This is a genomic window from Paenibacillus residui, from assembly GCF_042677205.1.
In the GTDB taxonomy this organism is placed as follows: Bacteria; Bacillota; Bacilli; order Paenibacillales; family NBRC-103111; genus Paenibacillus_L; species Paenibacillus_L residui.
On sequence record NZ_JBHTIU010000081.1, the window covers coordinates 1 to 57671 of the forward strand.

48 protein-coding genes are annotated in these 57671 nt (G+C 52.7%); 34 read left to right on the forward strand and 14 right to left on the reverse strand.

From position 1 onward, the window contains the following. Positions 1-111 precede the first annotated feature (111 nt). Both ACFQ03_RS19745 and ACFQ03_RS19750 read left to right on the forward strand, forming a co-directional pair. Positions 112-1866 carry a glycoside hydrolase family 35 protein gene (locus ACFQ03_RS19745; protein WP_379290380.1) on the forward strand — a complete coding sequence of 585 codons (1755 nt, stop codon included), beginning with the start codon at positions 112-114 and terminating at the stop codon, positions 1864-1866. Positions 1867-2219: 353 nt separating this feature from the next. Continuing rightward, positions 2220-2990 (forward strand): alpha/beta hydrolase, encoded by a 771-nt coding sequence (locus tag ACFQ03_RS19750; RefSeq protein ID WP_379290382.1) that lies wholly within the window; start codon positions 2220-2222, stop codon positions 2988-2990. 145 nt (positions 2991-3135) lie between these two features. Here the strand turns inward: ACFQ03_RS19750 and ACFQ03_RS19755 are convergent, their stop codons facing one another. Then, on the reverse strand, positions 3136-3966 hold the full coding sequence (locus ACFQ03_RS19755) for a helix-turn-helix domain-containing protein (protein WP_379290384.1): 831 nt from the start codon (positions 3964-3966) through the stop codon (positions 3136-3138). A gap of 236 nt (positions 3967-4202) precedes the next feature. On the opposite strand from ACFQ03_RS19755, the gene ACFQ03_RS19760 reads away from it, so the two are divergent. Next, positions 4203-5027, forward strand: a complete 825-nt coding sequence (locus ACFQ03_RS19760; protein ID WP_379290386.1) for a phytanoyl-CoA dioxygenase family protein — start codon at positions 4203-4205, stop codon at positions 5025-5027. 440 nt (positions 5028-5467) lie between these two features. Continuing rightward, complete coding sequence (locus ACFQ03_RS19765) at positions 5468-6328, forward strand: DUF421 domain-containing protein (protein ID WP_150959191.1); 861 nt, start codon at positions 5468-5470, stop codon at positions 6326-6328. Here the strand turns inward: ACFQ03_RS19765 and ACFQ03_RS19770 are convergent. Genes ACFQ03_RS19770 through ACFQ03_RS19780 form a run of 3 tightly spaced genes read right to left on the reverse strand, consistent with a single transcriptional unit; the run spans position 6325 to position 8917 of the window. Further along, a complete protein-coding gene (locus ACFQ03_RS19770) occupies positions 6325-7317 on the reverse strand; it encodes a metal ABC transporter substrate-binding protein (RefSeq protein ID WP_379290389.1) in 993 nt (330 codons plus the stop codon). The genes ACFQ03_RS19765 and ACFQ03_RS19770 overlap by 4 nt on opposite strands. Next, positions 7314-8174 carry a metal ABC transporter permease gene (locus tag ACFQ03_RS19775; protein WP_379290563.1) on the reverse strand — a complete coding sequence of 287 codons (861 nt, stop codon included), beginning with the start codon at positions 8172-8174 and terminating at the stop codon, positions 7314-7316. Before ACFQ03_RS19775 ends, ACFQ03_RS19770 begins: the two co-directional genes overlap by 4 nt. Next, on the reverse strand, positions 8174-8917 hold the full coding sequence (locus ACFQ03_RS19780; RefSeq protein WP_144933970.1) for a metal ABC transporter ATP-binding protein: 744 nt from the start codon (positions 8915-8917) through the stop codon (positions 8174-8176). Before ACFQ03_RS19780 ends, ACFQ03_RS19775 begins: the two co-directional genes overlap by 1 nt. A 324-nt stretch (positions 8918-9241) precedes the next feature. Between ACFQ03_RS19780 and resA the strand changes: the two genes are divergently transcribed. Then, on the forward strand, positions 9242-9772 hold the full coding sequence (gene resA, locus ACFQ03_RS19785) for a thiol-disulfide oxidoreductase ResA (protein WP_144933972.1): 531 nt from the start codon (positions 9242-9244) through the stop codon (positions 9770-9772). Positions 9773-9829: 57 nt separating this feature from the next. Continuing rightward, on the forward strand, positions 9830-10342 hold the full coding sequence (locus ACFQ03_RS19790) for a hypothetical protein (protein WP_144933974.1): 513 nt from the start codon (positions 9830-9832) through the stop codon (positions 10340-10342). A 140-nt stretch (positions 10343-10482) separates the two neighbouring features. Here ACFQ03_RS19790 and ACFQ03_RS19795 read toward each other — a convergent pair whose 3' ends face one another. After that, positions 10483-11052 (reverse strand): hypothetical protein, encoded by a 570-nt coding sequence (locus ACFQ03_RS19795; RefSeq protein WP_144933976.1) that lies wholly within the window; start codon positions 11050-11052, stop codon positions 10483-10485. A 130-nt stretch (positions 11053-11182) separates the two neighbouring features. Between ACFQ03_RS19795 and ACFQ03_RS19800 the strand changes: the two genes are divergently transcribed. From ACFQ03_RS19800 to ACFQ03_RS19855, 12 genes are all read left to right on the forward strand, one after another. Next, entirely contained in the window at positions 11183-13420 is a 2238-nt protein-coding gene (locus ACFQ03_RS19800) for a heavy metal translocating P-type ATPase (RefSeq protein WP_379290392.1), read from the forward strand. A gap of 345 nt (positions 13421-13765) precedes the next feature. Continuing rightward, positions 13766-14635 (forward strand): VOC family protein, encoded by an 870-nt coding sequence (locus ACFQ03_RS19805; protein ID WP_379290394.1) that lies wholly within the window; start codon positions 13766-13768, stop codon positions 14633-14635. Positions 14636-14924: 289 nt separating this feature from the next. After that, entirely contained in the window at positions 14925-16010 is a 1086-nt protein-coding gene (locus ACFQ03_RS19810) for a FecCD family ABC transporter permease (RefSeq protein ID WP_379290396.1), read from the forward strand. After that, entirely contained in the window at positions 16007-16795 is a 789-nt protein-coding gene (locus ACFQ03_RS19815) for a heme ABC transporter ATP-binding protein (RefSeq protein ID WP_144933985.1), read from the forward strand. The genes ACFQ03_RS19810 and ACFQ03_RS19815 overlap by 4 nt, the downstream gene beginning before the upstream one ends. Before the next feature lie 394 nt (positions 16796-17189). Further along, entirely contained in the window at positions 17190-18521 is a 1332-nt protein-coding gene (locus tag ACFQ03_RS19820) for an ABC transporter substrate-binding protein (protein ID WP_379290398.1), read from the forward strand. Continuing rightward, a complete protein-coding gene (gene hemH / locus ACFQ03_RS19825; protein WP_379290400.1) occupies positions 18518-19444 on the forward strand; it encodes a ferrochelatase in 927 nt (308 codons plus the stop codon). The genes ACFQ03_RS19820 and hemH overlap by 4 nt, the downstream gene beginning before the upstream one ends. A 410-nt stretch (positions 19445-19854) precedes the next feature. Beyond that, positions 19855-20526 carry a chromate transporter gene (locus ACFQ03_RS19830; protein ID WP_150959199.1) on the forward strand — a complete coding sequence of 224 codons (672 nt, stop codon included), beginning with the start codon at positions 19855-19857 and terminating at the stop codon, positions 20524-20526. Positions 20527-20671: 145 nt separating this feature from the next. Then, positions 20672-21211, forward strand: a complete 540-nt coding sequence (locus ACFQ03_RS19835; RefSeq protein WP_191964285.1) for a chromate transporter — start codon at positions 20672-20674, stop codon at positions 21209-21211. A gap of 155 nt (positions 21212-21366) precedes the next feature. Further along, positions 21367-22572, forward strand: coding sequence for an ROK family protein (locus ACFQ03_RS19840; RefSeq protein WP_379290402.1), 1206 nt, complete (start codon positions 21367-21369; stop codon positions 22570-22572). A 52-nt stretch (positions 22573-22624) separates the two neighbouring features. After that, complete coding sequence (locus ACFQ03_RS19845; protein WP_449290187.1) at positions 22625-23635, forward strand: formylglycine-generating enzyme family protein; 1011 nt, start codon at positions 22625-22627, stop codon at positions 23633-23635. A gap of 176 nt (positions 23636-23811) precedes the next feature. Then, positions 23812-24675 (forward strand): sugar phosphate isomerase/epimerase family protein, encoded by an 864-nt coding sequence (locus ACFQ03_RS19850; RefSeq protein ID WP_379290406.1) that lies wholly within the window; start codon positions 23812-23814, stop codon positions 24673-24675. Positions 24676-24859: 184 nt separating this feature from the next. After that, positions 24860-25963, forward strand: a complete 1104-nt coding sequence (locus ACFQ03_RS19855) for a hypothetical protein (RefSeq protein ID WP_379290408.1) — start codon at positions 24860-24862, stop codon at positions 25961-25963. Positions 25964-26077: 114 nt separating this feature from the next. On the opposite strand, the gene ACFQ03_RS19860 is transcribed toward ACFQ03_RS19855, so the two are convergent. The 3 genes from ACFQ03_RS19860 to ACFQ03_RS19870 all read right to left on the reverse strand — a co-directional run bounded on the left by ACFQ03_RS19860 (position 26078) and on the right by ACFQ03_RS19870 (position 27646). Further along, on the reverse strand, positions 26078-26941 hold the full coding sequence (locus ACFQ03_RS19860; RefSeq protein ID WP_144933998.1) for an amidohydrolase family protein: 864 nt from the start codon (positions 26939-26941) through the stop codon (positions 26078-26080). A gap of 86 nt (positions 26942-27027) precedes the next feature. Then, entirely contained in the window at positions 27028-27258 is a 231-nt protein-coding gene (locus ACFQ03_RS19865; RefSeq protein ID WP_144934000.1) for a hypothetical protein, read from the reverse strand. Positions 27259-27376: 118 nt separating this feature from the next. Beyond that, positions 27377-27646 (reverse strand): 50S ribosomal protein L33, encoded by a 270-nt coding sequence (locus tag ACFQ03_RS19870; protein WP_144934002.1) that lies wholly within the window; start codon positions 27644-27646, stop codon positions 27377-27379. Positions 27647-28007: 361 nt separating this feature from the next. On the opposite strand from ACFQ03_RS19870, the gene ACFQ03_RS19875 reads away from it, so the two are divergent. The 4 genes from ACFQ03_RS19875 (at position 28008) to ACFQ03_RS19890 (ending at position 35285) form a co-directional block, all read left to right on the forward strand. Then, on the forward strand, positions 28008-28976 hold the full coding sequence (locus tag ACFQ03_RS19875) for a YpdA family putative bacillithiol disulfide reductase (protein WP_379290411.1): 969 nt from the start codon (positions 28008-28010) through the stop codon (positions 28974-28976). Positions 28977-29199: 223 nt separating this feature from the next. Continuing rightward, on the forward strand, positions 29200-29574 hold the full coding sequence (locus ACFQ03_RS19880) for a phosphotransferase family protein (protein ID WP_144934006.1): 375 nt from the start codon (positions 29200-29202) through the stop codon (positions 29572-29574). A 189-nt stretch (positions 29575-29763) separates the two neighbouring features. Continuing rightward, positions 29764-32865, forward strand: a complete 3102-nt coding sequence (locus tag ACFQ03_RS19885; protein ID WP_150959204.1) for an Ig-like domain-containing protein — start codon at positions 29764-29766, stop codon at positions 32863-32865. An 818-nt stretch (positions 32866-33683) separates the two neighbouring features. After that, positions 33684-35285 (forward strand): response regulator, encoded by a 1602-nt coding sequence (locus ACFQ03_RS19890; protein WP_379290414.1) that lies wholly within the window; start codon positions 33684-33686, stop codon positions 35283-35285. Between the two features lie 203 nt (positions 35286-35488). Here the strand turns inward: ACFQ03_RS19890 and ACFQ03_RS19895 are convergent, their stop codons facing one another. The 3 genes from ACFQ03_RS19895 to ACFQ03_RS19905 all read right to left on the reverse strand — a co-directional run bounded on the left by ACFQ03_RS19895 (position 35489) and on the right by ACFQ03_RS19905 (position 39582). After that, positions 35489-36478: a lipoate--protein ligase gene (locus tag ACFQ03_RS19895; RefSeq protein WP_150959206.1), complete on the reverse strand. Its 990-nt coding sequence runs from the start codon at positions 36476-36478 to the stop codon at positions 35489-35491. A gap of 269 nt (positions 36479-36747) precedes the next feature. Beyond that, positions 36748-37884: a GNAT family N-acetyltransferase gene (locus tag ACFQ03_RS19900; RefSeq protein WP_379290416.1), complete on the reverse strand. Its 1137-nt coding sequence runs from the start codon at positions 37882-37884 to the stop codon at positions 36748-36750. Positions 37885-38010: 126 nt separating this feature from the next. Beyond that, positions 38011-39582 carry an FAD-dependent oxidoreductase gene (locus ACFQ03_RS19905; protein WP_379290418.1) on the reverse strand — a complete coding sequence of 524 codons (1572 nt, stop codon included), beginning with the start codon at positions 39580-39582 and terminating at the stop codon, positions 38011-38013. 360 nt (positions 39583-39942) lie between these two features. Here ACFQ03_RS19905 and ACFQ03_RS19910 point away from each other — a divergent pair, with 360 nt between their 5' ends. The 12 genes from ACFQ03_RS19910 (at position 39943) to ACFQ03_RS19965 (ending at position 54184) form a co-directional block, all read left to right on the forward strand. Continuing rightward, positions 39943-41958 (forward strand): alpha-glucosidase, encoded by a 2016-nt coding sequence (locus tag ACFQ03_RS19910; protein WP_379290420.1) that lies wholly within the window; start codon positions 39943-39945, stop codon positions 41956-41958. A gap of 55 nt (positions 41959-42013) precedes the next feature. Next, positions 42014-43117 carry a M24 family metallopeptidase gene (locus ACFQ03_RS19915; RefSeq protein WP_379290422.1) on the forward strand — a complete coding sequence of 368 codons (1104 nt, stop codon included), beginning with the start codon at positions 42014-42016 and terminating at the stop codon, positions 43115-43117. Then, positions 43114-44100, forward strand: coding sequence for a bile acid:sodium symporter family protein (locus ACFQ03_RS19920; protein WP_379290424.1), 987 nt, complete (start codon positions 43114-43116; stop codon positions 44098-44100). The genes ACFQ03_RS19915 and ACFQ03_RS19920 overlap by 4 nt, the downstream gene beginning before the upstream one ends. Before the next feature lie 452 nt (positions 44101-44552). After that, positions 44553-45842 carry an ABC transporter substrate-binding protein gene (locus tag ACFQ03_RS19925; RefSeq protein ID WP_379290426.1) on the forward strand — a complete coding sequence of 430 codons (1290 nt, stop codon included), beginning with the start codon at positions 44553-44555 and terminating at the stop codon, positions 45840-45842. Positions 45843-45986: 144 nt separating this feature from the next. After that, entirely contained in the window at positions 45987-46862 is an 876-nt protein-coding gene (locus ACFQ03_RS19930) for a carbohydrate ABC transporter permease (RefSeq protein ID WP_379290428.1), read from the forward strand. Between the two features lie 12 nt (positions 46863-46874). Beyond that, the gene (locus ACFQ03_RS19935) at positions 46875-47690 is read left to right on the forward strand and encodes a carbohydrate ABC transporter permease (RefSeq protein WP_379290430.1); all 816 of its coding nucleotides are present in this window, start codon (positions 46875-46877) and stop codon (positions 47688-47690) included. Between the two features lie 45 nt (positions 47691-47735). Continuing rightward, positions 47736-49100, forward strand: coding sequence for an L-fucose/L-arabinose isomerase family protein (locus tag ACFQ03_RS19940; RefSeq protein WP_379290432.1), 1365 nt, complete (start codon positions 47736-47738; stop codon positions 49098-49100). Continuing rightward, positions 49101-50336 carry a diphosphate--fructose-6-phosphate 1-phosphotransferase gene (locus tag ACFQ03_RS19945; protein ID WP_379290433.1) on the forward strand — a complete coding sequence of 412 codons (1236 nt, stop codon included), beginning with the start codon at positions 49101-49103 and terminating at the stop codon, positions 50334-50336. A gap of 32 nt (positions 50337-50368) precedes the next feature. Then, a complete protein-coding gene (locus tag ACFQ03_RS19950) occupies positions 50369-51103 on the forward strand; it encodes a GntR family transcriptional regulator (RefSeq protein ID WP_379290435.1) in 735 nt (244 codons plus the stop codon). A gap of 61 nt (positions 51104-51164) precedes the next feature. Further along, positions 51165-52019: a class II fructose-bisphosphate aldolase gene (locus ACFQ03_RS19955; RefSeq protein ID WP_150959215.1), complete on the forward strand. Its 855-nt coding sequence runs from the start codon at positions 51165-51167 to the stop codon at positions 52017-52019. A 76-nt stretch (positions 52020-52095) separates the two neighbouring features. Continuing rightward, a complete protein-coding gene (locus ACFQ03_RS19960) occupies positions 52096-53517 on the forward strand; it encodes an aldehyde dehydrogenase family protein (protein ID WP_379290437.1) in 1422 nt (473 codons plus the stop codon). Positions 53518-53617: 100 nt separating this feature from the next. Beyond that, positions 53618-54184, forward strand: coding sequence for a YkoP family protein (locus ACFQ03_RS19965; RefSeq protein WP_379290439.1), 567 nt, complete (start codon positions 53618-53620; stop codon positions 54182-54184). Between the two features lie 111 nt (positions 54185-54295). Here the strand turns inward: ACFQ03_RS19965 and ACFQ03_RS19970 are convergent, their stop codons facing one another. From ACFQ03_RS19970 to ACFQ03_RS19980, 3 genes are all read right to left on the reverse strand, one after another. After that, the gene (locus tag ACFQ03_RS19970) at positions 54296-55171 is read right to left on the reverse strand and encodes a metallophosphoesterase (protein WP_379290441.1); all 876 of its coding nucleotides are present in this window, start codon (positions 55169-55171) and stop codon (positions 54296-54298) included. A 62-nt stretch (positions 55172-55233) separates the two neighbouring features. Then, positions 55234-56700 (reverse strand): alkaline phosphatase family protein, encoded by a 1467-nt coding sequence (locus tag ACFQ03_RS19975; RefSeq protein WP_225312506.1) that lies wholly within the window; start codon positions 56698-56700, stop codon positions 55234-55236. 106 nt (positions 56701-56806) lie between these two features. Beyond that, positions 56807-57601, reverse strand: a complete 795-nt coding sequence (locus ACFQ03_RS19980; protein WP_144938450.1) for an endonuclease/exonuclease/phosphatase family protein — start codon at positions 57599-57601, stop codon at positions 56807-56809. Between the last annotated feature and the right edge of the window lie 70 nt (positions 57602-57671).

The window sequence follows — 57671 nt, forward strand, 5'->3', positions numbered from 1 at the left end:
AAACGACTGATATTGACGCCGATTCGCTCGCTTCTTAATGCTGTAGAACTTTTGACTGTCCAGTATTATAAAAGTATGGATATTATGACTATTTGATAACGGAGGGTTCCTATGGGACAGTTTGCGGTTAGCGGTAAGCAATTTACGTATGACGGAAAGCCGGTTCAGCTTATATCGGGAGCGATTCATTATTTCCGGATCGTCCCGGAATATTGGAGAGACCGGCTGCTGAAGCTGAAGGCCTGCGGCTTGAACACCGTTGAAACGTATGTGGCTTGGAACGTTCATGAGCCGAATGAAGGGCAATTCAACTTCTCCGGCCAGGTCGACCTAGTTCGGTTTATTGAGATCGCGGGCGAGCTGGGCCTGTACGTGATTGTGCGTCCAAGTCCTTATATTTGTGCGGAGTGGGAATTCGGCGGATTGCCGGCCTGGCTGTTGAGCGAGCCGGATATGAAGCTTCGCTGCTACCATAAGCCTTTCCTCGATAAAGTGGATGCGTACTATGATGTGCTGCTGCCGATACTCAAGCCGCTGCTGTGTACGAACGGCGGACCTATTATCGCCATGCAAATCGAGAACGAATACGGCAGCTACGGCAACGATAAGCGGTATTTGGAATATCTTAAAGACGGCATGATTCGTCGCGGAGTGGATGTATTGTTGTTTACATCGGACGGACCTACCGACGTTATGCTGCAGGGCGGTATGGTTGACGGGGTGCTGGCAACGGTCAACTTCGGCTCCCGGACCGAAGAATCTTTCTCCAAGCTGCTGGAATACCAGCCGGACAAGCCGCTCATGTGCATGGAGTATTGGAATGGGTGGTTCGATCATTGGGGGGAAGAGCATCATACGAGAGATGCGAAGGATGCCGCCGCCGTTTTGGACGATATGCTGAAGATCGGTGCATCGGTCAATTTCTATATGTTCCATGGCGGAACGAACTTCGGTTTCTATAGCGGGGCTAATTATGGTGGTTTTTATGAACCGACAGTGACCAGCTACGATTATGATTCGGCTCTGAGCGAGAATGGGGAACTGACGGAGAAATATTATGCCTTCCGGGAGGTTATCGGCAAGTACGCTGAAGTGGATGAGTCGATTCTGCCGGAACCGATCCGCAAGAAAGCTTATGGCCGGATACCGTTAACCGCGAGAGCAGAGTTATTCGACAGCCTGTCCCTGCTTTCCCGTCCGGTGGAAAGAACCTGTCCGGAGCCGATGGAGAAGCTGGGGCAGAATTACGGATTCATTCTGTACACGACCCGGGTGTCGGGACCGAGAGAGAAGGCGAGCCTCATCCTGCAGGAGGTTCACGACCGGGCGCTCGTTTTCCTGGACGGCGAGTATAAAGGAGTTCTGGAGAGATGGGATAAGGAATCCAAGGTCGAACTGGAAATCCCTAAGGAAGGGGCCGAGCTGAGCATTCTCGTTGAAAATATGGGAAGGGTCAACTACGGACCGAAGTTAAAAGACTACAAAGGAATTACGGAGGCGGTCCGGTTGGGCTATCAGGCTCTGTATCACTGGACGATTCATACGCTTCCGTTGGATGATCTCTCTCCGCTGAAGTTTCAGGAGAGCGGTCCCGTTTCAGAGAAGCCGGTGTTCAACCGGGGAACCTTCCAGGTGGAGAAGGCGGCGGACACCTTCCTCGATATGTCCGGCTGGACTAAAGGGGTAGCCTATATTAACGGATTTAACCTTGGGCGGTACTGGAAGCGCGGTCCGCAGCAAACGCTGTACATCCCGGGTCCGTTGCTAAAAGAAGGCGAGAATGAAATAGTCATCTTCGAGCTGCATGGAACCGATGAAGCGGCCGTTACGCTGACAGACCGGCCTAACCTGGGGCAAAAAGCTTGACGCTATACCTCCTCACCTTTTGCGGTGAGGGGGTTTTTCTATTTAGGGCTAAGAATATCACTTGTCGCGAGTTTCGATTCGACTCCTACTGGCCGTACTTTTCTTGCCATAAATCACGCCATTCAATAAAGCTCAAGCCGGTGACTTCCTCAAGGGTCTGGCCATCGATGGAATAATATGCGCTAGTCTCTTGAGTTACTTGTACTGTCCTATTCTACGGGTAGCTTGTATAATCAAATTATCCTGATGAAGAGAGCCGGCAACGATAAATTGTTATTCAGAACGTGTAAAGGCAGAAGAAGTTCGTGCGGTCGTGCGGTTTTTCAAAAAACAGCGGAGAAAGGATGATTCAGATGAAAATTTCCCTATATTCGGATGATTCCCATTTAACGGAAGCCCCTTCCATAACCGCTTATTGGGCGGATGGAGAAGGGCCGAAGCCGGCTATGATCGTATGCCCGGGAGGAGGCTACAGACATAAAGCGAAACATGAAGGAGAACCGGTCGCCCGTTGGCTGAACGGAATCGGCATTACCGCCTTCGTTCTCGATTACCGGGTGGCGCCGCATCGTCATCCGCTGCCATTGTCCGATGCTCAACGGGCCATTCGATTGGTCCGGCATCGGGCTGCAGATTGGGGCGTGGATCCGTCCCGAATCTGCATTCTCGGATTTTCCGCGGGCGGGCATCTCGCAGCATCCGCCGGAACAATGGAAGCCCCGGCCGCTTCGGGGAACACTGATCCTGTTGAACGGGAAAGCACCCGTCCCGATCTGATGGTTCTGTGCTACCCGGTCATTACCTTCGGGGAAGGCGGGCATGAAGGTTCCCGCCTCAACCTGCTGGGGCCCGATCCATCGCCGGAGCTTCGGGCACAGCTTTCAGTTGAAAACCGGGTAAGTGCCGATACACCACCTGCATTTGTATGGCATACGGCGGATGATCTGAGCGTACCCGTTCAGAACAGCCTGAAGTTTGTAAACGCGCTGGCAAGCTTCGGCATTCCGTTCGAGCTGCATGTATTCCCGCATGGCCGTCATGGTCTGGGATTAGCCGAAGAAGACGAACATGTTCAGCAGTGGACGCGGCTATGTGCCGCATGGCTCCGAAAGAACGGATTTTAGGCAGTAGCGGCCTCCTCCCGAGTGGATTTATTCCGCGAAGTCCGCAAAGGCAGTCTCTAGCGACTTCCGCGACTTTCCGGATAGAGTGCTCTAAGGGAGGGAGTTGCCCGCATTAGTCCCTGCCGTGGATGGCCCGTGTTCCGGATTAGCGGATTTGCTTGCGGTATGCAGTAGGACTCTTCCCATAGTGGGAAGTAAACTGTTTGGTAAAATAATACGGACTTTGAAAGCCGACATCCTCGGCGATTTCAGCGACCGTACGTGAAGTGAATTCAAGCAGCCGCGCGGCTTGCCGCAGCCGGATTTTTGCCCGGGTGGCTGCAATTGAATCGCCTACCTGTTCTTTGAATAAATGTGCAAGGCGGGAAGGCGATAATTGCACCTGGCGGGCTAACCCGGCAATGCTGAAGGATTGCTTCAAGTCACGGGTAATTATTCCGAGCACTTCTTCGATTCTTGAATCCAGCCTCTTGGCCGTATCATTGACTCTCTGTGCCAGCAGCAGAATCATTTCCTCCATCGCGTTAAGGGCAAGCAGCCCGGAGTACGGCTGCTCTAACCTGCAATCCCCGATCATCCTTTCGAATACGGCTTGTAACCGTGCTTCTACGGAAGCATCGTTCAACCGGACAATCAACAGTCCGGGATGCGGCTCCGGCCAAGCCAGCCATTCCAGCCAGGAAGGCTGGGGAATAAAATGAGCCCAATAAAACTCCCACATCGTCCCTTCGCCGGCAGCATAGTGATGAACGGTGCCCGGCTTCAGCACGACGATATCTCCTCTATGACATGTCCAATTCCGCTCACCGATCCAATACGAACCGCTTCCAGAGAGGGTGTAGGTAATCAACCAGTCTCTGGTACCTCTTGAACGGTACACCCGATAGCCATCGGGCTCGGAGTAATGATCCGAAACGAGTATGCCCGGAGCGGGGCTTGCCGTTTCGACAGCAGGATCGTTAAGGAATTCAGCCATTTCCAGCATTCCTCCCTTCTCCATCTCATTCTACAATGAAAGCATCCGATCCAGAAGGCCTGAATCCTTGCAAAGGGGGGATCGCCGTCGGACAATGCCATGCCGTGTGGCGGGAACCGCACGCTTTTTCGGTGAAGACTGCCGATAGCCGGTGAAGATTGCCGACAACGAGAACCCCGGCCCGGATCGAATGATTGAAATTCGGCAAAATTTTATAATAAGGAGAGGTAAAAGAGATGGAGAGTAGTTTGTCAATGGAGGCGGGTAACGAAAGGTACAAAATGCAGTTTGCAAGCGAGGGTTATACGATAGTCAGAGGACTGTTAAGCGAACCGGAGGTAGGAGAGATTAAAGAGACCTTTATGGAAATGCATCGACAAGGCCCGATTCCAGGTTATTTCGCACCGGTTTCCGCAGAGGAATCCGGAGGCGATATTCTGAAACAATTTCCGCGGGTTATGCACCCCCACCGGTTCAATGAATTGGCTAAGCGCTATATGCTTCATCCGGATATCATGAATGTCTTGGAGGATTTATTGGAGGAAGAGCCGATCGCGGCGCAAAGCATGTTTTATTTCAAGCCCCCCGGTGCCCGGGGTCAGGCGCTGCACCAAGATAATTTCTATTTGAAGGTTCAGCCCGGCACATGTATAGCGGCTTGGGCAGCAATAGATCCGTCGGATGAGGAAAACGGAGGAATTATGCTGGTGCCCGGTTCTCACCGACTCTATATTGAGTGCCCGCATTTGGCTGACCCGAGTATTTCCTTTTCCAAGGAAGAAGTAAATGTACCTGAAGGGATGAAGGTCATCCCTACCCGGCTCAACGCAGGCGATGTTCTGTTCTTTAACGGCAGCGTTATTCACGGTTCTTATCCGAACCGTTCCGCCAACCGGTTTCGCCGTTCTTTTATTTGCCATTATGCGGGAATATCCGCTCGCCAAATCGGTCAATTCTATAACCCGTTATATACTAGAGACGGTCAATTGCTGGAATTGGAAGGAAATCCGGATTCGGGCCCTTGCGGGTCGGAATTTGGTACTCCTGCGGAAGCCCACTGAGGATAGAATCTACGTCAACTTCGCCGAAATATAATGGAAAAGGGGCAGGCCGGAAGCCGATTCCGTTGCTTACACGGTTTACCTCTATATCGAGGCTTTGGACTGTTATCCCCTTGCCTCAGAAAAGCGAGATGACCATGAATTCCATCGGGTAGATTCCTTCCAGCCCGTTAAATTTCTGTTTCATAACAAGAATAGATCGCACCCTCAGAAGATACTGAGCGAATGGGATAATAGCCAGAGGGACGGGAAAAGAGGGGAGAGCGTACGGGCCTGCCACTACTGAGCGAATGGGATAACAGCCAAAGGAGCCTAGAAATCAGTCCGGCAAAACGGTCATTCCTCCACCGAACCCTCCGGTAGAGTTTTTTTCATAAAAACAGGGAAAAAGGAGAATAATTGTTATGTCTTAACAATTATGGGACCAGAGGTGGATTTTCATGCAGGAATGGCTCGAAGTGGCGCTGCGCACATTGACGGCTGTCGTCATTTTATTCGTGTTAACCAAGCTGCTGGGCAAAAGACAAGTTACTCAGCTTTCGGTCTTCGAATACATTACGGGAATTACCATCGGGAGCTTGGCCGCTTATATTTCCCTCGATCTTGAAGCGAACTGGTATCTGGGAATCGTCGCTTTGGTCGTGTGGGTAGGCGTCTCTCTGGGAGCGGAATTTCTTCAGATCAAAAGCAAGAGATTCAGAAACTGGATTGACGGGAAAGGGACGGTCCTGATCAAGGACGGCAAAATAATGGAGGACAATCTGAAGAAGGAGCGTCTCTCCACGGACGAGCTGCTGGAGCAGCTTCGCAGGAAGAACGCCTTCCGGGCGGCGGATGTTGAATTCGCCGTTATGGAGCCTAGCGGGGAAATCAATGTGCTGCTTAAGCGGGAAAACCAGCCGATCACGCCGCGTCACTTGGGGATCAAGGTCGGACCCGAGCAGGAGCCTCAGACGGTAATTATGGACGGCGTTATCATGGATGAGCCGTTGGCCACCATCGGGCTCAGCCGAGAATGGCTCAAAACGGAGCTGGAGAAGCTGGGAGTCGCACAGGAGAACGTATTTCTCGGACAAGTGGACACCTACGGGCAGTTATACGTCGATTTGTTCGATGATTTGATCAAAGTTCCCGAGCCCTCGCAGAAAGCCGCTTTGCTCGCCACTCTCAAGAAATGCGAAGCCGATCTGGAAATGTTCGCTCTGTCCTCCGAGGATAAAGTAGCGAAGGAAATGTACGGCCGCTGTTCAGAGGTCATGCAGGAAGTCATACTCGAAGTCAGGCCGCTATTAACCGGTTAGTTCGAATTCATGGTCAATCCGTTGAGGATCGTATCGATGTTCCATTTCATCATCTTGAGATAAGTATCTCCGTCCGTCCCCGGTTTTCCGAGGGAATCGGTAAATACTGTGCCTCCGATCGGAGCACCCGTATCCTCGGAAACCATCTCCATGCTGCGCGGGTCTACGCTTGTTTCCAGGAACAGGACGGGCACCTGCTTATCGCGGATTAGATCGATGATTGTAATAAGCTGGGACGGCGTTCCCTGCTTTTCCGAGTTGATTTCCCATATATATTGCGCTTCGAAGCCATAAGCCCGGCTGAAATACTTGAAGGCTCCTTCGCTGGTAACCAAAATGCGCTTATCTTCAGGAATGTGGTTAAAGCGTTCCACGGCTTCCCGATGAAGCTTATCGAGCTCAGCAATGTACAGCTCTGCGTTAGCCTTATAATCCGTCTCATGCTCCGGGTCTATAAGAATCAAGGCATCGCGGACATTCTCGGCGTAACGGATTCCGTTGCGGATATCGAGCCAGGCATGGGGGTCTATTTCTCCTTCGCTGCCGGCCGATGTGAGGAACAGCGGTTCTACACCGTCGCTTATCTGGAATACGGGTGCATCGGGGCCGTCCTTATGGGTGGCCTCAAGCAATTTTTCAAACCAGGAGTTGCCGGCTTCCAAATTCATACCGTTATAGAAGACCGCGTCCGCATCCGCCGTATTCTTGACATCGGCGGGGAGGGGATCGTATTCATGCGGGTCGGAGCCGACGGGGGCAAGGCTGACGACTTCTACCCGGTCTCCTCCGACATTTCGGACAATGTCATAAATGATGGAATAGGTGGCAACGACCTTGAGCTTGTCATTCTGCTGTCCGAAGGAGCCGCCGGAAGAATCCGTTGGACGGTTATCGGGGGCGCATCCCGCAACCCACAGCAGAACGAGGAGTAACAAAGTGATTTTTACGATAATCGGTCTCAACTCTCTCCCTCCAACTCTCCATTTCATGAACCGAGCATCGCCTTTTTCCGCCGTGTCCTTATCGTGCGAATGAGCAGCCCTTGTTTCGGAGACAGCATAAATGCGGCAAAGAACAAAACGGTCGCAACAATGACGATACTGGCCCCGGAAGCCAAATTATAGACGTAGCTGATATACATTCCGGCGATCGATGAAATAACCCCGAACAAGGACGACAGATAGATCATGATCCACAGCCTGTTGGTCAGCAAGTATGCCGTGGCTGCAGGCGTAATCAGCATGGCTACGACGAGAATAATCCCCACCGTTTGCAGGGAAGCGACGGTCACCATCGTCAGCAAGGTCATCAGGATATAGTGGATCAACCGGTTAGGTAATCCGTAAGCTGCCGACATGGTCGGGTCGAAGGTGCTGACCAGCAGCTCTTTGTAGAATAAATAAATCGTCCCGATGACTACAATCCCGATAATTAATGTAAACCACATTTCGGAGGCCCGGACAGCCAGCACATTGCCAAACAGAATATGGTATAGATCGGTGCTGCTCTTCAACAGGGTGATCAAAATAATTCCCAAAGCAAAAGCGAAAGTAAACATGATACCGATCGAAATATCGTTCTTGATCCGGCTGTTCTGGCTGACGAAGCCGATGCCGACCGCGGTCAATATTCCCGTGATGACGGCGCCGATAAAAAAGTTAATGCCCAGCATATAAGAAATGGCTACCCCGGGAAGAACCGCGTGGGAGATGGCATCCCCCATCAAAGCCATGCCGCGCAGAATGATGAAGCAGCCGATCACGCCGCAGATAATACCGACCATGATAGAGGTCAGAAGGGCCTTCTGCATAAAGCCATAGTTCATAATGGCATCGATAAAAGTCATCATAGGCCCACCCCCAATTCTTTCATAAACGAAAATTCGCCGCGATAGGCTCTGGCCAGAATGTCCGGGCGGAACACATCTTCCACCGGGCCGAAGCTGATCAGCTCCCGGTTTAGCAGGATCAATTGGTTAAAATAGGCGCTCGCCTTATTCAAGTCGTGATGCACGACGATGATCGTTTTGCCGCTGTCCTTCAACTGCTTCAGAATAGCGATAATCGTCTCTTCGCTGGCCAGATCGACACCGACGAACGGTTCATCCAGGAAGAAAATTTCCGATTGCTGGGCCAATGCCCTCGCAAGAAACACGCGCTGCTGCTGGCCCCCTGACAATTCACCGATTTGCCGCCGGCTGAAGGCTTCCATTCCGACCCGCTCAAGACATTGATAGGCCCATTCCCGCTGTTCCTTCTTCGGACGCCTGAACAGGCCCAGTTTGGGATAGGTGCCGAGAAGAACCGTATCCAGCACCGTGATGGGAAAGGTCCAATCGATATCGTTGCGCTGCGGAACATAGGCGATCTGCTTGCGAATCTCGGCAATCGATTTATCAAAGTACGTAATGTTGCCTTTGTCTTTCGGAATCAGATCGAGCAGCGCTTTTAACAAAGTCGATTTCCCGGCGCCGTTCGGGCCGATGACTCCGACCAGATTACCCGGGGCAAGAGAGAAGGATACATCTTTGATCGCTTCGTTCCCATGGTAGGAAACATAAAGATGCTCGACGGTAATAGCTGCGGACATTGTTCGTCACCTCTTATTCCATGCGTGTCATTCTAACAGTATATTAATCAGGATTAGCCTTCGCCACATTTCTTTCGATAAAGAATACAATATGTTCTTATGAAAAAATGTTTACCTAGGCAAAATTTTAAAGGCGATTCCGCATCCTGTCAATATAAATCTTGGTTTCGAAAATGTTCCTAAAAACGTCAAGAGTGCGAACGGCAACCGGTTGACGTTTCTGTTTTATATATACTACAATCCATAGTGTAAGTGAGTTGGAACGGTTGCATAGAAGCGGTATAATAAGTGGGTCCTGAGTTGACGAAAGGAGAAGCAATCAACATGAAGAAATACCGGAAATGGCTCCAGATCGGAATACTAACCATCTTCGTCGTGCTGGGAGTAGTTACGGTTGCAAATACCTTCTCGGCAAGCGGAAGCTCGGCCAAGGAAGGAAATTTGGCCCCGGAATTTACTTTGTACGACCTCAGTGGAAATAAACATTCCCTCGGCGAATATCGGGGTAAGGCGGTTCTTGTCAATTTCTGGGGCACGTTCTGCCCGCCTTGTAAGGATGAGATGCCCGCTATTCAGAATCAATATGATAAATGGAAGGAACAGGGGCTGGAGGTGCTCGGTCTCAACCTGGGTGAATCCAAGGTGACGATCGACAGCTTCGTCAGACAAGAAAACGTACGCTTTTCGATCTTGATGGACCGTAATTTGGAAACCGCCAGAAACAAATATAACGTGACCCGATATCCGACATCGTTCTTTATCCGGCCGGATGGGGTCATTCATAAAGTGTACGTTGGAGAAATGAATGAACAGATTATTGAGGCGCTGGTCAAGGAAATTTTGCCAAGCCAATAAGAACCGGAGAACGGAGCTTGCTGTAGATAGATATTAAAGTGGGGGAGGCATCCTGTGTTGAAGAGGCGGTCTCATCTGGCCATACTTGTTTTTTTGATGCTTATGGTCAGTTTTGCTGCGGTTTCTTACGCAGAAGAAGAAAAAGAAGAAGGAATTTTCATTTCCAGTGTTTCCTTGAGTGAAGTATATGCGAATACGAAAACGGAGTACTACGTGAAAGTGATCGATGCCGGCGTGGAGCCGGGCACGGAGAGGGACAAGCTGCCGGCGGCGGATGCCAAGGTGAGCATCCGGATGACCAAAGGCTCCCAGGAATTAAAGCAGGAGCTCGTATTCAGCGGGGAAGAGGGCTATAAGGGAGAGGTCACTTTTCCCGAAGCGGGATTGTGGAATATAGTCATATCGGCCGTGGATCAGAATAATGAAGCTCATTCGGACATGCTGGAAATGGAGCTGACGGTCAAGGAGAAAAGCAATGAAATGACCTACTTATGGCTCGGGATTATGGCGCTGTTCGCGGCGGGCATCATCTATGTGATATTTCGAATCCGCAAATTAATGAAAAGATAATGGCATGGAATAGTGCAGTTAGCGTTAAAGACATGCGGGAGTGCATGTCTTTTGTCGATTTTATTCAAACACCTTCCAAAGACCTGTATGTTTGCAGGTCTTTTTTCTTCTGTGCCCTGAGGAAGTATTCGTCATTTATTTTAATGCGAGTGGCGGGAGGTCGGCGGGAGTGTTTCGACCAATGTACCCGGAACATGCTGGAGAGCAAAAAGAATAATGAGAGCAACGACCAGAAACAGGGTCACGGGCCGGAACCAGAAGGATCGGTCAGTCCGGGATTCCTCTTGGTGACCACTGTCGTGGAGCATGACAAAAATAAGAAAAATAATGACACTGTACAAAACCACCATCCATTGGACGATAGCTCCGACATCCTCCGGCGGCATCATTTCCGTCAGCATAGCCCCCATCATTCCGGCCATAACCCCCGATAGGAGCCCGTCTATTACGGCCATTATTCCGACGGGAGCGCCTGCCAGAGCGCCTGCTGCGGCTCCTGCAGCCATTCCCAGCGCAGTCGATTCGGCAAAGGATTCCGGGATCCATGCGGCTATAAGAGAGCCGAGGCCCAGACCAGCCCCCATCCCCAGAGCCATGGCGGCCGTCATACCGGCCATGGAGGACAGACGCTTCCGATATCGGAATACGGTATAAACAATCCATGCGGCAAGGAGTCCATAGATGATCGCGAACGGCATCAAACCGGTCATCGGACATTCCTCCTTTCATATCTACATTTATATAGCCTGCTTGTTCGAAATATGAAATCCTCCGTAAACATATTCAAAGGACAAGACCCATATACTGGGTGGAAAGAAGGGAAAGACGGAGGGGAAGGTCATGGAAGGAAGGAGCCAGACGGACGAATGGAGGATTCGCATAACCGGAATGACCTGTGCCGCATGCGCAGCGCGAATTGAACGGGTGATCGGAAGAATGGAAGGGGTTCGCGAAATCAAGGTGAACCTGGCTCTGGAGCAGGCCTCGATTGTTCGCGATCCCCTGCTCGTCACGAAACAGCAGTTGGAGGAACGAATCATTCAATTGGGCTTCGGGGTTGACCAGAATAAGGAAGCGGAGAAGGGCGAAGACGGACTGGGGCTATCCGCACAGGAGCAGCGCTTCAGGTCTCTGCGCCGCTCTTTCGTGCTGTCGGCTTTATTCACTTTGCCCTTGCTGTGGACGATGGTTACCCATTATTCTTTTACTTCCTGGATATGGGTCCCCGCATGGCTGCTTGATCCCTGGGTTCAGCTCGGGCTGGCCTCGATTGTCCAGTTTGTTTTTGGCCGGCCTTTTTATTTCAACGCTTATTACGCCTTGAAGAATAGAAGCGCCAATATGGATGTTCTGATTGTTCTCGGCACGTCGGCGGCTTTTTTCTACAGCCATTATTTAACGGTTCGCTCCATCCATTTGCCTGCAGGGGAGCATGTACCGCTCTACTTCGAAACGAGCGCCATGCTGATTACTATTGTGCTGCTGGGCAAGTGGATGGAAGCGGCGGCCAAGCGCAAGACGACCGATTCGCTCCGCCATCTCCACGAGCTGAGGCCGAAAGAAGCCAGCGTAATCCGGGATGGGCAGGAGTGGTCCGTGCCTGCCGGACAGGTCAATCCGGGGGAGGTGGTACGGATACGTCCCGGAGAAAGGATTCCGGTCGACGGCCGGGTCATCTCCGGCTATTCCACCGTAGATGAATCGATGCTGACCGGGGAAGCCCTGCCGGTGGACAAACGGCCGGGCGACGAGGTGATCGGGGGGACGGTCAACCGTAGCGGAACGCTGAAGGTAACCGTCATTCGCGCCGGTGAGGAGACGTCGGCCTCGAGAATGGTCAGACTGTTCGAGCAGGCACAGGCTTCCAAAGCGCCGATTCAGAGAATAGCCGACCGGATCTCTGGAGTATTCGTTCCCTGCATCATCGCGATAGCGTCGGCAGCTTTCCTGGCCGGCTATTTCTATCTGGAGCCGGGGATGTTCGGCAGCGCGCTGGAGCGGGCGATCACTGTGCTCGTTGTGGCATGTCCCTGCGCCCTCGGTTTGGCGACTCCGACCTCGGTACTGGTCGGGTCCGGACGGGCAGCGGAGCACGGAATCTGGTTCAAGGACGGGAAGACGATGGAGCAGATGCAGCAGGTTCGCACCGTTCTGCTGGACAAGACGGGCACCATTACAGCAGGAATGCCTGCCGTTACCGAAGTATACGCTCATCGGGGGGACCGGCTAACCCTGCTGCGCCTTGCGGCATCGGCGGAAGGGCCTTCCGAGCATCCGTTTGCCCATGCGGTAGTGCAAGCTGCGCAGATGGAGCAAGTGGACACGGTTGAGCCGGAGAGGTTCGCGGTCATTCCGGGCAGCGGTATCCGTGCAATCGTTCAAGGGCACGAGGTATTAATCGGCACACGGAGGCTTCTGCAGCGTCATGGGGCAGGGCGAATTGAAAATGAACAGCGGGCCGGCGAGTGGGAAGCCCAGGGGAAGACGGTGCTATTCATCGCCGTTGATGGCCGGTTCAGCGGCTATATTGCCGTGACTGATCCGATGAAGCCGTCCGTCCGGAAGGCGGTCCGCCGTCTGCGCAAGCTTAGAGTCCGCACCATAATGGTGTCCGGGGACAATTATCGGACGGCCAGGGCGGTAGCGGAGGAAGCGGGGATTGCCGACGTCCATGCCGAAGTGCTGCCGGAAGGTAAAGTCGAGCTGGTCCGCAAGCATCAGCAGAACGGCAGGAAGGTGGCGATGGTCGGAGACGGCTTGAACGATGCTCCGGCTCTGGCAGCCGCCGATATTGGCATTGCCGTTGGCGGAGGCACCGATCTTGCTCTGGAGGCGGCGGATGTTCACCTGATGCGGGGAGATCTGAACGGCATCGCCGACGCGATCTGGATAAGCAGGCGGACAACGAGGAATATTAAGCAAAATTTAGCATTTGCCTTGCTGTATAATACGATGGCGATCCCGGTCGCTTTCCTCGGCCTGCTCGCACCTTGGGTAGCCGGAACCGCCATGGCTTTAAGCTCGGTGTCCGTCGTGGCGAACTCTCTTCGCTTAAGGAAGGTTAAGCTCGGACGATAGAAGGTTCACGCTAACGGGGGCTGAGCACTCGCCATGCGCGCTTAACGTGTCGCGTGATGCATCTGTTAGATTAAAGCGGACTATCCCAATACATAAATCCGAATCAGAGTGCTGCACGTCCGGGGATGGCGGGCGTCAATGGTTCAGGTTGGATAAATTGACGTTTGTTAATTATTAATATATGCTAAGTTACAAAAAGTAACTAAATGAAGCAGTGTCCATTGCGTCTTCTTCGACTGCTCTGCAGAATGAGGAAGGCATGCCGTGGTTTACAATTTACAGCCGGTGCGCTTGTTTTTTGTAATGCCATGGAGGAATGACACTGCTTGGAAAGGGCGGCCCGTTGTGTATACTATACATCCGGATATCCGGCTTGGAGAAGTAAAGCTTAAAGTAAGCAATCTGAAGCGTTCCCTTGAATTCTACGAGCAAGTCGTAGGCTTGAAAATATTAAAACAAACCTCCGTTACCGCAGAAATGACAGTGGATGGAGTGCATTCCCTGCTGTCGCTTGAAGAAATCCCCAATGCTCTGGTTGTCCCTCCCCGATCGGCCAGCGGTTTGTACCATTTCGCGATTCTGGTTCCGACGCGCAAGGACCTTGGAGTAAGCCTGAGAAGGCTTATTCAATCGGGAATATCGATAGGGCAGGCGGATCATCTGGTCAGCGAAGCGCTGTATATTTCGGATCCCGATCATAACGGCATTGAAATTTATGCAGACCGGCCGCGGGATGTGTGGCAGAGAGATGCGGACGGAAATTACAGGATGGCGACTGATCCGATCGACTGGGAAGGCTTGTTGAAAGAGGCGGAGAGTGAGGTCTGGTCCGGTTTGCCGAAAGGGACGACGATCGGGCATGTGCATTTTCATGTCGGTGATCTTCAGCAGGCTGGAGCTTTCTATTGTGATTTGCTTGGATTTGAAATGGCGGCGGATTATTCCAGACTGATGCGGGCGCTTTTTATCTCTGCGGGCGGCTACCATCATCATATCGGCTTGAATGTGTGGGCGGGAATCGGCGCTTCCCCGGCTCCTCCTCACGGCACGGGGTTGGCTTATTATACAATCATGTATCCCGATGCTTCCGAATTGGAGACGGCTCTGCAAAGGATACGCGATGCCGGCGTCCCGTTAGAGGAGCAAGAGGGAGCCTGGATCGTATCCGATCCCTTCGGCACCCGGACAAGGCTGACGGTCATTCCGTCCGAATAAGAATAGCGGTTGATAAGATAGATTTCCCGAGCCTGAGTTGGCTCGGTTTTTTTTATTTTGGGCCATCCGTGGCCGGGCATATGAAAAACATGGTTGACTGAAAAATAATTTACATATACAATAACTTTTGCGTATGGAAAACAAATTTGTCTGTGGACAATACATACTTAATTAAAAAGTGTGCGGGAAACCCGGCGAGTGAAAACGCTGCGACGCTTCAACGGCAAGCTTACGGAAGAACAGGCTGGTTGGCAGCCGGACATAATGACATTCAGGAGGGGGAGCGCCGATGAGGCGGCGGTCAGATATCAATTTAAGAGAGGGGTCGGGGACAGGGCGCCTGCATTTCTCCACCAAATGGCTGCTTACGATGGGGATTCTGGCCGCCGCGACGGTTCTGGCCGTTCTCGTTGCTTCCGCGGTAGGTCCGGTGTCCGTTCCATTGAAGACGACGATGAGTCTGCTTCTTGAGAAGCTGCGGCTTCCTGTCGAAGCTGTTGCCGGTGACAGGGAACGGCTCGTTGTGGAGCAGGTACGGCTGCCCAGGGTGATCGTCGGCGGGCTCGTTGGCGCCGCTCTGGCTATCTCCGGAGCCGCCATGCAGGGTCTGTTCCGGAATCCGCTGGTGGAGCCGGGGTATGTCGGAGTATCGAGCGGTGCGGCCGCAGGAGCGGTATGTGCTTTGTTCTTCGGCTGGACCCAATTCGGAAAATGGATGCTTCCGATATCCGCGTTTGCGGGGGCGGTGGCTGCGGTTATTCTGATTTTGCTGATTTGGAGGGGCAGCCGCCAAGCTTCCATTACGACACTGCTTCTTCTGGGAATAGGGATAAATGCGCTGCTGTCGGCTCTGATCAATATTATGGTGGCCGGCTCCAAGAATGAACAGGAGCTGAGAAGCATTGTGTTTTGGCTGCAAGGCGGACTGGAAGCCCGTACCTGGGAGCACGTCCAGTTGATTGGGCCGCCGATTGTGCTTGGTTGTATATTGATTTGTATCTTCGGCAGGGATTTGAACCTGATGCTGCTGGGCGATGAACAGGCGGAAGGCTCGGGGATCCGGGTGCAGGCGACGCGCTACATGATTCTGGCGCTGGCGTCGCTCATGACCGGCTCGGCCGTGGCCGTCAGCGGGATCATCGGCTTCGTAGGGCTGGTCGTACCGCATGTCGTCCGCCTGATCGCCGGCCCGGACCATCGGCTGCTGCTTCCCGCAAGCGCATTGGGCGGGGCATGCTTTCTCATAGTAGCCGATGTTATTTCCCGCATGATCCTGCAGCCTGTGACATTGCAGGTGGGCGTCGTTTGCGCTTGTATCGGAGCCCCTCTGTTCATTTCGTTAGTACTACGTTCCAGAAAGGTGAAGATGACATGAGCATCCGATTGAATGCCTGCGGAATTTCTGTTCATATGGAACGGGCGCTCATTCTGCGGGAGCTCACATTGAGCGTATTTCAGGGAGAGTTTGTCGGGCTGATCGGGCCGAATGGCAGCGGGAAATCGACACTGCTGCGGACATTGGCCGGATTCCTCAAGCCATCGGCAGGAGAGGTGCTGCTGGATGGCGAGGACATGGCCGCCATTTCCAGAAAGGCCCTGGCCCGCAAGCTTGCTTTCGTTCCCCAGGATTTGACCGTCGACTTCGATTTTACGGTGCGGGAAGTTGTCGGAATGGGAAGGCATCCGTATATTTCCCGCTTCGCAGGAGAGAACGGGAGGGATCGTGAAGTCATAGAAAAAGCTATGCGGGAAACAGGGACACTGCACCTGAGCGACAGATCCATGCCGAGCCTGTCGGGAGGGCAGAGGCAGATGGCATTTATCGCCAAGGCGCTGGCCCAGGAGCCCGAGGTGCTGCTGCTGGACGAACCGATATCCGCTCTCGATATTGCTCATCAACTGCGGGTATTAAGCGTGATCCGCAAGCTGTGCGACCAGGGTTTAACGGCCATTGCGGCTCTGCATGATTTGAACCTGGCTTCGCGCTACTGCGACCGGCTGGTGCTTATCCGGGAGGGAGAAGTGTTGGCCCGGGGGAGTGCGGAGGAAGTCATGACGGAATCGTGTATTCGCGAGGCCTATGGCGTGGAGGCGGTCGTGGCTACCGATCCCTCGACCGGCAAGCCGTCGGTGACCGCGCTGCAGGAGGCCGCCGGATAAGGAATCACCGCCGGCGCTGGGGCACGGAGCCGTCGGCGGTTGCTTGTTGAGAAAGCATCCAAGTTACTCGCTCGTATCCCTTGGGTGGGGTCGAATAGAGGTACAAATAGATTGATGCGAACGAGTGAGTTTTGTATGAAATATCGTACGGAAAGCTGTGTACATGCGGCGAAGGTCCGCTTTTGTATGAAAACATTCATCCGTTAAATTCAGATTGCGGACCTTTCAGGACATAGCGGTTCGTGTATCGATGTATTTTATCCAATTACCGCCGGGCAAATGTGTATACTAAACGGTTTGGCAGCTTGGCGGGACTCGATCAGCTGCAACCAGGATTGCAAGAAGACCGGTATATTCTTGTTAGCAAAGCATTATGGACGTGAGGTGCAAGTTTATGTTTAATCAACGGTGGAATACAACTAATGGGAGGGGAGCTTCCCGGCCCGGAACGGATTGGAAAGGAACAAGCCGAGCCATTGCAGAACGCATCAGCGGAGAAGAACGGCAGGCAACAGCGGAGAGGGCCAGCGACGGAGCGGCGGCAGATGTCGGCAAAGGCATGGCCGGCAGCAGCGGGCCCTCCCAAACAGGCTTCAGGATCGGCCGACGTGTCAACGGCAGGGGAATCGCCGGGAAGGCGGCAGCGGCCGTTATGCTTCTGGCCCTTCTGTCGGCTTGCGGAACGGGAGGGATTCCGGGAGAAGGGCAGAAGCAGGAGGCTGTGCAGGGGAAGAACGGAGGGGATCCGTCCAACACTTCAGCCGGTAACGGGCAAGCCCCGGGGCAGGAAGCCCCGATAACAGATGGAGCGGGAGAAGGGCCGGAGGCCAAGCAAGCGAATGATTCTTTCCCCAGAGAGGTTTCGATCGGAAACGAGACGGTAACGATTGAGAAGCAGCCGGTCCGCATTGCGGCCTTGTCCCTGGATACGGCCGAGATGGTGCTGGAGCTGGCCGATGCCTCCCGGGTAGCGGTCGTCCCGAGAAGCATTGAAGACCAGGCATTAGCCAGAAATACGGAAGAGGGCCGCCAGGTGCCGAACAAAATTGCCGGGGCAGCCGCGCTCGATCCCGAGCAGGTGCTGTCCTACGAGCCGGATCTCGTCCTGCTGACAACGATCCATGACGGGGAGAGAGACGCCGACGCTCTGCTCAAGCAGGCGGGAATTCCGTTAATTACCTTCCAACAGTGGAATACGCTGGAGAAGCTCCAGCAAAACCTGCAAACGATCGGACAGGCGATCGGGCAGGAGGAGAAGGCGGACAGTATAGTCCGGGAAATGCAGGAAAGAATCGCCTCGGTCGAGGAGGAGGCGGAGAATAACAAGATCAAGCCTTCGGTGCTTATCTTGTCTCCGGTCGGCCCGAACACGGGTCCGTATTTGCTCGGCCAGACGAATATTTCTTACGATCTCATTGTAAAAGCCGGAGGAATACCGGCGGTGGATATTCTCGGGGTAAACCGGACGACGAAGGCTTCGATGGAGCAGGTGATGAAAGCCGACCCCGATATGATCCTGCTCATACAATGGGATGATAAAGGAGACAGCGAGCTGGAAGAGATGATGTCTCAGGACGCCTTCCAGTCCCTTAAAGCCGTGCGTGAAGGACAGGTGAAGAAGATGAGGGCGAGCCAGGTCACCAATCCTAATCTCGGCGTCGTGGACAGCCTGGAGGAAATCGGCGAATGGGTGCGCGAGTACGCGGCCGGACAGGAGGGGGCATGATCGGAATTGTCTTGACGGCCTACGGGATGGTATCTTCCCTGGATGATTTGGAAGCCTTCTACACTCATATCTTCCACGGCCGAAAGCCGGGCCCGGATAAGCTTGCCCAAGCGGAAGCGCAGTATCGGGCGCTGGGAGTGTGCGATCCGCTCGCCTCGGTTACAAGGCGGCAGGCGGCGGCGCTGGAGCGGAGGCTCAGCTTGCAATTAAACAGCCCTGTCAAAGCCTATTACATGTGCAAGCATACCCCACCGTCAGCCGAGGAAACGGTAACCCGCATGGCGGAAGATGGAGTAACCAAGGTCGTTTGCCTGCCGCTGTCGCCCCTGTTTTCCAAGACGGGAACTGGCTGGTATGAGCGCAAGCTGCGCGAGGCGATCGCCTCCTCCGGCCATCGTATGGAGCTGTTAACTGCTGCCCACTGGCACCTGAATCCGGACTTCGTGCGCATTGTTGCAGACAGGGTCCGCGCGGCTGCGGAATGGCTGCCTGCTGCGGTGCGCGGGAATACCGCGGTGATCTTTACCTCACACAGCCAACCCGGGCTGCCCGAGGCCCATCCGGACTACTGCCGGGAATTCCGGGAGCTGGCGGAAGCCGTCGCCGATGTATCCGGCAGCAGCTCTTGGCGGATAGCCTACCGCAGCGGAGGGCCGGCGCCGCAGGTTTGGCTAAAGCCTGACGTGCTGGATGTCATTGCCGAAGTGGGAGAAGGCGGGGCGGAGGCGGTGGTGGTCTGCGACTTGCTCTCACTGACAGCGAATGTGGAGGTGCTTCAAGATATCGGAATCCAGGGCCAAGCTGCGGCACAAGCGCTTGGATTGGAGTTTGTAAGAACCGAATTTCTGAACGATTCCGATGATTTCATGAAGGTGGTCAGCGATATCGTGGCGGAGCGGATTAAGGCGGCAGGCTGGAGTTAGCTTCGGCTTTATAGCTGACGGTATCCACAAGGCTTCCGAGTAATCCGTCAAGCTTGTCGTCTTGGCATTGGGGCGGCGGCATCGCTGTCCTCCTCAGGGCCATCGCGGATATTCCGGACGTCAAGAGATCCGGGCTCCTCACAGTGTGCTTAGGGTGTCGCGAAAATTCCCTGTTTTTTGTGTCCTACCTAAAGCGGCTGCGTTCTGCAGAAAAGCCATAGGATAACAAAATAAAATCCAAAATTATACAAAGTTTAGAATTTTATAAGCAGAATTAATAAACGAGGTAGGCGCAAGCCTACTTTTTTTTGTCAATAGACAAATCTTTATTCCAAAATGGTTTAAAGAGAGGTATAATGAGCGCAAGAGACATCATTTATACATCATGGTTAAGAAAGAAGTGTTGATAAATGGCACGCCCGGCAAATTCATGGAAGTTGTCCTGGTCCATCTTCTGGACCTTCTGCAAAATTTCCCCCGTCACCTTCGGAGGAGGCTACGCGATGATTCCGGTCATCGAGCGGGAAGTGGTAGCCCGTCGGAAATGGCTTGACGAGAAGGAGATGACGGATGTGCTCTCCATCTCCGGTTCAGCTCCCGGGGGGATCGGAGTCAATGCGGCGATTTTTACCGGGTACCGGCTTGGCAAATGGAAAGGGGCGCTCTCCGCTCTGATGGGCATTACGCTGCCTGCCTTTCTCATCGTGCTGGCCTTGGGAATCGCGTTTACCCAACTGCGCAGCATACCGAAGATTGAGGCCGCCTTTGCCGGGATTCAATCGGCCATTGCCGCTTTGATCGTTTTTGCCGCCTATCGGCTTTTGCGAACGGCCGTTTTTGATATCGCTACACTGTCCGTAGCCGCAGCAACCGCCTTGCTGCTAATATTTTCGCCGATTCACCCGCTTGTTCTTATTCTGGGAGGCATGGTCGCCGGCATCCTTTTGATCAAGATGAAGGAAAGGCTGGGTTGGCGGGTCAAGCTGGAGAAGAACGAGGTATCCGGCAAGGAACAAGCAGATCGGACGGATCGTCCGGCTACGTATTCCTCTCATGATTATTTTTTGGGCGACGGGATTTGAGCCGAATACAGAATCTTCTCTTCCGGTAACTCTGAAAGGCGGGTTCGCTGCCGATATGGATGTTTCCGGTTGGCCGATTAAAGAATTATCTATATGCCCGAGCCTGCCAGTGGCTGCGGGCGATTCTATGGAATGGGGTATCCTCATGCTGCTGCTGCAATTATTTTGGACTTTCTTTAAAATAGGGCTTCTCTCCTTTGGAGGAGGCTATGCGATGATCCCCGTTATAGAGCATGAGGTGACGGCTCACGGCTGGATGACCAGTGCGGAGTATTACGAGGCCATTGCTCTCGCGGGGATGTCCCCGGGGCCGGTCGCAACTAACGGTGCGGTTTATGTGGGCTATCATACGGCCGGTCTGGCAGGCGCAGTGGCGGCTACGCTGGGGATGGTTCTGCCTTCGCTGTTTCTTATCGTGCTGATGGCCGCCTTTTTTGTCCGCATCAACGAGCACAAGCTGGTCAAGTCGGCTTTCTACGGTCTGCGTCCGATCGTGGCCGGTCTGGTTGCCTACGCCGCCATTCATTTCAGCCAGACAAGCGGCATCATCGGCCCGATCTCCTGGGATAGCGGTATCGCGTTGGTGATCTTCGCTTTTTCTTTATTTGCGCTGATTAAATACAAGCTCCATCCGCTTTATGTCATTGCCCTGTCCGGCCTGGCCGGTGCCGCTCTGTACAGCTAGGAATCTGTCCGTTATCCATTCTAACCGGCGGGCTTGCTCTCGCACTTTGGCGTATGACGAAGCGCTGCGGAACGGTATAATGGGTTTAATGAAGTCATTGGTTTTTGGGACAAGGCGGTACAGCTGTCGAATAGATTGTAAGGGCGGGTGAAGGAATGGTCGGTCAATCTCCCGGGCCGGGGAGCAAGGCAAAGTCGATTTTCCGGCTGATACGCAAGCAGAAGAAAGTGTCCAAGCAGGATTTGCTCGATCAATGTGAAATGCCGGTCAGCACGCTGACCAGAGTTCTGGAGGAGCTGACGACCCAGGGCTGGATTCGGGAAACGGGGCTCGGCGAATCGACAGGCGGGCGGCGGCCAATTCTGTATGAAGTCAATCCCGATTACGGATATGTGCTGGGGATGGAAATCTCCCGGCTTAATGCCAAGCTGGTGCTGTGCGATCTGCAGACGAACAAGCTGGCGGAACGGGGCTGGCCGATGACGGCTGAAGCTACCCCGCAGTATGTGCTGCAGCGGGCAGTCCGGGAAATCGAGTCGATGCTGGCCGAGAGGCAAATTTCATTGGCGGCGGTGCTCGGACTGGGCATAGGCGCGGTAGGACCGCTGGACCGGCAGCGGGGAATCATTCTTCATCCCCGATATTTTCAGGCTCCCGGATGGGAGAATGTCGATATTAGCCGGCAGCTTTCGGAAGGGCTAGGGATTCAGGTTTTCCTGGATAACGGGGCCAATACGGCAATTCGCGGTGAATATTGGGCAGACCCTGCAAGGGAGTTCAAGCACTTGCTTTACGTTCATGGCGGAATGGGCCTGCGCTCGGCGATGATGTCGGACGGCAAGGTGGTTTATGGAGCCGTAGATATGGAAGGGGCGGTCGGCCAAATGATCATTCAGACGGACGGCAGGCCTCATCGGGAAAGCGAAGGAAATTACGGGAGTCTGGAATCCTATACGGCCATATATGCGTTAGAACAAGAGGCCGCGTCCAAATTAAAGCAGGGAAGAGACAGCCTGCTTCGGGCCCTGGCCGGAAGTCCGGAGAAGGTCACTTTTGCCCATCTGGTACAAGCGCTGCATAAGCAGGATGCGCTGACAATTGAAATTTTTACGCAGGCGGCAACTTACTTCGGTATTGGCTTGGCCAATCTGTTAAACATACTGCACCCGGAGAAGGTGATCTTGGGCGGGCCGTTAATTACCGCGCATGATTTGTTCTTTCAGATCAGCACCCGGGTTGCCGTGCAGAAAGCATATTATTATCCGGAGTACCAGGTAATGTTCAGCCGGGGGCGGCTCGGCGAGGATGCGATAGCGTCCGGAGCGGCCGTGATGGCGATCGATTCGTTAACCGAGGAGTAATCGGACTGCGTTGGCCAACGGAGGCCGATCAATGGAAAGCGAGGATGTACAGATGATGAACGAGGACAACGGGAAAATGAGGCGCAAAGGATGCTGCACGGCGAGCCGGGCGGCGGCGGAGGGACAAGCTGCAGATGGACTGACCGCAGCGCAACAGGCTGCAGCCTCTTCGGAGGGGACTACGGCTTCACCGAACTTCGGGACGACAGACGGAATGATCCTGCTGCCGGGCGGAACGTTCCTGATGGGAACGGACAATGCGGAGGGCTTTCCTGCGGATGGAGAAGGCCCGGTTCATGAGGTGGAGCTGGATGCTTTCTATATCGACCCGTATGCGGTATCGAACAGACAGTTCGCCGATTTCGTCCGGGCTACCGGCTATCGTACGGAGGCTGAAAGCTTCGGCTGGTCCTTCGTATTTCACCTCTTCGTTTCGGAAGAGGTCGCCCGCACGGTCGAGCAGGTAGTTCAAGCTACTCCCTGGTGGTGGCCGGTTAAAGGAGCTTACTGGGCCTGTCCCGAAGGACCCGGCTCGAACGTGGAGACACGCTGGGATCATCCCGTCGTTCACGTTTCGTGGAATGATGCCGCTGCTTACTGCAGGTGGGCGGGCAAGCGTCTGCCTACGGAGGCCGAATGGGAATATGCCGCCCGCGGAGGCTTGGTTCAGAAGAAATATCCGTGGGGCGATGTGCTGAAGCCCGACGGGAAATATGTTTGCAATATATGGCAGGGGAAATTTCCCGTCAAGGATAATGCGGTTGACGGCTATTCCGGCACCGCTCCGGTGAATGAGTATCCTCCTAACGGATACGGATTGTATAATATGGCGGGGAACGTATGGGAATGGTGCTCGGATTGGTTCCATCCCGCTTATTACAAGGACAGCCCGAGGCTGAATCCCAAAGGTCCTCTCGCCGGAACGGGCCGGGTAACCCGCGGCGGATCCTATCTGTGTCATAAATCGTATTGCAACCGGTATCGGGTGGCGGCCAGAAGCTCCAATACGCCGGATAGCTCTACGGGAAATATGGGATTTCGCTGTGCCGCGGATGCGACTTGATAAACCGCTGAATAGAGCGGGCGATTCGAGCCGTACGGTTCGGTTAACCATCAGCAGGAAGACGAAGGGGACGGCTTGGTCCAAGCCCGGAAAAAGATTTCTAAAAATGGATGCCTCTATGGAAAAAAATGCGCTATAATAGACAAATAATTGTTAGAAGGAGGCATGGTCCCGAAATGAAAATCGGACTAAGTTCTTACAGTCTTTATCGTCTTATCAACTCCGGCGAAATGGATATTTTTCAAGCGATCGAATGGATTGCCGAAAATGGCGGGGAGCACGTCGAGATTGTTCCGATGAGCTTAAACCTGACCGAGGACTCTTCTCTGGTGGAGGCCATTCGGAAGAAGGCGCAGGAAGTCGGCATTGACATTTCCAACTATGCTGTAGGCGCCAACTTTGTGACCGACAGCGACGAAGCTTTTAACGAGCAAGTGGAGAAGCTGAAGCGGCATGTCGATGTTGTGCATGGCCTTGGAATTAAATTGATGCGTCATGATGTGGCTTCCCGCCCGATACCGGAAACCTCCATCGCCCAATTCGAGGCGGATTTGGACAAAATGGTGGAAGGCTGCCGGCAAGTGGCCGATTACGCCGCTCAATTCGGCATTACGACAAGCGTAGAGAACCATGGTTTCTTCGTGCAAGCGAGCGACCGGGTGCAGCGCCTTATCCATGCGGTGGACCGTCCGAACTTCAAGACCACGCTCGATGTCGGAAACTTTATGTGCGCCGACGAAAATTCGGTCGTAGCGGTGAAGAAGAACATTTCTTATGCCTCCATGGTCCATCTGAAAGACTTCTATCTGCGACCTTTCTATCGGGATCCCGGGGAAGGCTGGTTCAAGACCGCAAGCGGTAATTTCTTGAGAGGGGCTATTGTCGGCCAAGGAGATATCGACATGGTAGAGGTCATTCGTGTAATCAAGCAATCGGGTTATGACGGATACATATCGATTGAATTTGAAGGGATGGAAGATCCTCGTGTCGGATCGAAGATCGGAATGGATAATGCCAGACGGATCTGGGAAGAAGTTTAATTGAATTAATCTGGCCGAACTCAAATTTGAATAGTTGGCGGAACAAGGGGCTGTTATTTATTGCGGACCCTTGTTTTATGTGCAAATATTGTGGTAAAAAATGTAAATTAAAAACTAATAAATAGAGCCAGATGCCGTGCAATAACGTTATTTATTCTAATTTATGATGGAGGCAAATGCAGTTATGAAAAAATTCGTTACAGGACTGCTGGTTGGAGCCTGTCTGACTCTTGGGACGACCGCTCTTGCGGCTACCGTAAAGCAATATATTCTGACGGAACCCACTTACCCGATTTTTGTCAATGGAACCGAGTACAAGGATAGCGAGAACCCTGTCCTGAACTATGAAGGCAGCACCTACATTCCTTTGGCCAAGATCGGCGATCTGACCGGTGTCGATTATCACTGGAACAATGAATTAGGACGGGTGGAAATTAACACGGACGGTCAGGTGAGCACAGAGGGAGACAAAGCTGCTTCAGCCGGATCATCCAGCTCTTCCGGTACCGGGATGAACCGTGAACTTGCCGAGAGAGAAGCGATTGCGAATTTAAATAAAAATAACGAAGTGAAGTACGAGCTGCCCAAAGGTTTGGTAGAGCAGGGCGGAATGGTTTTTTTGTATGCGTATGATGCTGCCGGAAACTTCAGAGGCCAGTTCACCGATGAAGATGATACGGTGCTTGTCATGTCCAGGCTAGAGAAAAGAAGCGAGCTTCCCCCCACTTTATCCGAAGGCTGGATTTCATCCGGATTGCTTGCCAAAATCTACGACAGCCGGGTTGAATTCAATAACGATGTGATGGTATTTAAAACAAATCCTTTCGTGCTAAACGAGAAGGAATACTTCCGCTTCGTCCTTGCGCCGGATTGGAAGACTAAAGTGATTAGCAAAACCAGCAATGACATTCGGGTAAAAACGTTCAGCTATGAAACAGGGATCACGGACGAATGGGTGACGGAGGAGACTTTGGAGAGATTCACGAATGTCGAAATTTTGGGCGGGGTTGGCCCTGAGGTCAGTCCCGGAATCTATAAAGCGGTCAGTTATTTTTATACAAAGGATGAAAAGGGCGACCGGAAGCTGCTGTATGAAATCACTTGGCCCAATGGGAAGACGAAAGACGGGGAAATACAGAATATGGATGGAATAAGGGTGGAATACGGCGGCTCTCGCGTTTATTATAATACCGAGGATTTAAAGAAGCTGGGCATTCTTCAATCCGAGCGGGGCTACAGCCCCTACTACAACATTGAGGACTTGCAAAAGGCGGGCATTCTGCAATAAGTATATCCGGCGCAGCGCCTGTTTGTTTTGAATATAGCAGCAGGCCCGGTCCTCCTAGAGAGGCCGGGCTTTTCATAATTAAACTATTAAGAAAGTATCCTTGACTCTCTAATTCTACTCCGGGATGAGCTTCAGAGCGTTTTGATAATAGATCTTGTCGAGCACCGTTTTAGGCAAATCCAGTGATTCCAACAGCTGCTGGTGCACATTATCGAAATAATCCCGTCCGTACATAATGCGATCCTGGAAATCTATCAAAAATTGCTTGGCAAATTCTCTGTCTCTTGCCAGCGCGTTGCAGCCCGAGCCTGCGGAAATATCGCAATACAGGTTCGGATAGCTGCGCAGCATCTCGGACACCCGGCCTCCCGGCAGGACAGGGCCCGTCGGATAGGCGGTCTTATTATATTGGTCATCGCCCGAAATATGTGCCCAGAACCCGGGGGCATGACCGATAAAGACCGTTTCCGGACAAGCCTGGACGGCACGCTCGAACGCCCCGATACCTCCGCCGTACCACCAATTGGGGCGGGGGTAGGTGGAGCCGGTATCGAATTCGTAGTCGATGTGGACGAGAACCGGCAAGCCCTTCTCCCCGCAGAAACGATACAGACGAAGAGCGTCGGGATTATCATACATCATCCTCAGCTTGAGCTCGCCGTACACCTTGACATCGTACAGCCGGATGGCATGATCCAGCTTATCGATGGCATCGGGCAGGCGCGGATCGGGGGCATAGCCCAATATAAACTTGTCCGGCGCCTGTTCTTTGTAAGCGGCGCAGCGCTCGAAGGAAATGGGCCCGTTCGGCTTGTCCGGGTCGGGAATGTGCTTGATGTATTCGGGATTATATTCGGTTGCCGGGCATTCCCAGCTGAGCAGCCAAGTCTTGTCAATGTTATACTGCTTCATATTGTCCAAAAATCGTTCCAGATTATACCCGTACCAATCCGGATGGTTATGTACGTCAATAATCAACTAGGATCGCCCCTGTCGCAATGATATAGAACATGTATATTACATGTTTATATTATTGTAGAACGGGAAACGGGCACTGGCAACCATTATTTCCTGATTTGAATATAGTAATCCATGGCCGCTTTCTCCGCTTGCTCAACGGAATCTTGAGGGAAGGAAGAGAAGATCATTTCCCCGGATTGTTCCGCATCTGAGGAAGCCTTGCCTTCAGAAAGCTGTATAATTCTGCCGAAATAGCTGCCGCTGTCCGGATCGCGATCCACACGGAGCAAATATTGGGGATGGCTTAATGTGCGATTAACGAGGCTGGTGGACATAGCCGTCCCTCCTTTCTGTCTAATGAATAGGAATGATCCTATTGTACCATAAAACGACGGTCAAGCTGAAAGGCACGCCGCTCTGCAAGCGAACGTGCCTTTTGGAATTCGCAATAGATTACCAGATAAACGGACCTCCAAAGCCTCCGAAACCAAATGGAAATCCGCCGAAGGCAAAAGGAGAGGTGCCAATGGCCAACAAATCAAACAGAACAAGCGGAATAATAGCTTTAGTTCTGGCATCCTTTCCTTTTTCGTATTCAAATATCAGTTGGTTTCCTTGAATGGCTCTCAGCTTGCCGCTGATTAAGGAACCGTCTTTCTTCACCGCATAAACATACTTGCCGACGAGTTTTTCCACTTCACGACGGGAAATTGTCTGGTTCATGCTTCCACCTCCTTTATCGCAAAGAGCTTAGGGATTCTGGGGACGAGCCTAGTCTATGTCTTCTTATCCGTTTATATGAAAACGCAGGGTGGCCCCATTCCATAATTCTATTCTATGATCGGGAATGAAAGAGCGTATGGATGCAAGCCAAGGGCATGTACCCGAAGTTAGCGATGAAAGGGAAGCTATGGAAGAAACGTGCTCGTTGTCGGGAGGCAAGCTATAGTTCTCCGCCATCCCCGTAAATCTTGGAAAACTTCCGGGTATCCGGTATAATTAATGAGATTCGTGATGAACGGATTGAATGACCGTTTTAGTTCACAGCTTCTAAACTAAAGATCAATGAAGGGGAGGCGACATCATGGAACAAGTCATCATTATCGGAGCGGGACCTTGCGGTTTATCCGCCGCCTCTGAGTTGAAGGAGAAGGGGATTGAACCTCTGATCATTGAAAAGGGGTCCATCGTCGACTCTATTTATCGTTATCCGACCTTTTTACAATTTCACAGTACTCCGGAGCTTCTGGAAATCGGGGGAATCCCGTTCGTAACTCCGAACGAGAAGCCGACCCGGCTCGAAGGACTGACCTATTACAGGACGGTGGCCGAGCGCAAGGAGCTGCGGATCCGCTTATATGAAAGGGTTCTTGCCATCCGGCCCGAGGACGGCGGGTTCGAACTGGACAGTGAAGACCGTTATGGCCGTAAACATACTTACAGAGCCAAGCATGTCATTGTGGCCACCGGTTATTTCGACCAGCCGAATTGTCTTCAGGTGCCGGGGGAAGAGCTTCCCCACGTCTCACATTACTTCCAGGAGGCGCATCCTTATGCGAAGATGAAGGTTGCGGTCGTGGGCGGGAACAACTCGGCGGTGGACGCCGCTCTGGAGCTGGAGCGGGTAGGTGCGAAAGTGACGGTTATTTACCGGGGAAGCGAGCTGTCTCCTTATGTGAAGGCCTGGGTGCGTCCGCTTTTCGAAAGCGCAGTGAACAAAGGGAAAATCCGAATGCTGTTCTCCTCACAGATAACGGAAATTGGTGAAGGCTTCATCATGGTCGAAAGCGAAGGGGAGGTTAGCAGGTTAGAGAACGACTTTGTCCTGGCGCTAACCGGGTTTCGTCCCGACCGCCAGCTTCTGCAAGCATGCGGAGTGGAGTTGGACGAGGAAACGGGGGCTCCCCGGCATAATCCGGAGACGATGGAGACGAACGTTCCCAATCTGTTTATCGCCGGAGTGATAGCGGCCGGAAGCCGGGCTAATGAAATTTTCATAGAAAACGGCCGATTTCATGGGCGCAGCATTGCCCAAGCAATTATCGAACGTTGACGGAGGCGTTCGACGCCAAAACCCGAAAATCGGTCAAACCGTTCAGCCGACCTGTCTAGCGCAGGTTCTTGACACTACTTCGTCTGCCCTCTAAACACGCGCATATTTTAAATAGCGCGTGTTTTTTTCATGGGGGACAGCTTTTGATATTTACCGATAAATCGTATCTGAGCTGAAGTAACTTAATAAACTGTTACGATGTAACATTTCGTTTATGCAACTAATGTCCGTTTCTCCATTCAACTCATTATTACTACACGGTGATTTCGGTTACCACAATGTGATACGTGATGTAAAAGGCAATAGTAAGTTAATTGATTGGGAATTTGCAGGTTATGGAGATCCGAGAGTAGATGTTGCAAATGTTCTGTTTTGGACCCATTTGCATTTTCCAAATATTGCACATGTTTGTGTACGAGCTTTCATAAATGCCTACATTGAGCGGAGAAAAGAAGATTTTACGTCTGACATATTACACGCACACATAATTCTTCAGATCTGGAGGATTATTGAGATTGTTAAGGATGATTTTCCGGAACCGGTAAAAAAAGAATGGAACAGACGACTTGATTGGGCATTAAATCATGTTTTCATTTAACATGAGTTTTGGCTCTAAGTTATGGATTTCGTATCTCGTAAAGCTCCTCATAGAGCCGATAGATCTCGGCAAAAGTCATAAAAGTCCGATAAAAAGTAATCACTTTCCTCTATTTAATGTAAACGCTATCAAATATAATGGGAGAGGATCGATAGATCTTTTAATACTCCTGTGAGGGAAGGTGAAATAATGTTCAAAAAGCTTAAATTACTGTTTCTCTGCTGTCTCCTGTTTACTCTATGGTCGGGGCCGGGTACCGGGATGGCCGCATCGGCGGAAACCGGAATTCCGGCGGCGGAGAGACCTATGGAGGGGGGGGATTTCGGTTATATGCAGCAGAGTGAAGAAATCCCGTTAACTCTGCCACAGAGCGAACCGGGTACGGGTCCGTCTTCCGGCGTAGAGGATAGAGCGGGAAATACGGTAACCGAGTCAGTATACAGCCCGGAAGGAGTTCGCGCGGGGCTTGCTGACGACGGTGACTACATAGAAGTGGAAGCCGCCCCTGAAGATATCTCGATTATCGTTGAAGGACCGCGCAAGCAAATCAACTATATAGACGAGTCTTTGGAAGGCATAACCGATTATATCGCACTCTACACGAATGATTTCGGTGATCAGATTACGGTCCCCCGCACTGCTGTCGGCGTACAGGTGGACCAGAACAATCAGGTGCTTCAAGTCATTAACCAGTCCATTAATGGAGGAGTTCCGAACTGGACGGGACCGACCGATCTTCCCATTCCGCCAGGCGGATACGTCCTGGTAGCGAATGACGATAGCTGGGCGAATAAGACGTACAAGCAATATTTGGCCAAAAATTTCAGGCCGGGCGATATCATTAAGCTTCGCAAGAACGGCGAGGTGGTGCCCGTAACCGAGCTGATGACCGGACAGGGCCCGAAGGCAAGGCTTGTAATTGACAACGACTCCATTTACACGGTTACCGTTCCTTCTGTGGAAATTACCGGGAAAGTGACCAACCGGAGCGAGGATGCAAGTTACTCTCTGACCATCAACGGACAGCAGGCAGCCATTCAGGCTGATGATTCGTTCCGCCATGTATACTCTTTGGCCACCGGTGTGAATTACATTGATGTCCAGGTTAGCAAGAATGGCAGCCCGCAGGCTGAGCAGACACTCATCATCTATTACAAGGCTTCACAGAATCTCCCTAAAGAGGTTTACCTGTGGGTCGATCAAGGCTCTAACGCGGTCAGCTTCCAAACAAGCGAGAGCGTAAGAGATATGCTTGTCAAAGCGAAGGATGCCGGAGTGACCTCGGTCCTCTTCGATGTCAAAGGGGTGGAAGGCTTCGCTTCCTACAAGCGCAACGATCTGACCGGCCGTCCATATGTCAGCGAAATGACTGCGCCGACCCGAGCGGGAGCCAATCCTGATCTCGATTTGCTGGATGAATTTGTCCGGCATGGGCACGATCTTGGATTAACAGTGCACGCCGCATTCAATGTCTTCGCGGAAGGATCGTTCGCGCATAACGAATTTGCGGTGCTGAACGATCATCTGGATTGGGAAGAGCACATTTACCGGGCGGAGGACAATGGGGAGATCAAGCGTCTTCGCGAAAGTAAATACGGACAGAGCGGGGCATTGGTCGCCTTCATCAATCCGGCTAATGACGATGCCCGCCGTTACCAACTGCTGGGCTTCGAGGAGGTGCTGAAGAACTATGACGTAGACGGCGTTCTGCTGGATCGGGGCCGCTACGACAACTTCTTCGCCGATTTCAGCGAGGAATCCCGCACCAAATTTGAAGCGTTCCTGGCCGCAAGAGGCAAAACATTGAAGCAATGGCCTCAGGATATTTTCCAATACGCCGCTGACGGGTCACGGATTAACGGCCCGCTTATCGCAGATTGGTGGGAGTTCCGCTCGGCAACGATCGAATCTTTCACTGCCGAAGTAAGAGGGCTTGTGGACCGCTATAGCGAAATGAAAGGAAAAGACATCCAGGCCTCTGCCTATGTCGGCTCCTGGTACGAATCGTACTATTTAAACGGGGTCAATTGGGCCAGCCCGAATTTCCGCTACGATCCGCGGCTTGGTTTCCCCGAAGACTACTTGTACACAGATACTTATTATGAGACCGGATATACGGATAACCTGGATTTTCTGATTATCGGCACGTATCAGACGACAGCCAAGCAGATCGAGAAATATATTACGCTCGGAAATATTTTGACGAATGGCGATATACCGCTCTATGCGGGGATGGCACTGTCCAATCTCCAGGATCCCGCCCTGCAGAGGGAAGTGTTCCAGGCCGGGCTGCACAAGACTAATGGCTTGATGCTGTTTGATTATTCACAGGTCAATTGGCCGATTATTAAAGCGTCTATTGAAGATCGGGAATATGTGAAGGACTATCAATTGGGCATCAGTCATCCCGGGCAGCCGGACCGCTTTATTGAAGGGGATTACTATAACGTCAATCGGAATGAGGATAATCTGAATGTATATACGAACCGCTTCGGTCTATCGACAGGGACGAATACTTGGGGAGTGGAGGCTATTGTCGATGCGTCCGGTCAAGTAACCCGTGTAGTTAACAAAACACAGGCGATGACCTGGAACTGGACGAACAAGGAGCCGAATAACAGCCTGATACCGGATGGCGGCTTCGTGATCTCCGCAGCGGATACTTCCGGCCAGAGAACCCGAAGACAGTTGGTGGCCAACACATACAGCGCGGGCGATCAGGTCAGGTCTGCTGTATTAAGGGGCTATTCCCAATATGACGGTACGGTTGTCAATCGGCCGACGGCTTCCATTCAAGGAAACGTTGAGGTATTGGGGCCGGGAACTGCCTCGGTTCTAGTGAACGGGGTTCCGGCTACGATGAAGCCTGACGGCGACTTCACCGCAACGATCCCTCTGGAGCTCGGAGAGAATCAGGTATTGATAACCGTCTATGTAGACGGCTACAAGACGAATGAGAAGGGAATCCGTATTACCCGGGAAGGGCAGCCTGCTCATGTGGTATCATTGGAGCTGGATTCTTACAATTACAGTCTCGTAGTCGGGGAGACTCATCAAATCGAAGTGACAGCAGTATACTCCGATGGCACCCGGGAGCGAGTTACCGGCGCTTCGTTCTCCTCTTCCCACAGCAAGGTGATCGAGGTGTCCGGCAGCGGCCTCGCTACTGCAGTGAAGCCGGGGAACGCAACGGTTACGGTAGAATACGAAGGCAAGCAAGCCCATGCTAAAATCAAAGTGTTCCACCACGACGTTCCCGGCCGGAATAAAGGAAAAGGCCATAACTCGTAAACAACTGGGACGCAGCATGCAAGAGTCATCGTTGCTCTTGCTGACGGACTGCAATGCACGCGATAACATCTTCCAAGCCGAGGTAGAATGATCAGGACGTCGAATTGTCTGCAGCCATGGCATTTATAGATTCACCGCTTATAATTAAGAAAGAGAGTGCCAGGGATAAGCGGAAGACTTCGGAAGTTCCGTAAATCGTACGGAGGCCGTGGGGAGACCCATGGCCTCTTCATTGAATGAGAGGCTGGCTCCAAGCTGTTACCGCTTTGAACTGGAAGAGCGTGAGCAGTTAGTGTCTTTGAGCAGTATCCCATTGACTCAGTTTGACGGAGCATATCGCTGTAAAGCAATATGTTTGGCAAAAAAGTCACGGAGGAGTTGGAACTGGAAGAGCGTGAGCAGTTAGTGTCTTTGAGCAGTATCCCATTGACTCAGTTTGACGGAGCATATCGCTGTAAAGCAATATGTTTGGCAAAAAAGTCACGGAGAAGACAGTTTGGAACTGGAAAAGCGTGAGCGGTCGCATCGTTATCCTCGGATTTCAACCTTTATAGAATCCATTCAATAGAAATTCGAGGATAACAGCGATTGGAAGTCCAAACTGTACTCGAAGTGCCGCAAACATCACTTAACATCACGTAGAAACAGCGAAAGTCTCGAAGCAGCACAGAATTGCCGAACATCATGCAGACATAGCGAAAAGGAAGTCCATACTGGTCTCGAAGAAGACCCCCGCTTGTTTTTCCAGGATAGGAGTCTGCCGGTTAAACGATAAGCTGTTAACATTAGCCTTTCGTTCGGATAAGGGGGAGAGAGAGATGAACTTAATGATTGTTGAGGACGAAGCCCGGCTTCGCAACAGCCTGGCCAATAACATACCTTGGGAAGATCATGGGATAGAGGTAGTCGGGCTCGCGGCAAACGGTAAAGAAGCTTTGGAGTTAATCGAACGCAAAAAACCGGATATTGTGCTGATGGATATCCAAATGCCGGAAATGGACGGTTTGACCTTGGCCAGACAGGTCCGTGAAAAAGATCCGTATCTTCAATTTATTATTCTAAGCGGTCATGATAATTTTGCTTTTGCGCAATCCGCGGTGGAGCTCGGGATCAGCAAGTATTTGCTCAAGCCGGCCGGGGATACCGATATCGTGGAGGCGGTCCTGGAAGCCGCGGAGAAGGTCCGCGCAGAGATGGAGAAGCGCCATAATGAAAGGAAGCTGCAATTAAAATGGGCCCAGCATCTGCCCTATGTCAAGGAAATGTTCCTCCAATATTGGTTGGCGGGGAAATTTGAGGAGTGGGAGGTTAGCGAAAAGGGACGCGACCTGCTGCCCGGCTTGCAGAAGGACCAGCAGTACATTGTGGCCGTAGTCGATATGGACCCGCTGCCCGAAGGAGAGACCCGTTTCAACGAAAGTGACGGTCCTTTGCTTGATTTTTCGGTCAAAAGTGTGGCGCTTGAGTATCTGGAGCGCACACCCTGTTGGATCTGCTCGGATTCCGCAGGTTCCACCGCCATTATTTTTACAGCCGCCCCGGAAGAGGATGGGCAGGATTTCTTACTGCACGTGAATACACTGATCGTCAAGCTGCTGTTCGTCATTAAGGAATGCCTGAAGCTGACGGCCAGCGCCGGAATCAGCAAGCCTTCCTCCGACAAGGAAGCGGTAGGCAAGCTGTACATGCAGGCGCGCAAGGCGCTGCAGGAAAGAATTGTGTATGGCAACGATTTGGCCGTACCTTATCGGGAGGAGAATGCCGCGGATCCGGTTCTGCCTTCCGAACCGAACATTGAGAAGAAGCTGGAAATCGCACTGGAGCTTGCAGATACCGATCAGGCGCTGGAGGCGCTCGATGCTATTTGGCAGCAGGGAATGCTTAAGGCGGGTTCCGTCGAAGAAATGCAGGAGAATGTCCTTTATTTGAGCAGCTTGTTCATCCGCTTCGTTCATAAGCAAGGATGGTCCCTGCAGGAAGTTGTAGGCGCCGATTTCGGCTACTATCACAATTTGCAGAGCCTGGCCTCCAAGGATCAGATTCGCCAATGGATGAACCGCTTTGTCAGAAGCTTTATAGCGTACCAACAGAGGCAGAGGAAGACGACCAGCCACAAGATGGTCAGAGATATTCTGACCATTGTCGACAAGGAGATGGATCAGGAGCTGTCCCTCCATACCGTTGCCGACCGTCTGTTTGTCAATTCATCCTACTTAAGCAGGTTGTTCAAGCAGGAAACGGGCAAATCCTTCTCGGCCTATGTATTGGAGCGCAAGATGGAGTTTGCCAAGCAATATTTGCTGGAAGGGGCCAAGGTATATGATGCGGCCCGGATGGTCGGATACCGCGATGTCAGCTATTTCACAAGAGTGTTTCGCAAATATTGGGGAGTTACTCCTGGAGAAATCAAGGGTGGATAGACCGCATCCGCCTCGATCTTCAGGCTTCAATGAGCGGCGCCGAGAGGCGGCCGGAAGGTACGAGAACTCGGATATACCATGCCGACAATGATGAAAGAGCCCGTTCCACTTTTTCGGAGCGGGCTTCAATATGTCACTTCTTTCTATACATCAAAAATGTCAAAACCGTCACTCGCCGGAAAACTGTCCGCTGACTACGCGATCTAGAAAAACAGGGAAAGCAGAGATTCGTTATCCAGCTTGCCGATATAATTCCCGGCATCCGCTTCCGCCAGAGCTTCCCGGACAGCCGTCTTATCGTAAGGAAGGCCGATCAGCTTGCTCTCCAGCTCCGATACGTCCTGAAGCCCGAAGAAGTCCCCGTATATTTTGGCCTCCTTAATTTTTCCTTTCTCAATATCAAGCCGGACATCCACCGTTCCTACCTGGTCAAATCGCTTGGACTGGCGGAAGTTGGACTTAGGGGATTTGCCGTAGTTCCAATCCCAGCTTTGGTAGCGGGCCTCGGACAGCTCTCGGATTCGTTTCCAGTCATCCTCAGTCAGCTTATACTCCGGAATGTTCTCTCCTCCGAAGATAGAACGCAGCAAGGACTGCTTGAACTGCTCGATCGTTATCTTCTCCGGCAGAAATTCCGAAATATTCGCCACCCGGCTGCGAATCGACTTGATTCCTTTCGACTGGATCTTGTCGCTATTCACCTTAAGCGCGGACACGACATTCTCCATCTCGGAGTCAAAAAGCAGCGTGCCGTGGCTGAACATTCTTCCCTTGGTGGAATATTGGGCGTTACCGGATATTTTCCGTTCGCCGACTTGAATGTCGTTGCGTCCCGTCAATTCAGCCTCTACTCCCATGCTTCGCAGAGCTTGTACGACAGGCTCCGTAAATTTGCGGAAATTATGAAAGGACTGTCCGTCATCGTTCATAATAAAGCTGAAATTCAAATTCCCCAAATCGTGGTAAACCGCACCTCCTCCGGACAGTCTGCGCACGACATGAATAGAGTTGGCATTGACGTAATCGGCGTTGATTTCCTCCGCCGTATTTTGATTTTTTCCAATGATGATCGATGGCTCGTTGATATAAAAAAGAAGATAGTCCTCGTCTTGCGGAAGCTCTTTAAGCGCATATTCTTCGATCGCTAGATTCATGCGCGGGTCCGTGATTCCTTGATTATCTATAAATTTCATGAGAATATCCCCCTCCGAAATCGAAAGCATGGTTTTCAGTACGGCTAACCATTCCGTAGCATGAAGTTCAGCCGACAACCTCATTGTATCGCAAAACAGGCTGTCAGACAAAAAACGGCCCTGAAAAGATAGTCAGCCAGGATAAGTCCGGTAATTGCCCTGAAAAATGAAAGGAACTCCCGGCGGGAGCTCCTCAACCATTCGGTGGCAGATCATGTTAACTATAAATGCAAAGTCGTTGGCATAAGCCGTTTCCGTCCGGACAGACATTACACGTAATTCAGCCCGGCATCGTAAGGAAACGGAATCGGGAACAAGGCGGACAGCCGCTTCTTTAACTCCTCAGGGGCCTGGAATTCAGGAGCCGGGTCGAAGAACATAGAGACGGTCTCCTGCACCGTAAGCTCGGCGGTCCAACCGTCCAGTGCAACGCTGGTTCTGCCGTCTTCCAAGCGGGTGATCCTAAGGCTGTCGGCCGCTCCCGCATCAACCGATTTCAGGTAAGGGTACATATGACCGAGCAATCTCTCAGGATTCACGATGTAGACCGTGCCGGTGGCTTTGCCCGTATTGCAGGGGAGTCCTGCAAGCTCCGCTGCCAGCTTATCTTCGTGCCAAGGCACGGGAATGTTAAGCTTCTTCAATCCGTAGGTCCGGATCGCATAGGACAGCAATGCGGGCATTCCTTCGGCGGCACCGCCCCATTCAATCAGGTGGGGCTCGCGTTTCGGAGTATCCGAATAAGGGACTCCGATGACGGCGAAGGTCAGCAAATCGCCTTCTGCGTTCTCGGCTACGAGCACTTTGTGCTGCAGCTTGTAGCAGGTGCTGAGCGCTTCGGCATGAATCAGTCCGGCCAAATCCCATACGCTCTGCTCATAGCGGCTGCGGCGGCCGCTCGCCAATTCATATAGACGGAACCAGTCCGTCGGGGCGAGCTCTCGAAGCACAGTTCCTTCCGGAACAGGTCTGGAGGGGAGAGGCTGGCCTTCTTCCCACAGGAAACGGTGAACTTGACCGTATGTACAGCAGCCCGCTCGCGTATATAGCGACCTTCCCCCTGAGACAAGGAGGAGGGAAGCGCCCGCCCTATCGATATGCTCCAGAATCTTCGTCAGAATCTCGCTGGCTGTGCCTTGGCCCCGATAGTCAGGGTGTGTGCAGACGGAACCGAGAGAGTAGATAGGGAGTCTTGCTTCTCCTATTCTCAAGACGGCCGGAACAAGCCCCATGAACGATACGAGCTTGCCATTGTCAAAAGCGCCATAGGATTGGCCGAGCGCCTCTGAGAACACCCCCGGAAAAGCGGCCTGCATAGATACCTGCTCAGAGTCCCGGAAGATGGAATCCGAGAGCTTCGCCGCTTCATCCAATTGTTGTTGTGTCAATAAACAACGAATTTCCATGAATACGCCTCCTAGAATGGCTAACAACGCTTTGATATTTGCGCAATTACATTCAAGATTGTACCATATTTTACAGCTTTATAGGCCTATTTCTGGAACGATTTTCCGTTGTTTGTTTCCCGCGGATTATACCGCGCGTATGACAGGCCATGCCAATTCAATTCCCTCGGCTGTCAGCAGACGCTGGTAATCCTCGAGCAGTGTAGAGTCGCTGCGTACCTGTCTTGGCTGAACTTTGCGTTCCAGGCTGAAAGCGGCCAGGTAGCCTGCAGCTTCCCCGATATTCCATTCGACCGGATGCAGGCGGTAACAACCGTTCGTAATATGGGTGACCCCAAGGTTCTTACAGGCGGGCAGGAGGTTGTTGACCCGGATCGGCAGCAGGCTTCCCAGTGGAATCTGGAAAGGCAGGCTGGAAATATCGATATAATGCCGCAGCGCCGTGCTCGGATGAAGATCGATGCGATAGCAGCCGACCCCGACGGAATCGGTGAATTCGGCAGCTCTGCCGTCTTCTCTGCAGGCGGCGCTGACATGCTGTTCCAGCACGGTAAATTCCGCCTTGATTCGCCGCGATTCACGAATGTAAGGATATAAGGCGAGGCCGTCCTCGCTGTTAGTTACGTCTCCGCGAAGCCTCAACCCGGGATAGCCCTGCTTGCCGTCCGGGCGTGGGGCTTCGGTCTGCAGCCAGTACAGAAGAGACAGACTGAGCTGCTTCGCGGCTTCCAGATGCTGTTGTCTCTCTTCGGGGCTGACATCGATGATCGGTCCGAGCCAGTAATCGTTGGCCGGCCAGTTGACTATCGAAATATCGCCGGGGAAGGTTCCCGGAACGAAATGATTTTTGTCAATCACCCTTCGATAGGTCCAGAGCGGGAATTTGCCCCCGCCCGGAAATAATCCGTAGGTAACGGGCTCCAGCGTGGCGGGCCGAACTCCTGCGAAGCTGAGCTGTTTGTCCGGCCAGAAGTCGGCCTTGTAGGAATTCCAGAAATCGTAATCCCGGGGCTTGTCGATCGTATGGTCTTCCCCTTCCAAGTAGTCCATGGCAAAGCAGTATGTAAATGCCTGCATATCCATCGGATCCGCCGGGCCGTCCAAGGCGTGGGGCTCGCCGGTATCCTGTTTCGATTCCGACCCGGTGACATATTCAACCCCGGCAAGAGGCAGAACGTCCCCGCATTCCGTAGCATCGAGATAATACGGGGCTGTAAGTTCCATACGATCTCCCGTATCGAGATGACGGACGGTAACGGACCGTACTTCGTCGCCGTCAGTTCGGGCGCTTTCCGGCTGTGTGCGGGTCAGCACAGTCAACCGGCCGCTGTGAATATAAGGGGCCAGCATCTGCTCGATAACGGCCAGAGCGGCCCGGGGCTCATGGCTGATTCGGCTGACGTTGGCACTGCCCGGATTCCAATGGCGGGTGGCCCGAGCCTCGGCCGTAAGCGGGAAGTGATCCCGGTAGTATTGACGGACTCCGTCACGAAATTGGCGATAGCTTCTGGTACAGCCGAAGCTTTCGATCCACGGATGCTCATCGGGCGGTACAGCCTGACTGGTCAGTTGGCCGCCAATCCACACGGTTTCTTCGGTCATAATGACCCGCTTCCCCATCTTTGCAGCAGCCAATGCCGCTGCGCAGCCGCCGGTGCTGCCCCCAATAATGACTATATCCGCATTCATCTCTTTCATTATAAAACCTCCCCCTTAATTGAAACGCGCTAAATACTATTTTAATGATAAAGCGTTCCGGTCAACAGGGAGTTTCATGACTTTTTGTGGTACTCTGATAGCTTAGTGCTTTTTCCGGCAAAATTTGCGGCCTGTATTTCATGGTGTTGCCCCGGCGTCATGACTGTATTTTTTGTTGAGAAAAGGAACATGTGCAAAAAGCGAATTTTGAATACATCCCGAAGAGAGCTATTGACAGCCGCAAAAGGTTGTACTAACATTTAAAACATCATGATGTTATTACCTATTCAACAGAATCCAAAATCATTTTGAAAGCGGTTTGAATCAAAATATTAAGCGATACAGGGGGGAACCACAAGCATGGGCTTACAGGTTCGCGATTACGAAGGAGTACTGACTGTCGAGCTGGGCGGGCGGGTGATTATCCGGCATTCCCGGACGGAGCCATGGATTTACGCGGGCCATGGACAAGGACAGTATGATATGTACCGGGGCAACTTCAAGGTCAGCGACAGACTCGGAGAGAAGCTGGCTTTGGTAGACTATGCCGTGGAATCGTCCGATGCTGGAGATGTCAGGGTAACCTTCTCTAAATCCGGATTGTTACCGCTTACTGTAGTGTTCGGGGTAGAGCACGATCGGGCGGTTATTCGCTTCGTAGGGAACAAGGAAGGAATTAACCGTCTATGGCTGCGGCTTGCTGCAGAGGAGCAGGAGCACGTATATGGCTGTGGAGAGCAATTTTCCCACTTTGATTTGCGGGGCAGGAATTTTCCGCTATGGACATCGGAGCAGGGTGTCGGCCGGAATAAAGATACGTACATTACCTTTCTGGCAGATAAGGAGGATCGGGCGGGCGGCGATTATTACTGGACCTTCTTCCCGCAGCCTACCTTCATTTCCAGCCGGAAATATTATTGTCATGTGGATGACAGCGCCTACATGGATCTTGATTTTCGCCATCCGAGTTACCATGAGCTGCAGCTCTGGAATATTCCGGAGAAGCTTGTGCTGGAGGCGGCCGATACTTATGTAGAACTGCTCGGGAAGCTGACCGCTTATCTCGGCCGTCAGCCGGAACTCCCGGATTGGGTGTACGATGGAGTCTGGATCGGCGTACAGGGCGGAACCGAAGTCGTGCTCGACAAGCTGAACCGCGCATTGGCCATGGGTCTGCAGGTGAGCGGCGTCTGGGCGCAGGATTGGCAAGGAGTGAGGCATACCTCCTTCGGCAAAAGGCTGATGTGGAACTGGATTTGGAACCGCGAGCTGTATCCCGGCCTGGATAAGGAGATCGAGAAGCTCAGGGAGAAGGGAATCCGCTTTCTTGGCTATATCAACCCTTATGTGGCGGTGGAAGGACATTTGTTCAAGGAAGCCAGCGCCGCGGGCTTCTTGGCGAAGAATGACCGGGGCGAGGATTATTTGGTCGATTTCGGCGAATTCGATGCCGGAATCGTCGATTTCACGAATCCGGAAGCTTGCGAATGGTACAAAAATGTAATCAAAGAAAATATGATCCGGTTCGGATTGTCCGGCTGGATGGCTGATTTCGGGGAATATTTGCCGACCGATGTCGTGCTTCATAACGGGGCATCCGCGGAATGGATGCACAACGCATGGCCTGCCATGTGGGCCCGGTTGAACCGCGAGGCGGTGGAGGAAGAGGACAAGCTCGATGACGTCACCTTCTTCATGCGGGCCGGTTATACAGGCAGTCAACGTTACTGCACTATGATGTGGGCCGGCGACCAGAATGTCGACTGGAGTCTCGACGATGGGCTGGCTTCGGTCATCCCGGCGGCGCTATCGCTGGCCATGTCCGGCTTCGGGCTGCATCACAGCGATATCGGCGGGTATACGACTCTGTTCGGCATGAAAAGAACGAAGGAACTGTTCATGCGCTGGGCCGAGCACAGTGCGTTCACCCCGATCATGCGGACTCATGAGGGGAACCGCCCGGATGATAACTGGCAGTTTGATTCGGATGACGAGACGCTGCTGCATTTTGCCAGGATGAGCCGCGTATATACCGCTCTCAAGCCATATCTGAAGGCGGCCGTTAAGGAAAATGCAGATACTGGTGTTCCTGTCATGCGCCCGCTGTTTCTCCATTATGAGCGGGACGAGCGTGCTTATTCGATCCAGTATCAATACTTGCTGGGGCGGGATTTGCTGGCCGCTCCGGTGATCGAGGAAGGACAGAGGACCGTCGGCGTCTATCTGCCGGAGGATGAGTGGATTCACCTGTGGACCGGCAGAACTTATCGGGGCGGCGACATTCAGGTGGATGCGCCATTGGGACAACCTCCGGTATTTTACCGTGCGGCCTCTCATTATGCTTCGCTTTTCGAATCTCTGCGCTCTCTGGACTAAGCATGGACAATAAGCATGGCGCAGCGGATGCGGAAGAGATAGGGGATGAAAGAAAATGAAAGAGATGTCCAATGAAGGATTTGTGCAGCGATTGGAGATGCTCCGTAAAGTTATGCTGGAAGAGGGCATCGACGCGGTTACGGTCGCCTTGCAGAAGAATGTTTCCTGGCTGACGGGCGGCCGCAGCCATGTCAATACGGCGGATATATCGGCCTGTTGCGCTTTTGTTGTTACGAGCGAACGCTGTTATTTTCTTGCCAATAATATTGAAGCCAGAAGGCTATTGGAGGAAGAAGTAGCGGCCCCTGGCTTTGAACGGCTGGTGGAGCTGCAGATTTGGCCGTGGAATTCGCCGCAGGAGCGCGGGCGCCTTATGGTCCGCCTGACGGAAGGAATGGAGTCCGTTCGGACGGACGCCGAGCTGGAAGCCGTTTTTCTTCGGCTTCGGACCGAGGTTCGCCCGGAGGAGCTCGAGGCTTGGCGGACACTGGGTCGCTTGACGGGAGAAGCGATTGGGGAAGCGGCACATAAGCTGCGGCGGGGACAGTCGGAATTTGCGATCGCCGGTCTGCTCGCTCAGGAATGCTGGGAGCGCGGTCTGGAGCCGATCGTCAACTTGATTGCGGCAGACGAACGCATATTCACAAGAAGGCACCCGCTGCCGACCGCGAAGACGTTGGATGCCTATGCAATGCTGGTCGTCTGCGCCCGGCAGAACGGACGGATCGCCTCGGCTACCCGTTTGGTCCATTTCGGGGGGCCTACTCCCGAGATTATGCGGAAGCATCAAGCGGTCGCAGAAATCGACGCCCGCATCATCCATGCCACCCGGCCCGGCCGCAGCTTAGGGGAGATGTATGCGGATTTGGAGTGTTTTTATCGTGAAGCGGGCTATGCACAGGAGATCCGCCATCACCATCAGGGGGGCTTGACCGGCTATGTCAGCCGGGAGCGGATTGCGACCCCAGGGGATACCTACAGGGTGGAGGCTTCGACCATCTATGCCTGGAATCCTTCGATCGCCGGTGTCAAATCGGAGGACACCATTCTCGTGGGCGATGACGGGAATGAAATTTTGACGGGATCGGCGCATTTTCCGACGATATATATCGCTGTCGGCGGCCAAAGCTGGAGCCGTCCGGGCATTTTGGTGCGATGAAGACAACGGTTTGGGCGGCCTCGAACCGGCTGCTGGAACGCTGGATCATTGTGATCCTGCCGCTGGTTCTGTTTGCCGGCTTTCAGGCGGCCGGCTACCTGGAGCCTTATGTTGAGGCGGTTCCGTACTTGTTCATGTATTTGACCTTCGTTTCGTCAATCAACGTGTCCAAAGAGCAATTCACGGAGCTGCGCAGCAAGCCTTGGGCTCTTCTCGTACTGTTGCTTTTGGTACATGGGATCACTCCGTGGCTAAGCTACAGTGCGCTGAGTGTGCTTTATGGCCATCAGCAGGATCTCATGCTGGGAGCTTTATTGGCGATGGTCTTGCCGATTGGCGTGACGTCTATAGTGTGGGTAACCATGAGCAGGGGAAGCACCGGAATTGCAATCGGCATGGTCGCTTTGGATACGCTGCTGAGTCCTCTGCTGCTCCCTCTTACGCTGTGGCTGATGCTGGGCACCTTCGTTTCGGTCGATGCCGCAGGACTGATTTGGGGGGTCGTCAAGCTGGTTGGTCTGCCGTGCCTGGCGGGGATGACTGCAGGAGTCTGGCTGCGCCGGGGGAACAGGCAGACTGTACGCCAGTGCCTGGCATTGTCCTCGAAGCTGACGCTCTATGTGATCGTCCTGCTCAACGCAGCAGCTATGGCGTCCGCCTTGAGCGATGTGGCGGGCGAAGTGCTCAGACTGATCGTGACCGTCGGCGGTCTGATGGTCATGGGGTATTTGCTGTGCTGGGCGGCCATGCGGGCGATGAAGCTTGGCAGAGGAGCGGAAATTGCGCTGACCTATACGGGAGGGGTCCGCAATTATACCGCCGGGATCGTCATTGCCCAGCTGTACTTTACCCCGCATGCGGCTATTCCGGTCATGATCGCTATGCTGCTGCAGCATCCGGCGGCGCTGATCGTGCATCTCCTGTTCTCACGCAGCAAGCGATCGGAGCTATCCTCCGCACCGTCTTCGTCCACGACAGCTTGAAGAGGCCCAAGCCAGGTGGCGGGGAAGGTGAGCCCCCCTGTTAGGCGGGCAGACCTTTCTTTCCGATGGGTGCAAATTGGATTCAATGGAAGTTTTGTTGGTCCCATTCTCAGGAGAACGACACTTCCTGCGATATTACATTAATTCTGACTACATTGAGGTCCGAGAACTTAGGCAATCCCTTCATTGGCCGGATTAAAATGGGGGGCCGCAAGCAAATAAGAAAAAAGACTCAAAAAAAGTATTGACAAACTCGGAAGGATCTCACTATACTGAAAGCGTAAACATCATGATGTTATTATGAATTTAGAAAAGTCACATTTCGAGCAAGCAAGACGGGGTTGCGTTATGCAAGTTGCATGATGAGGCGGCGGAGAAAGATACGGTCTGCATAGAAAGATACCGCTGAAAAGAAAGAGGACGGTTTTGAAGAAAAAGGAGGGTTTTCCCAGATGACAAAGAACAGGAAGACGGCATTTGCCCTGACGCTGGCGGGAGTGATGATGCTTGGAACCGCGTGCGGCAGCGGGAACGGTGCGGAGGGCGGTTCTAACAGCGAGAAGGGGGACGCCAAGGGCAAGGATGTATCGATCAGCTTCATCCATTGGCGCGGAGAGGATGCGAAAGTTTTCAACACGCTGATTGAGAAGTTTGAGCAGGAAAATCCGGGAATCAAGGTCAAGATGGATATTTATCCGTCCGAGCAATATCAATCGACGGCCCAAGCCAAGCTGTTGGACGGAACGACCGGTGATGTGTTCGCCGCAATGCCCGGCGCCCAGTTCGAAGCGATTGCCAAGGCGGGCTTGTTCACGGATCTGACCAACGAGCCCTTCGTCGGCAACTTCAGCCAGAACCTGATCCAAGTCGGTGTGAAGGACGGCAAGCAGCTTGCCATACCGCTTCAGCTGGTCTATAATATGCCGATTTACAACGTAGGCTTGTTCGAGAAGTACGGCCTGAAAGAACCGAAGGATTGGGAGGAATTCCTCCAGGTTTGTGAAACGCTGAAGCAGAACGGAATTACTCCGATAGCGTTTCCGGGCTCCGATATTGGTCCCGGGCAGTTCATGAACCCGATGATGATGAATAACGCACCGGATGAAGATATTTTCGAGAAGCTGGAGGCCGGGGAAGCCAAGCTGACAGAGGAATGGTGGGTCAAGACCCTGACCCAGTTCAAGGAACTGAACGATAAAGGCTACCTGCAGAAGGATTCGCTGGGCACGAAGAAGGATGCCGCGGCCGCGCTGTTTGCCCAGGAGAAAGCCGCAATGCTGGCTACCGGCTCGTATATGCTTGCAACGAACAAGGAGCAGAATCCGAACCTGAAGCAGCAATTGCTGGCGCCGATTACCGTGCCTGCAGATCAGGCGCAGTACGAAGGCATCCATACGACAACCTTCATGCTTGCTCTGAACAGCAAGTCGAAGCATCCGGAGGAAGCCAAGAAGTTCATTGAGTTTCTGAGCCGCAAGGATATCGCCGGGGAATATGCGAATGAAACCGGGCAGCACGTTACCGTGGAAGGAGTCGAGTACACTTCGGAGGAACTGCAGGACACCGCTGTATGGATGAATAAGAAAACACGCTTTCAGCCGAGATATTTTATCATGAACGGTGAAATTCAGAAAGCCGTGACCAATTCGATACAGGCGGTTCTGGCGGGCTTTGCCCCGGAGAAAGCCGCAGAGGAGGCCCAGGCTGTCGTCGACCAGCAGTTAAAGCTGGGCAATAAGTAATTGGCAACCCTGACTTTGGGTTGGGAGGAACGGGCCCAGGCAGAAGCCGGGCCTCTATCTTTCCGCCGCGGAGGATTATCGCTTCGCATCGCAAGCTAAAGCGATAAAGAAGGGGGGCGCTGTCAAACCCGCAGGAGGTCACCGATGAAAACTAGCAAAGCGATTTATTTGTTTCTTGTACCTGGCATGCTGCTGTATTTGATTTTCTTTATTTATCCGACGCTTAGCGGCTTGTACTATTCCTTTACCGATTGGGACGGACTGTCCCCGGAGTACGGCTTTGTCGGTGTGGACAACTATATTAACATGATCACGAACGATCTGGTATTTACCAGGTCTCTCGGCAATAACCTGAAGTTTATGTTTACCGTGGTTATTTGCCAGACGATGCTTTCGCTCCTGTTGGCGGTTCTGTTAGTCAAAAATTCCAAAGGAAGCGTGTTTTTACGGGCTCTTTATTTCTTCCCTGCGATTATTGCGTCCATTTCCGTCGCTTTTATCTGGTCGTTTATGTACGATCCGACCATGGGACTTATCAACCGCGCTTTAAGCGCTGTCGGTTTGGATTCGTTGGCCATGAACTGGATCGGAAATATGGACATCGCCATATACTCGATTGCGTTCGTCCAGGTATGGGCGCATACCGGACAGATGATGGTTGTCTTCATTGCCGGACTGCAGGCAATCCCGGAGGATCTGTATGAGGTAGCCCGAATCGAAGGGGCCGGCCGCTGGCAAACCTTCCGGAAGATTACCTGGCCGCTCATTGCTCCGTCGGCGACCATTGTCGTTGCTTATACGACCATCCAGTCCTTCAAGGCATTCGACCTGATCTTTGCCATGACCGGCGGTGGTCCCGCATATTCGACGGAGATATTGTCGACGTTTCTATATCATACGGCGTTCCAAAATTATAAATTCGGCTATGCTTCCGCCGGCTCCGTCATTTTCATGTTCATTATTGCCCTCATTACGCTGCTGCAGTTCCGTATTTTGAGGGGCAGCAAGGTTTCTTACTAGGAGGGGTTTCCGATGGTGCTTAAATGGGGAAAACGACTGATCCTGCTGCTGTTTGCCATTATGATTATCGTACCGGTGTCGCTTGTATTCATTACCTCGTTCAAACCATCCACGGAATTCTATCTCAATCCGGTCGGATGGCCGAAACAGTTTACTTGGGATAATTTCCTGGAGATGTTTCAGCAGCAATCGATGGGCCTGTATTTTATGAACAGTGTGGTCGTTACGGTGTCCACCGTGTTCTTCATTCTTTTCTTCGCGACGATGATTGCTTATGCCATTATGCGGATCGGCGGCAAGAAGGGCTTATTGTTCTATGGCCTGTTCGCAGCCGGCATGATGGTTCCGGCGCAGGTCAACATGATCCCGCTCTATGCGCTGGTCTATAAGCTGAAGATGACGAACAGTCTGACCGGGCTTATTATTGTTTCGATCGCGGTTTATCTGCCCATCGCCGTTTTCATCATCTCGGGCTTCATGAGCTCGATGTCCAAGGAGCTGCTGGAAGCTAGCAGCTTGGACGGAGCCAGTGAGTGGGGGATTTACCGGAGAGTGGTGCTGCCGATTTCTATGCCTTCGGTAGCGGCCACCGCCATTTTCCTGTTCGTTATGGTGTGGAATGATCTGCTCTATCCGCTGTTGTTCATTACAGAGAAGACGAAGAAGACCATTCCGCTGGCGCTATTGCAATTCCAGGGGGAATACGTGACCAACTTCCCCGCCATCTTCGCCGGAGTCGTAATCGCATCCGGGCCGATGGTAATTGCTTATGTCCTTCTGCAGCGGTATTTCGTAGCCGGAATGACCGCCGGAGCGATCAAAGGATAATACATGTGCCGCCGACAAGGTCACATTAAGAAGGAGCGATAAAAAATGCTAACTATGAATTTGGCTTTTGTCCCTCTGGCCAGGCCGACGTTCGATATTGAAACGGCAAAAGCTTATTTCTCTCAATCCTGCGAGCTGCTGGGCAAACTGGCGGATGGCTGCCGGTTTCCGCAAGGCCTGCTCATGTCCCCCGAGGAAGCCGGCGCATTCGTGCGCCGGACGGCGGACGGGACAGAGCTGGACGCGATTGTTGTGCAGGCTACTACCTTTATTGATGCCAGATTCATTATCGAGATTATGGAAGCTACGGATGCACCGATTTTATTGTGGGGTGTTCGTGAGCCAAGGGTGAACGGGACGCGCCTTTCGCTGAACTCGATGACAGGCATCAATAATCTGGCGAATACGCTGGTTACGAAGGGAAGAAAATTTTCGCTGCTCTTCGGCAATCCCACCGAAGACGCGCTGGCTCGCGAGTTGCGTGACCAGTTGAAAGTGGCGTCGCTTATCCGGGAGCTGTCCCGGTTGAAAATCGGAGTGATCGGCCAACAGCCGGACGGCTTCTTCTTCTCCGGGGCCGATGCGGGTATGCTGGCGAAGCTGGGGCCGCAGATGATCGAGCTGGATCTGCAGGAGGCGTTCCATCGCGCCAATGAATTAAGCGAAACCGAGGCTCAAGCTGCTGTAGAGGCCGTGTCCGGCCAAGTGCGCGGGCTGGGGCTGATTCCGCAGGAGAGCGTCCTGAAATTCGCCCGCTTCCAGACCGCGCTGCAGCGGCAAATTCAAGAGCTGGGCATTTCCATGGTGGCTGTCCGCTGCTGGCCGGAGTTTTATACGGATTACGGGGCAGCCGCCTGCTCGACGGTATCCAGTCTGATCGACCAGGGGATCATGGCCTCTTGCGAGGCCGATATTCATGGGGCGCTCACGATGCATATTCAAAGCCGGCTGGCCGGAAGCGCACCGTATCTGGGAGATCTGGTCCATATCGATGAAACGAAGGATTCCGGCGTGTTCTGGCATTGCGGAGCCGGAGCTTTCTCCCTGGCTCGTCCCGATACGGGAGCGGTAGCCGGGCTGCATCCGAACCGCAAGCTCGGCTTCACACTTGAATTTGGTCTGAAAGCAGGGGCGGTATCCGTTCACCGTCTGGGGCCGGATCCTTCCCGTCCCGGAGAATACAGGATGCTTATGATGAAGGGCGAAGCGCTTGATGAGCCGCAGAAATTCTGGGGGACGAGCGTAGAGGTCGGCTTCCGCCAACCGATATTGCCGCTCATGAAGCAGTTGATGAAACAGGGCTTCGAACCGCACTATTCGATAGTGTACGCCGATATCAGCGAGGAAATGAACATACTGTGCGATTGGCTGGACATTCGTCCGATCGTGCTCGGAGAGGCGTTGACATAGATGATAGAACGGATAGGGAAACCTGCTGCTATAACTAACCGAAGCCTTCGTGTGGCCATTGCCCAGGTGGGTGGTCCGACGGCTGTAATCAACTGCAGCCTGTTCGGCTTCATGAATGAGCTGCGCGAGATATATAAAGGAGAAGAGAAGAAGCTGGAGCTGTTCGGTGTCGCTGACGGCATGTCAGGCTTGTGCGAAGGGCGCCTGTTCAGGTTGAATACGAGGCACTCGTTCGAGTGGCTTAAGAGCCAACCCGGGGCCGCCCTAGGCGCGGGACGCAAGGCGCTTGTGCAGGACGACCTTGAAGATTGCCTGGATACGCTCAGGCGTTACGACATTCGCGCATTGGCCCTTGCGGGAGGCAACGGAACGATGTGGGCGTGTCAAAGCATTGAGCAGGCGGCGAGAGACAGCGGATATGAACTGCGGGTCATCGGCATTCCGAAGACGGTGGACAATGATATTCAAGTAACGGATCATACACCCGGATTTCCCAGTGCTGCGAAATTCGTTGCTCATGCCATCAGAGATATATCGGCCGATCTGCAATCCATGCGGAACTTCGAGCAGGTCCGCGTTATCGAGACGATGGGCCGCAATGTCGGCTGGTTAAGTGCCGCTTCCGGATATTTTAAAGAGAGCGAGGAAGATGCCCCTCATTTGATCTACATTCCCGAGCAGCCCTTCCAGTTCGTGCGGATGCTGGAAGAAGTCAAGGAGGTGTACTCGCAGCTGGGCTACTGTCTGGTAGTGGCCAGCGAAGGACTCAAGGATGGCTCCGGGCAGCCGATTCGCGCTCAAGGAATTGCCAACGGGAAAAAAAATGGGCAAGGATTGCAAGCACTGGGAGGAATCGGGTCCGTCATTGCAGAAACGATTAGTCAAGAGCTGGGATTGGCCTGCCGCTACGAAAATCTGGGGATTCTGCAGCGATGCGCCTCCTTCGCCGTTTCCGCCCAGGATCAGCTCGAGGCCGAGGCTGTCGGAAGGCAAGCCGCTCGTTATTTGCTGGAGGGTGTCAGCGGACAAATGGTCACGATTGTCCGGCAGGCGGATGAGCCTTATGACTGGAATGTCGGCTCGGCGCCTTTTCGGGATGTTGCCGGAATAGAGCGGGCCTTCGATCCGGCGGATTTGTCCCCGGGCGGATGGATCAGCGAACGGTACAAAGCGTGGCTGAAGCCTTTTGTAGGCCGGAAGGAAGCTTACAGGCGGTTAAATATCAGCTCGGTCTGAATTCGTATATTCAAGCTCTGGAGAGGGGTTGCATGATGGAACCGATGTTGAATCCGAAGCTGCCGGTACCGCTGTATCATCAGCTGAAGGAAATCTTTGATGCCAAAATTGCAAATGGAGAATGGAAGCCGGGTCAGCTCATTCCGACGGAAAATGAACTGATCGCTCAATATAAAGTAAGCCGTACCACTGTGCGCGAAGCGGTGACGGCGCTGGTCAATGAAGGAAAGCTGGAGAAGAAGCAGGGAAAAGGCACGCTCGTTTGCAATCCGAAGCTCGTCGAGCGGCTCGGAAGACTGACGGGCTTCACAGAAGAGATGATTGCCAAAGGCTTCGTGCCGGGCGCCAAGGTGCTGGAGGTCGGCGAGATCGATCCGCCTCCGGTCGTGAGGGAGCGCCTGCTTAGCGGCAAGGAGGAGAAGGTGCTGCACATCCAGCGCATCCGCCTGGCCAATGAAGAGCCGATTGCGATTGAAAGAACCTACTGGCCGCTTGAAATCGGTCGCTGGTTTCTGCAGGAGGACCTGGAGAATATCGCATTTTACTCGGTGCTGGAGCAGCATGGAATCCAACTGCGCGATGCCGATGAAGGAATCAGTTCGACGGCAGCCAGCAAGAAGGATGCCCAGCTGCTTAACATCAAGGAGCGTGATCCACTCCTTCGTATGGAGCGGATCACGTATGCCTTGAACGGAATGCCGATTGAATATACCTTCACCGATTACCGATCCGACCGCTATACCTATCGGGTTCACCTGCACCGCTAATCCGGGGGAAGGCGGATGGAAGGAGTCGCTAATTTTTAACAATGAAACGGGGTTGTCACATATGAGATGCGTATCAGGCAAAGAGTGGTTGGAGGATGCCCGAATCCGCAATTATGCCATAGGTGCGTTCAGTGCCCATAATGCGGATATGATTCAGGGGATCCTCGAGGCTGCCGAGGAAGAGAAGGCCCCGGTGCTAATCCAAATTGGACAGAGAGCGATCAAATACTGCGGGTTTGCTCCCCTGGTGGAAGCGATTCGCTACTACGGGCAGCGAACCGATGTGCCGGTCATCATCCACCTGGATCATGGCAAAAGCTATGAGCAGGCCATTCAGGCGATACAGGCCGGCTGTACCTCCGTCATGTTCGACGGATCGCATCTGCCTCTGGCAGAAAATGCCGCCATTACGAGGCAGGTGGTGGCCGCCGCCCACGCCGTGAACGTTTCGGTGGAGGCGGAGCTGGGCAAAATTGCCGGGGTCGAGGACGATCTGTCCGTGGACGAGAAGGACGCGTTCCTTACCGATCCCGCCGAAGCTCTGGAGTTCTATCAGGCGACGGGAATTGACTCGCTGGCGGCGGCCATCGGCTCGGCCCATGGACTATACAAGACCGAGCCGAAGCTGGATATACCGCGCTTGAAGACGATTGCCGATCAGTTGGGCATCCCTATTGTTCTGCATGGAGGATCAGGGATTCCGGATGATCAGATCAAGCTTGCCATTGCCAACGGCATATGCAAAATTAACGTGGATACCGAGCTGCGCGCGGCTTATACCGACGGGGTGCGGAAAGCTCTGGAGACCTATGGGCCGCAGCATGATGTCTATCCGCTAGGCCGTGCTGGAACGGAGCGGATGAAAGAGGTCGTCAAATATAAAATCCGTTTGTTCGGCAGTGCAGGCAAAGCCTGACCGAGACAGCCATCAGACAGCCATCTGCACATCCAACGAAATTCATACAACAAAGAACCGAAGGAGTGGGGGAACTATGCCGAAGCATTATCCGCTTTGGATTAACGGGCAGTGGACGGAAACCGGGGAAAAACTGGAGGTTCGCAACAAATATACGGGAGAGGTGATGGGAACGGTCTCCGTTGCCGGCAAGGAACACGTCGATCAAGCCGTTTCCGCGGCATTGGAGGCATTCCGTACGAACCCGTTATCTCCTTATCGCCGTTATCAAATATTGAAGAGAACTAGCGAACTGCTGCTAGAGCACAAGGAGGAAATCGCTGGAATTCTGGCGGGTGAAGTGGGCAAAACGCTGAAGGAAGCTCTGGTAGAAGTGGAACGGACTTCCCAGACCTTGGAGGTTTCGGCGGAGGAGGCCAAGCGGATACAGGGAGAGGGGATTCCTGTAGAAGCATCCCCCGGAGCGGAAAACCGGCTGGCCTTCACCGTGCGCGTTCCGGTCGGCGTCGTTTGTGCCATCGCACCTTTTAACGTACCGTTAAACCTGGTTGCGCACAAGATCGGACCGGCTCTTGCCGCAGGCAACACGGTGGTGCTTAAGCCGGCCAGCGTAACGCCGATTGTGGCGATCAAATTGGCCGAGCTGATGATCGAAGCCGGATTGCCCCAAGGCTACCTGAACGTAGTCGTCGGTTCCGGGTCGACGGTTGGAGATTGGCTGGCCAAGGACGAAAGAATCAGTCTGTACACCTTCACGGGCAGCCCGGCCGTTGGCAGGAAGCTCAAGGCGGAGACAGGCCTGCGCAAGGTGCTGTTGGAGCTCGGGAGCAATTCCGCGGTCATTGTTCACCGGGATGCCGATCTGGACCTTGCGGTGTCGATGTGCGTCGGCAAGAGCTTCGGCAATGCCGGCCAAGTCTGCATTTCGGTGCAGCGGATCTATGTTCATAGTGACATTCACGACGAGTTTGTCCGCCGTTTTGTAGAAGAGACCAAGCGCCTGAGGGTGGGCGATCCTTATGACAGTGAGACGGACATCGGTCCGATGATCAGCGAGAAGGAAGCGGCCCGGGCGGAAGCATGGGTTCAGGAGGCCGTCATGCAAGGCGCTTTCCTGGCCTGCGGCGGAACCCGTGAGGGCGCGCTGTTCCAGCCAACGGTATTAACCGGTGTGCATGATGACATGAAGGTTTCCTGCGAGGAATTGTTCGCTCCTGTCGTAGGCATTGCCGTATATGATGACCTGGACGATTGCATTTGCAGAATAAATACTTCGCGTTACGGACTGCAGGCCGGTATTTTCACCACGAACATCCATACGGCGTTCAAGGCGGCGCGCGAAATTCATGTCGGCGGCGTCATGATCAACGATGCTTCCCAGTTCCGGGCAGACCTCATGCCTTATGGAGGTGTCAAGGAAAGCGGATGGGGCAAGGAAGGGCCCAAATATGCCATACAGGAAATGACGGAAGAGCGGATTATCGTGTTGAATTTATAAAGGAAGTCGGGACGAAATTTGCACTGAAATTTCCACCCATGAATCTTCATTCTCCAAGAAAAAATAACAGCATGATCATTTCTAAAAGGGGAATATGTTCATGTGGATTAGATGGTTTGCGGTATCTGTTTGGAATATCATGGACCCCTTCTATTTTGCCTGTACGAGGCTGCGGTATGTAGGGGAGGAAGGGCGAAGCCGCATCTTCCGGGTGAGGCTGACATCGTACAGAGGGGGAAGTGTTACCTTATCGGATGGAGTGGCCATCCATAAGGGAGATACGTTGCTGAAGATTCATCTGTATAATGTCCATCTTATCAAAAGCATGATTACCATGCGCAACGATGTAGCCCGGGCGAGATATTTGTATCGAATGGTCGAGCAATCGCTGCCCGATCTCGCCGCCTATGTCAGTAATCATCCCAAATTTGACGAAATCAAAGGCCTGATCGGGATAACGGGATTGAACAGAGGGTGCGGCGGCTTGGGCTTTGAAACGGTGCAAATTCCAAACTCATTTTATAAATGTTTAAAATATTTATCGATGCTGCCCATATATTTTCTATCATCCCATCGGCCCTTGAGAAATTTGAAAAAACAAGTGCCCGCCTATTTATTTCTGTCTAAAGATACTCTGATGTCCCGATATGGAAAGCCTGTCACCTGAAGCCGGCCAAGCTTCAGGTGATTTTTTTTCCAAAAACCTGTTCTTATATTTCATTGGTAAACGCGCCTGTCCAAAGGACGGCGATAGCCGTTGATCCTTGCAAGCGAACCTCTAAATAGCCCGGGCTTTCTCCTGCGTAAGGGAAAGGTCTGATTCGGGCAGAGACAGCCAGTGAAGCGTAATTTCCGGCCGGCTCCCCACCCGGATATTAACTCCGGTCTGACCTAATCCTTCACTAATATAAAAGGGCTTGCCATCGTAAACATGCAGACCTTTAATCATGTTCATCCGGACCAGCTCACCCATTTTGACCAGATGATAAGGCTTGGGCCAATGAATTTGCCCCCCGTGAAAATGTCCGGAAAGCAAATAATCGAAATGGAAATTTTTCATATGCAGAACGATATTCGGATCGTGGGTGAGAACGAGCCGATAGCCGCTGCTTATTCCTCTGTAGGATTCGGCTATTTGACTCCGCTTCGTGCTGAAGTCATCAATTCCGATAATATTCACCAATTCGCCGTTGATATCCAGGGTTTCGCTCTCGTTTTGCAGCGTTCTGCAGCCGTATTGCTCCAATGTTCTTTGCAACGCGTCGAAATGCTCCCCTTTAAGAACGTAATCGTGATTGCCGAATACAGCGTACATTCCATAAGGGGCCTTTAATTTATTTAAAATCTTGAGGTAGGGAATCAATCTGGGAATCGTTCGTTTCCGATCGAGAAAATCCCCGGTGAGGGCAATAAGATCGATAGGTTCATCTTTCAGCTTATCGTATAATTGTTCCGGGGAAATGGAGATATTCTCCAGATGCATGTCGGATATATGCAGCACATGGATATCCAGACCGTTCCCGCTCCGATTATTGTTCAATGTCTTGTTCAGGTCAACCCGGTTGACGGCTACCTGCCGCGTGTTTACATTAGCTTTGTACAGAAGCCAACCCAGGGCGAGCACAACCCCTCCTATAATTAAGAATTGTCCCATTATACTAACCCCTTTCTATATATCAAGTATAGAATGGGAAGAAGGAGATGGACAGCGGTAATTCATGGTGCCGCAACTTTGTGCACGAACAGCTCCATTACAAAATGCTTCAGATCCACCAGCCGTGGAGGCTCCTTGACCGGATGCTGCGTACCCGCCACGATCAGGGGGATGAATGAATCATATTTATGCAGAGAGCCGTGGCTTCCTCCGTTTAAATGAGTAGGATGATGGCGGCTCTTAAATTCATACCGCGGCCGTGCCGTAATGACGATCATCGGGATGTCTTGGGAATATAAGGCTCCGTATAGTCTGGAGAGCACATCCGGATAATCCCCATAATGGATCCGGCTGCCCTCCGTACGTAAATCCAGCACCTCCCATTCGCCAATAATGTCCCAGGCCGATTGATACATGTCCATGTAAGGCCCGCTTCTGGCGAAATAAACCTCTCTTCCGGACCCTCCTTCCTTGACCCGGACTCCATCGGCTTCTTTCCAGGCAATAAGATCGATACGGGCCTCCCCGACCAGCTTCTCTATCACTTCGGGTTCGATGGCTGGTTTTAAAGGATAAATATAGGCCATTCGTTCATTATTGCAGACAATTAACTCATGGCCGGCCACATGTTCCCCCAGTTGAAGAACACGAAAGGAATGAAGCAGCCGATCCAGATCGATGTTGAACTGCTTGCCGCGGCCGATGCGCGTCTGTCCGTGATCACTGATGATAATAATAATATTCTGCTCCAATGCCCGATCCCAGGGGCCGAAAGTATCCAGAAGACTTTGGATATGCTTATCCACCTGAATCAACGAGCTTTCGGCATGGGCAGGATTGGATTTATGGACCCTATGATCGTTATCCGGGAGATAGGCAAGCGTAAAATCCGGCTGCTCCCCCGATTGGATCAAATGCTTAAGAACGCTTACCGCATACGAATCGTTGATTCCGTATAATTGTCCGCCTCTTCTCAAACGGGCCGGAATATGCCGTTCGATCTTCGTATCGGCCATGGCGCCGAGAGTGAGGATATCGGGTCCGGATATGTCCTGGCGGAAGCGGAATCCGGTAGCGAGATGAACCAGAAACGGAAGCCGGATCTTGTGCTTCCGGCTTCCCCGGTGAACCATGGCGTTAATGGAGGCGGAAGATACGCCCAATTTATCCAGTTCTTCGAACAAAGTGGTGGTTTGCTTGCTCAGATGCTTCTCGTTCAAGCTGTACAGAACATTCTGTGCACAGCGGGTAATTCCCAGCTTGCGGACACACTTCCAACCGTTGATGTAATTGACGATCGCTTCTTCCTCCGGGCTGTACCAGATCAGTCCGGGTACCCGGTGAACATCGGGGTAGACTCCGGTAAGCAGGGAACTGTCGACCGATGCGGTCATGGTCGGGAAGACCGTTACGCAATTCGGCCAGTACCTTCCCCTAGATATTAGAAACTGAAGTGCCGGCGCGGTTCTATGCCGGATACAATCCTCCAATGTATCCGGCATCAGAGAATCCACTAACAGGACGATCACTTTTTTCAAACGGCACCCCCACCCTTCCTATTAATCTGCTTTTCTCCGTGTAATACAGAAAAATATTATGTTTGCTATCCCCGGAAATCGGATAATCCCCCTGCCTTCAGCTTCTATCCCCCTCCGAATGATTTGCCTCTTCGATGCTGTTCTGCACTTTCAAAACGGCCTTGACCGGCAGGTGGTCCGAAGCGACAGGCATCATGCGGATAACTTCGGCTGACACAATATGTAAATGATGGCTGACGAAGATGTAATCCAATTGAACCTTCGGCCTAACGGACGGATAGGTGGGACATGGGACGGCGGAAGCTTGATAACAAGCATCGGTCAGCCTCTTCGTCATTTTCCTCCATAGTCTGGAGTGCGGCTTGGCATTGAAATCCCCCAATAAAATCGCGGGGAGGTTCGCTTGTTTCATCCGCTGAAGAATCATATGGGCTTGTTTCCATTGGACAAAAGGAATAAGGCTTAGGTGAGTGACATACAAAGCGATCGGCTTCCCATTTATTAGAATGCTCGCTTCCAACAGAGCCCGGTCCTCCAATTTCAGGGCAGAGCTTGCAAAAATGTAGTTTTTATGCCCAATAATCGGAAAACGGGACAGAAGCGCATTGCCATATTGACGGGAGTGAAGGAGACTTGTTTTTCTAGCCGGCTTGCTGCTCATTGCATAGCCAAAAACCGAGTTCATTCCCAACCGTTCTGCCAGCCATCCCAACTGATCGACATAGCCGCTTCTCCGGGAAAAATGCTTGTCCACTTCATTCAGCGCAACCACATCCGCTTGGCAGTGTTCAATGATGCGGGCGATCCTTTCCAGATCCAGTTTTCGATCCGTTCCAATGCCATGATGAATATTAAAAGTCAGCACGGTAATTTCCATTTTTTTACTCCGCATAATCTTCAATTTACTTCCTGTATTATTGCCAGTTATCCCGTATATATTAATGAAAATCAGGGTTAGTTCG

Coding starts and splice junctions, on each gene's coding strand:
- ACFQ03_RS19760 (WP_379290386.1), top strand. CDS start 4,203: ATGGAGAGTAGTTTGTCAATGGAGGCGGGTAACGAAAGGTACAAAATG.
- ACFQ03_RS19830 (WP_150959199.1), top strand. CDS start 19,855: ATGGCACGCCCGGCAAATTCATGGAAGTTGTCCTGGTCCATCTTCTGG.
- ACFQ03_RS19945 (WP_379290433.1), top strand. CDS start 49,101: ATGATAGAACGGATAGGGAAACCTGCTGCTATAACTAACCGAAGCCTT.
- ACFQ03_RS19850 (WP_379290406.1), top strand. CDS start 23,812: ATGAAAATCGGACTAAGTTCTTACAGTCTTTATCGTCTTATCAACTCC.
- ACFQ03_RS19925 (WP_379290426.1), top strand. CDS start 44,553: ATGACAAAGAACAGGAAGACGGCATTTGCCCTGACGCTGGCGGGAGTG.
- ACFQ03_RS19865 (WP_144934000.1), bottom strand. CDS start 27,258: ATGTCCACCAGCCTCGTTAATCGCACATTAAGCCATCCCCAATATTTG.
- ACFQ03_RS19775 (WP_379290563.1), bottom strand. CDS start 8,174: ATGACTTTTATCGATGCCATTATGAACTATGGCTTTATGCAGAAGGCC.
- resA (WP_144933972.1), top strand. CDS start 9,242: ATGAAGAAATACCGGAAATGGCTCCAGATCGGAATACTAACCATCTTC.
- ACFQ03_RS19755 (WP_379290384.1), bottom strand. CDS start 3,966: ATGGCTGAATTCCTTAACGATCCTGCTGTCGAAACGGCAAGCCCCGCT.
- ACFQ03_RS19940 (WP_379290432.1), top strand. CDS start 47,736: ATGCTAACTATGAATTTGGCTTTTGTCCCTCTGGCCAGGCCGACGTTC.
- ACFQ03_RS19795 (WP_144933976.1), bottom strand. CDS start 11,052: ATGACCGGTTTGATGCCGTTCGCGATCATCTATGGACTCCTTGCCGCA.
- ACFQ03_RS19930 (WP_379290428.1), top strand. CDS start 45,987: ATGAAAACTAGCAAAGCGATTTATTTGTTTCTTGTACCTGGCATGCTG.
- ACFQ03_RS19870 (WP_144934002.1), bottom strand. CDS start 27,646: ATGAACCAGACAATTTCCCGTCGTGAAGTGGAAAAACTCGTCGGCAAG.
- ACFQ03_RS19845 (WP_449290187.1), top strand. CDS start 22,625: ATGATGAACGAGGACAACGGGAAAATGAGGCGCAAAGGATGCTGCACG.
- ACFQ03_RS19910 (WP_379290420.1), top strand. CDS start 39,943: ATGGGCTTACAGGTTCGCGATTACGAAGGAGTACTGACTGTCGAGCTG.
- ACFQ03_RS19820 (WP_379290398.1), top strand. CDS start 17,190: ATGTTTAATCAACGGTGGAATACAACTAATGGGAGGGGAGCTTCCCGG.
- ACFQ03_RS19965 (WP_379290439.1), top strand. CDS start 53,618: ATGTGGATTAGATGGTTTGCGGTATCTGTTTGGAATATCATGGACCCC.
- ACFQ03_RS19745 (WP_379290380.1), top strand. CDS start 112: ATGGGACAGTTTGCGGTTAGCGGTAAGCAATTTACGTATGACGGAAAG.
- ACFQ03_RS19960 (WP_379290437.1), top strand. CDS start 52,096: ATGCCGAAGCATTATCCGCTTTGGATTAACGGGCAGTGGACGGAAACC.
- ACFQ03_RS19815 (WP_144933985.1), top strand. CDS start 16,007: ATGAGCATCCGATTGAATGCCTGCGGAATTTCTGTTCATATGGAACGG.
- ACFQ03_RS19900 (WP_379290416.1), bottom strand. CDS start 37,884: ATGGAAATTCGTTGTTTATTGACACAACAACAATTGGATGAAGCGGCG.
- ACFQ03_RS19770 (WP_379290389.1), bottom strand. CDS start 7,317: ATGAAATGGAGAGTTGGAGGGAGAGAGTTGAGACCGATTATCGTAAAA.
- ACFQ03_RS19835 (WP_191964285.1), top strand. CDS start 20,672: ATGCTGCTGCTGCAATTATTTTGGACTTTCTTTAAAATAGGGCTTCTC.
- ACFQ03_RS19840 (WP_379290402.1), top strand. CDS start 21,367: ATGGTCGGTCAATCTCCCGGGCCGGGGAGCAAGGCAAAGTCGATTTTC.
- ACFQ03_RS19905 (WP_379290418.1), bottom strand. CDS start 39,582: ATGAAAGAGATGAATGCGGATATAGTCATTATTGGGGGCAGCACCGGC.
- ACFQ03_RS19935 (WP_379290430.1), top strand. CDS start 46,875: ATGGTGCTTAAATGGGGAAAACGACTGATCCTGCTGCTGTTTGCCATT.
- ACFQ03_RS19880 (WP_144934006.1), top strand. CDS start 29,200: ATGTCCGTTTCTCCATTCAACTCATTATTACTACACGGTGATTTCGGT.
- ACFQ03_RS19810 (WP_379290396.1), top strand. CDS start 14,925: ATGAGGCGGCGGTCAGATATCAATTTAAGAGAGGGGTCGGGGACAGGG.
- ACFQ03_RS19955 (WP_150959215.1), top strand. CDS start 51,165: ATGAGATGCGTATCAGGCAAAGAGTGGTTGGAGGATGCCCGAATCCGC.
- ACFQ03_RS19890 (WP_379290414.1), top strand. CDS start 33,684: ATGAACTTAATGATTGTTGAGGACGAAGCCCGGCTTCGCAACAGCCTG.
- ACFQ03_RS19920 (WP_379290424.1), top strand. CDS start 43,114: ATGAAGACAACGGTTTGGGCGGCCTCGAACCGGCTGCTGGAACGCTGG.
- ACFQ03_RS19885 (WP_150959204.1), top strand. CDS start 29,764: ATGTTCAAAAAGCTTAAATTACTGTTTCTCTGCTGTCTCCTGTTTACT.
- ACFQ03_RS19970 (WP_379290441.1), bottom strand. CDS start 55,171: ATGGGACAATTCTTAATTATAGGAGGGGTTGTGCTCGCCCTGGGTTGG.
- ACFQ03_RS19915 (WP_379290422.1), top strand. CDS start 42,014: ATGAAAGAGATGTCCAATGAAGGATTTGTGCAGCGATTGGAGATGCTC.
- ACFQ03_RS19800 (WP_379290392.1), top strand. CDS start 11,183: ATGGAAGGAAGGAGCCAGACGGACGAATGGAGGATTCGCATAACCGGA.
- ACFQ03_RS19855 (WP_379290408.1), top strand. CDS start 24,860: ATGAAAAAATTCGTTACAGGACTGCTGGTTGGAGCCTGTCTGACTCTT.
- ACFQ03_RS19765 (WP_150959191.1), top strand. CDS start 5,468: ATGCAGGAATGGCTCGAAGTGGCGCTGCGCACATTGACGGCTGTCGTC.
- ACFQ03_RS19980 (WP_144938450.1), bottom strand. CDS start 57,601: ATGCGGAGTAAAAAAATGGAAATTACCGTGCTGACTTTTAATATTCAT.
- ACFQ03_RS19895 (WP_150959206.1), bottom strand. CDS start 36,478: ATGAAATTTATAGATAATCAAGGAATCACGGACCCGCGCATGAATCTA.
- ACFQ03_RS19950 (WP_379290435.1), top strand. CDS start 50,369: ATGATGGAACCGATGTTGAATCCGAAGCTGCCGGTACCGCTGTATCAT.
- ACFQ03_RS19780 (WP_144933970.1), bottom strand. CDS start 8,917: ATGTCCGCAGCTATTACCGTCGAGCATCTTTATGTTTCCTACCATGGG.
- ACFQ03_RS19750 (WP_379290382.1), top strand. CDS start 2,220: ATGAAAATTTCCCTATATTCGGATGATTCCCATTTAACGGAAGCCCCT.
- ACFQ03_RS19875 (WP_379290411.1), top strand. CDS start 28,008: ATGGAACAAGTCATCATTATCGGAGCGGGACCTTGCGGTTTATCCGCC.
- hemH (WP_379290400.1), top strand. CDS start 18,518: ATGATCGGAATTGTCTTGACGGCCTACGGGATGGTATCTTCCCTGGAT.